Genomic DNA, 57671 nt, shown 5'->3' with positions numbered 1-57671 from the left:
GCAAATACATTGCCAATAGAGCAATTTCCGGAGAAAAACAAAAATACTATTCGTTTTTTTGTAGATAAACAATATAAAGATCGAACTGGGTTTCAATTCGAGCTAAACAATATAGAATATTGTGTTTAATATTTCTCAATAATAAAATATACCTTTTTCATTAATAAAGTCACAAAAACATCTTCTTAGAATTAAAATCAAATAACCTTTAAAATAGTAATTAAGAATTTAAACGTATCAAAATAAAATATGATAACAACCAAAAAGATAAAAGAAATTAATTTCTCAGATCAGATATATTTCATCCCTTCCTATCAAAGGGGATACCGATGGGAAAACAAACAAGTAATCGATTTGTTAGAGGATATTTATGAAGTATTTACTTCTAAGCAGGAATCTTATTGTTTACAACCTATTGTCGTTAGCTTAATAGAACCAAATAAATTTGAAATTATCGATGGACAACAACGATTGACTACAATTTATATTTTACTTACACGTCTAAAAAGATTTGTCGATGAAAAATTTCAATTAGACTTTGAAATTAGAACGAATTGCACTTCATTTTTCAAAGAACTTGACAGTGGAAAACTTGATTATTCAAATCCAGATTTTGCACATATTTCAAATGCATATTTCATAATTAATAAATGGTTTGAAGACAAAAAAAACCTCAGAATTGATTCAAATATAGAATTGAATATGTTTCAAACTTTATTAGAAAAAGTTGAAGTAATATGGTATGATGTTGAAGAGAGTAATCGCCAAGATTTGATTAAAGCATTTACCCGATTAAATAGTGGTAAAATTCCACTAACAAATGCTGAATTGATAAAAGCATTATTTTTAAGTAAAGCAAATCATGGTAATCAAAAAATAGACCCTTATTCTTATCAATTAGATATCTCCAATAAATGGAATCAAATTGAATATGCCTTACAAGATGATACTTTATGGAACTTTATAATTCCTAATCAAATAAACTTACCAACTAGAATTGACTATATTTTTAAATTAATTGTCCAAAATAGATCCCATCCAGTTAAAGACGAATATGATGTATTTCGTTACTACTACCCCCTGTACACACACTCAATTCAGACCAATAAATTTGATTTTATAACAACAAACTGGGAGGACGTAGATCTATATTTCACCATTATTCAAGATTGGTTTCAGGATCATAAGTATTATCATTTAATTGGTTTACTTATTTGGGACGGTGTGGATATATTAGTACTAATAAAAGAATATTTAAAAAGTACAAAAAGTGATTTTTTTAAATATTTATTTACAGAAATTGAAACTAAATTTTGCTATCACAACCTGGAAGAATTAAACTATAAAACGAATTATAGAAATGTTGAAAAAATGTTGGTTTTTTTCAATGTAATGGAATCTTATCATTCCAACAATACTAAATTTCCTTTTAAACAGCTAAAACTTAAAGAAATAAAATGGAGTCTAGAACATATTCACCCCCAAAATGCTATTGATATTAGACAGAATCAATATACTCAATGGTTAGAAGATCATCTTGTAATAATAAAAAACACAAATACTAACAATTCATACGACGAGCTAATTATCGAAATTAAAGACTTTATTGTTAGCATAAAGGACACCAAAAGTAATAAAGATTTTAAATCAATCTTTGACGAAATAGCAACTAAAATACTAAGTACCTTATCTTATGAGGAAAACAATGCAGAAAATTTTGCCACAAAATCTAAAATATCTTTTGAGAAATTAGCAGATGAGCATCATATATCAAATATGGCTTTATTAGACACTAGAAGCAACTCTTCCCTTGGCAATACCGCTTTCGGCGTTAAAAGAAAGGCAATAATCAATTTTGATTTAAAAGGTGTATTTGTTCCCGTCGCTACAAAAAATTCATTTCTAAAGTATTATTCTGATTATCCAAAACACCTAAACTACTGGACTTTAGAAGATAAAGACGATTATATTTCCAAAATACAAAATCAAATAAATTTTGTAAAAAACTTTAAAACAGAAACTAATGAATGCTAATTATACACTTTTAGACATATTGAATAACAATATAACGATATACAATAAGGATACTAATCAATTAGAACCTTTGGTTATCGAAAATGGAATAGAAATTCCAATGATTCAACGTGATTATGCACAAGGGAGGTTAGATGATAAAACAATTTTTATTAGAGAAAAATTTTTAAAAGATATTTATGATGTACTAAAGTCAAATCAAGAAGGAAATAACACTTCCCTAAAATTAGATTTTGTTTATGGATATATTGAAAATAGTGCTTTCATTCCACTAGACGGACAACAAAGACTAACCACCTTATATATCATACATTGGTTTCTTGCCTTTAAAGATAAAGATGATTTTAGCGCAATAGGACTTGATAAATTCAACTATAAAACAAGGCAATCCGCTAAAGAATTTTTTAAATCCATAAACAATTTTGAAAATCAAAATAAAATAAAAAAAGAATGTGCAAACAATTTTAACAAACTAATTTCAGTCATTAAAAACCAACCCTGGTACAATTTGAAATGGGATTTTGACCCGACTGTAAAAGGAATTTTAACCACATTAACTGATGTAATCAATATTTTTTCAGATATCTCTTTTTCAACCCTTACGCAAGCAGAACAAAAACCTCTATCATTTCATTTTTTAAAAATTGACGAATATGGTCTAGGAGATAATCTTTACATTAAGATGAATGCCAGAGGTAAACCTCTTTCTGATTTTGAAAACTTCAAAGCATCTTTTGAAAATATAATTTCAAATAAAACAGAAATTTCTAAAGAATTCATTCGTAAAATAGATGGTATCTGGCTGGATTCTTTCTGGGAATATTCATTAAAAAGTTTACCCCAAATTGAAGTAACAGAAGATATCGAGTCAATTACAAAGAAATGTGATAGCTTAATATTAGAAATTATAAAAAAGTTCACGGAATATCTATACTTTAAAAATAATATTGGTGAAAATTATGATTTCAAAGATAGTAATCTAGAAAAAATATACAGTTCAGAAGATAATCTGCATCTTTTGAATTCTTTTTTAGATTTGCTTTGCTCACAAAATTACAGCGAATGGGAAACTTATTTTGAAGGGCTCTTCTCAGATAAGAAGGCAAAAAACAAGGTATCTACTAACCAAACCACTTTGAACTTTGTTCAAAAAATATTTGATAAAGCATCCTTTTCACATTTTGAAAACTTACTTTTTTTTAGTTGGCTAAATTTCATTCTCAGAAAACAGTCTATCACTATAACTGATGACCTCAAAGACTTTATTAGGATCACTAGAAATGTTATCAATAATATCAATCAAAAAAACAAAACATCATTAGAAACAGAATTAAGAACAGATTATTATAATGAAATCATTGAAATCATTGATAAAATAGACATTTCAAATCCTTACAAAAAACTTGACTTAAATTCGTTTTCAAGTAGAAAACGATATATCCAATATGAAATAAACAAGTATGATCTATTTAAAGACGACAATGTAAGAAAAGAATTGTTATCGGAATTTGAAGATCATCCAACTCTGAGAGGGCTTATTTTTAACTTTGACTTGTCCCCATACAAAAATGAAGAAATTGAAAACATCGTAGCCAATTACTATGAAATGTTTCGCGCTTTAAATTACCGAGATATCATTCGATTATTATTATGCTTTGGTAACTATTCTGTAAAACTTGGGAATTCAAACCTCGGTGAGTTTAGGTTTTTTGGACAGAACGAAAAGTGGCATCGAGTTTTAGCTTCACCTGATGGGGAAATAACACCAAATTTTATTGAGTTGTTTAAATTGTTTTCAAAAAGCAAAATTGAGAATTGGAACGAATTTGTAGAAAATAATGTTAGTAATTATATTCAACAGTATGAAAACAATTGGTTATGGTATTGTCTGAAAAATGAATATAAAATGATACTAGATCATCCAATCTTTACAAAAAATAGTGAAAATAAAATTGAAATATTCTACAATCAAAGTTTAAATTCATACCATAATAACCCATTTGTCTTTTGGTTTAGATACCATTGTCCAATCGAAATTAAAAAAAATATTGACGAACAAAATTCTAGTGCTCAATATACTAATTACAGTCGCTTATACTTAAAAAATGGGGTACAGTTGGAGCAATACAATAATTCATGGCTAATTTATAACTTAAATATAGATTTTAAAGATTCCAGAATTTACTACAATGAAGAAAAGGGTTATTTTGTTTTAGAATGTCAAAATTTAATCGCTGATTTAATTCCTTATATCGAATTATTAAATACTACAAATCGAAGTCCCAGCACCCTAAGTAAGAAACTACTCACGGAATAGTATAGATAAATTGTTCAAAACAAAGTGGATTGTAAGTATTATTACAAGTGAGAATATTAAGGAGTTAAACATAAATTCTAGACAAAAAGATTGTCGTACCAGTTGGAAAGACAATTAATTACTACGGCAATTTCTACACTTGCAGATATTAACTATATAATAAAAGAGGGGGTAAATCATCCTCTCTTTTACTATATAATACCACAAAAAATCACAACAACACGTACGTGTCTTTTATAATTTCACTCTTCATCTACAATTACAAGGCGATACTTAGGTATTAAATAAAAAGAGTTGGTTAATTTTCAAACTGGCATACTATGACTTCCGTCCCTTTTAAAAATCTATAAAGACCAATTTTAAATGCCTATTCTTAAAATCAACATATATGGTGAAAGCTGGATGCTAAAGAAATTTGAGTGTTCCAATAAGGATTTAGCAACCTGCGAAAAGCTAGCGAAAAAAATGAAAACTTCTTTAACAAAAGCATTGCTCGATCCTTTTTTTTATTACAATCTTAAAAATTCATGTATTCCATCACTTGAACATTTACCTGGATCAAAAACATTGGGTCTATTAGATACACCGAAAAACCAAATTGAAATACTTCTTGACGGAAAAAAGCTTAAAAAGCTAAAAATTGAAGATATAGCCAATCAATTCCTGCTTTTTCCTTTATACGAAACTAACATGATTCATAAAACTGAAATAATTGAATCAGGAATTTATATCGAGCAACTGTCAATTGGCCATATCGGTAGTTACGAACTAAAAATTGACAATTTTTCTATTGAAAACATTTGCTTTCATTTGGTTAAATATCGTGACCAATTACTATTTCATTATCCTACCTATCAAAATAAAACTTTTCTGTTCCGAAAGAAATCGACTTTAATTACTTACCAAAATAGCTTTGAAGTTTTATAATGAATATCTTAAAATATTTATAATAAAATGTTGATTCATCTTGCTAAATACATTTAGAAATTACACCGTCACGAATTGACAGACAAATAAATTACCTTTGAAAAATAAATTAAATAACTATGTCAAAATTAATCTATTTCAAAAGATACTTGTACGTCATTGACCGCTTAAGAAGTCATCCTTGCAGCTTCAAAGATTTACAAAAACATGTGATTCGCAAACTAGAAAATGAAGATATTGATACTAACTTTGAATATTCTGTACGAACATTTGAGCGTGACAAAAAAGATATTACTGAACTTTTTGGAATAATTATTAATTACAACCGAAAAGACAAAACCTACACTATTGACGAAGAGGAGATAGAAGATCAGTCGGTTACCCGAATGATAGATGCCTTTTCTATTCATCACGCTTTACAAGAAGGAAATAAATTATCTCCTAGTGTATTTTTGGAAAAACGAAAGTCATCCAGAACCGAACATATTTACGGTATAATACATGCCATTCAAAATCAGCTGCTCCTAAAGTTTACTCATAAAAAACATTGGGAAAGCGATTATTCAGTCCGTGAAGTAAAACCAATAGCAATAAAAGAATCTCATCAGCGCTGGTATTTGGTCGCCCTGGATAAAAAAGACGATATTGTAAAAACTTTTGGACTAGACCGAATAACAAACCTTACTGTTACAGATACCAAATTCAAACCGATCTCATATAATGTGGAAAAGGAATTCCAACATGCCTTTGGTGTAGAAACATATTCACAGGCAGAAAAGATAGTCTTACAGTTTTCAAATCAACAGGGAAACTATATTAAGACATTTCCTCTTCACGAATCCCAACAAATTATCGAAGAAAGAGAAGATATCTTACTCTTAGAAATCTATATTCATACCACTAATGATATTATAATGGAACTAATGAAATATGGAGCAGATGTAAAAGTTATCTCCCCTGTTCGACTTCAAAATGAAATCAAAAACAGAATTGCTAAAATGACAAATCTATACGTATAAATGGACACTTTTACCGCAATAGATTTTGAAACCTCAACAGGTTATAGAAATAGCATTTGTCAAGTGGGTCTGGTAAGAGTTGAAAACGGAACTATTACCAAAGAAATTAATTTATTGGTACAGCCTCCCGATAATTATTATTGGAATCGTTTCACTGGCATACATGGAATTTCCTTTATCGATACCCTTCATATGCCTTCATTTGAGATGATATGGTCTGAAATTTTACCATATATCGCAGAACAAAATGTAGTGGCTCACAACGGATTTGGTTTCGATTTTCCAGTTTTGGATACAACACTTAACTACTACACTATTCCAATACCTGAATATAATAAATTTTGCACCTACAAAATTTACAAAACAAATTTAGCTAACTTGTGCAAGCAACAACGCATACCGTTGAATCATCACGATGCTTTGAGTGATGCAAGGGCATGTGCAGAACTATTTTTGAGGAGCTCCAATACCTAGATAAAAGAAAATTAAACTTATGAATAAAGAAGAATTATTTAAAGAATTAAATGACAGTTATGATTACGGTGATAAAAAACGTTTCATAGAAAATGTAAAAAGCTATCAGCAAAGCGCTACTGAAGAAGCTGCAAGTCGTGATTTTGCAGAATTTATTTTCCTAAAGTACTCAACTTTTAAAGCTGATGCAATGGCTGGATTAATGCAAATGATTATTCGTGAAAGTCCGAATCTTGCTTTACTACAATTTCCGGAAAATTTTTTTTACCGATTAGCAGTTATAAAGGGATCTATGGATTTATATGAATGTTATATAGAAGAGGCTGTCATACCATTTCTGAAAGATAAAGATGAGGATGCCGCCAGTGAATATTATATGGAACTAGTTTGTGTAGCCGAAAAGTTGAATGATCATTTCTTTCCTCAGTATGTCCCTTGCATTAAAGGAATGGATTTTAACGGTGTTTTTGCAACGTACGAAAAAGATCCCGAAATATCCTTAATACACCATCAGGACTATGAAACACTCAATGATGTAGTTGAAAAATACAATGCAATTATTGGTAGAAGAGACATTATCAAAGATTTATACGACAGAAATTAAAATACAATTGCTATACGAATTTTAATGAACCTATAAAAGCGACACTCCCATCCGAGTGTCGCTTTTATTTTATATATCAGTTCAATCCGACATCTTTTGGCACAGCCGTAAGATACTTTTATAAAAAATTAAAACATGACTATAGAAATCATAACGTCACATAACTTAACTTATAATTGGAAATTACACCATATAAAATCAATTGGAAATGAAAATGCACTTCGTTTATTGAAAGGAATTTATACCAATAAGGCTAGATTCATAGAACGATATCTTTCAGTCTATGAAAACATAGAATTACTGAAACCACTCTGTAATTATTTTCTTGAAAATTATGACAAGACTCTTCCTTATAGCTATAAAGAAGCTTTTGAAATAGATGATGCAAATTTCAGAAACATGGTTTTTAATACTATCGATATCAATGACTTAATACGAAACTTAGGTGCTACTAGAGTTAAGTCAGATGGTCGAGAAGTAACTAGAAAATGTTTTGACAAGTATGGAAATTCACTACCAAACACCAACTACCATGCAATTTATGAAACGTATCAGATCGACTGTACAAAACTAATCAGTACTAATGAATTTACAGATCTCGATTATTTCGCATATGTCGTAAAATGTTGGTGTACTTCTACTAACAAAGAACATTGGATTTGGATAGAATCTATATACAAAGACAATCCATTAGAAGCAATTGCTAGTACTTTTCGCTTCCATGAAAATGTGATTCCACATATAAAAGAACTAAAAAGACAAGGAGATATTATGCTTGTTGAACTGCACAAAGAAGTCAGTCCAAAAGGAAAAATAATACCATTGACAGCAGAACAGTATTTTAAATTTTTAACAATAGAAACATAACCTAAAACTAATTATCATGCAAAAAGAAACACTTATCCTAGAACCATCTACCAACACACATGTACTGGAAGCCAGCAAGATTGAAATGAAAAAATTTAAGAACGGAATTATAAAGTTAAAAATTACCGGAAACGGTATAGTAACTCATGGAGAACATGGTACCATCAGAACAGAATCAAAACATATAATCAAATATATTCAGCAAGAAATAAACCCAGTTTCAGGAATTATACAAAATGCATTTGATTGATTTTTTATGGAACCCGGATACTATATATCGAACAACCGTAAAATTCTGTTAAATGATAATTTAGAAAAATTAGATCTAACTATTGATTGTTACAGTATTATAACTGCTGTAAAGTGCCCGAAAAATCTAAAGAAATTACATTTAACTAATAACGATTCTAAGCTTAACCCAAAGGTTCAAATTGAGTTTAATACTAATTTAGAACAACTATCCATTATAGGATGTTCTTTAAAGTCATTGATTCTTGGTGAAAAATTAGAGCATTTAAAGAAATTACATTTATCAAGAAATAATTTGCGAACCATTATTTTGAATAAAAATTTAAAATTTATAGATATTTCCCATAATCAACTGAGCCAAATTACACTCAATGAAAATCTAGAAGAATTAGATATTTCTAATAATAAACTAAAAGAAATAATATTAAACAAAAACTTAAAAAAACTCAATGCTTCGGTAAATCGACTTAAAAAAATCGTTTTAAATGAAAATTTAGAAGAATTAAATCTCTCTGAAAACAAATTAAACCATCTAGAATTAAATATAAATCTAAAAAAACTAACAGTCCAAGAAAGTGGTTTAAAAAAAATAATTTTGAATGATAAACTAGAAGAATTAGATGTCACCCACAATAAACTATCTGAAATCTATGCAAACAAAAACCTAAAAACGTTAAAGGCTTGTGGTAACAGACTAAAAAAAATCACTTTAAATAGAAAATTGAAAGAATCAGATCTTTCATTTAATAATTTGAAAGAAATTAAATTAAATGAAGACCTAACAAATCTAAATCTAATTAATAATAAGCTTGAAAAAATAATCATAAACAAAAATCTACAAGAGTTATTTATTTCTAATAGTAAAAACAGAAGCATAAGTTTTGATAATTCAGTAAACAATACAGAAGTACAAATAGAATATTTCTGTCTTCCAAATGAAATAGATGAATTTAATATGACAAAAATTTATATTGATTTTACAGACTAGTCTAAAACTAAGTAATCAAAACGTGATAAAATTTATAATGAAATAATAAGTAGTACTAAAAAGGTATCATTTATGTTTTTTTAATTTCACGTCATATTTTGGCATACGGTTCTATTTTCTTTACTCAAAAAGAAATATGAATAAAAATATCCAAAAAATAAACAATCAATTAGCAGCCTCAATCATATTTGAAAAAAATGAGCAAATTGATGATGAAGAGAATTTAAAAAATATATGTTCCTCTTTTATAAAAATAGCAGCTAAAAGGAATATCTTATCCTCTACAGAAACAAAATCTGAATTAGTTAAAAGAGAACATCAGTTGATAAAATTTTCGATTGCTTCCGGTGACAAAAGAGCAATAAAAGCAATTGAAATAGCTTTTTCATCAATTTTGTTCAATAATCAAACAAATGAGAATCTCGGATCTATTTCATTGCTAATATCTTCACATATCATCCCAGTAACTTTAGATGAAATAGGTGAAATCAACGATTATATTCAAGAAAAAACAGGATATACAACTGATATAATCATGTCCGTAAATGAAGATGAAAATCTTGGGAAGGCTCTGGCTGTTACCCTTCTTTTCTCAAGAATTGGATCTATTAGAAATTAATTTAAACAAAAAAATGATTCTAAATAATTACGTCATACTTTGGCATACACATCTAATTCCTTTGTCTTATGGGAAAGCCGAAAACCAAATTAGAGTAGGCAAAACTTAAAACGAAGTATTATGTCACAAATGATCACCAAAGGAGAAGAATTAATTAGAATCAATCCTACCAACGGCAATAAAATTGAATACTCAACGACCTCAGGAAGGTCTTGGCATGTAAGGTATTCTGGATCTTCATACGGCAATTTTCAAGATTTAACAGATAATGGTAAAGAAATACTAGCAAGTACTTCAAAGGGACTTTACTATTCAACCACCAATGGAAGAAGTTGGCATAAGAGAAACTAAAGATTCTTACTATTAATAGTAGCGACACACTTTGACAGTGTGTCGTTTTATTTTTGTTTTATGAGAATTAAACAAATCTTTATTATGATACGAAATTATGATGAGCTATTGATATGCATTAAAAAAGTTGATAAATCAATAACCGAAGTAAAAAAACAACAACGAAAACTCATTTTGAATTTAAAATTCATTGAAGCAAAACAGTTATTATCTCAACAACAGCTTTTAGAATTACAGGTTTTGAACTACATCGAATATTACAAGGAAAAAATCAAACACAACCATCTAGAAAATAAATTGTATTCAATCGAATTGATTACTCTTAAACAGCTCTATCAAACAACTACTATTGCTAATACGATACTGCAATGTCTAAAAGATCTAAAAGTCGAATATGATGAGTTGCAAAAATACATCAATCGATTTTCTGGACTAAAGAGATTAGATCATATCAATGCTATAAAAGAAGAAAGAAAAAACCTTTTTTATAGGATGGAAAAAATCTACGAGGAATTGAGAAACACAATGCAGCTTAAAGTTGCAAGAATAGACGAGGAAGAAAAAATCCATTATAATTCATTAATAGAATTTTTCAAACAATATTATATTTCAAAAATTGAAAACTTAAATGGATAATTAAATTGGAAAAAATAATCTCATATATTGTTTAGCGCAGAATTATATTCTGCGCCAACAATACAATAAAGTAAAATAATCTCTTTCTATTGTCCAGCACCTCCCAAAAGCTGAAAAATTCCTATTATCCAAAGTAGCGGCTTCCATAACACTATGTATGCCACAATAGTAAAAATGGCAAAAACGGACCACCACCAAAAACCTCCATCCTGAGTAAAAACCGGAAACCACTTTGTCAACAACACTGCAACCCCAACTGGTAATGCAACGATTGCAAAAAGCACCCACATTATGAAACATAAAATACGGGTAATAATATATTGTATCATCGCTAATTAGTTTTTATTTGTTATTTTTTGAATTATCATCATCCACTGCGGTAATTAAGCCCGTAACCAATAGCGATAACCCGGCACTTATAATTCCCGCTGTTTTAGAATTTTTCCCTGAATAATTAGCAATAGCAACTCCAGTTGCCACACTTGTACTCAAAATGGTACCTAGACTACTAAAGTCTAATTCGCTGTTTTTCTTTTTAAATAAATTTTTCATAATACTTGTTTTAAAATTTCGGAGCTAAATTATTGTCCAAACGCGACAATTAGTGTCGCTTATTATTTATTTGAAAAAAGCAGTTAGCGACACTAATTGTCGTTTTTGTTTTTTAATTTTGATCTATCAAAAAAAGAAAATGCAAGAAAATCAAACACACCTGAATTCACCACAAGTGTATCGCACTAAAATCCTAGTTGAATTATTAAAAAAAAACCAATCAATGCCTCGTGACATTCTTATAAAAGAAATTTCTGTTAAGGAGAATAAGAATCTATCGGTACGAACAATACAACGATATGTAAAAACATTAAATGAAGATTATGGTATTGTTATTACACTTAATAAAGGTAATAAGCACTATTATTTAGACGAAGAAAAATCAGCTAATATTGAATCTTTTTTAAGTCATATTGAAATTCTATCAACAGCTGAACTAATTAAATCTAGCTTTAATGAAACAAATAACGCACTAGCTTTTGTTGAATTTGAAAACAAAGCTAGCATTTCTTCGATTCCAAATTTCAAAGTTATTTTGGAAGCTATCCATCAAGCACTACCCATTAGCTTTGGACATTATAGTTTTTATCACTTAAAAGAAGAAAATTATATACTGAAGCCTTATTTTTTAAAACAATACCAAAATCGCTGGTATGTTATTGGCGAAACTGAGAAAGGCTATCGCACTTTTGGAATTGATCGATTAAAAGACATTATAATGGGTACTAAAAAATTCAAGCAAAAAACAGAAGAAGCCATTGATAAATTTAGAAATGTAATTGGTCTTAATTATGTGGATCATAAAATGGAAAAGATACAACTGTCTTTCCACATTTCACAAAAACCATATATTGTCTCGCTACCTTTACATCATTCTCAAAAGGAAATCAACACCGATAACGAAGACACTTACGATATTGAATTACGTATTCATCCTAATTTTGAGTTTAAACAACTGGTGTTGAAATATGGGAGCTTGGTTAGGGTAATAGAACCGCAATGGCTGGCGCATGAAATCAAAGAAGAATTAAGGAGAGCCTCTGAAAATTATTGACTTAAGTCAAAAGGTTCGGTTAAAAAAACGGAACCTTTTTCAATATTATATTCTAAAATCTAATTTTTAAGATTATGGGAGTAAATAATCATTTAAAGATAACTTTCCAATTCTTTCATTTGTTTAATTTGAGATTCAATTAAAGATTTAGCAGATTTTAAGTTTTCTAATTTTTCTTTATTGATTTTCAAATCATTCTCTCTATTAGTCGTATTATTGATAACATCATCTATTTGCTGTTCAATAGGATTTATAAAATCATCCAAAAACATTTTTTTTACATTATTTATCAATTCTTCCCCATTTCCTTTAACATTTAAGCTAATGCGGCCTAAATCAAATAATGAGTAATTATCACTAACTAATTCTCTTAAATCTGATTTAAAATTAAAAAGATCAGTTACCATAATTGGAATTGCTAGTGCTCCAATGAGAACGGCTGTTCCTAATTCTTTAATTAGCGAATCTCTTTCTTTCACTGTTAAATTATCGTATTTAGTTATCAAGTCAACTATTTGGATACTAACTAAATCTTGTAATAGTTCCTTTTTAATTTTTCCAAAATACTCTTTAATATCAAAATCTTCTACATAATCATCTACTATTTCCTTAATTTCATACAAAAAGTTATTAATCTCTTTTTTTATACTACTATTAATTTCATCGTTGAAATTCTCAAAATCTCTTTTTGTTTTTCTATCTAAACTTTCAAATTCAGCATTAAATTTATGATAAATTGCATCCTCAGAAGAAAAAGCAGTTGCATCGTCAATTATTCTGTAACATCTCTTTTTAGAAGCAGCCAATGAGTCTTCTGTTTCATTTGCTACTTTTTTGATATTTTTCAATAAAATCTCAGTTATATCAACTTCTAAATTATCAATTTTTCGATTTATTCTTCTTTTTACTTTTTGCGCAGATTTCTGTAGTTCAGGTAATTCTTCATTTGGTGTTTCCAATATTTTTATGACATTAGCAACTTCCCCTATTTCCTTAACGAGTTCATCATTTCTATTCGACCCAATCTCCTTAATTTGATTTTTAGCCTTGTTTAATAAAATTTCATCTTTTGATTTTAAGATAATATCCTTAACAGCTTTTTCAAATTCTTTCATTAAACTCTTTTCAAACATTTCTGCTTGAGATGATATTTCAAAAACACCAAGAGCCTTGTCATAATAATGCTTCAAATTCTCATTTTGAGTTATTCTTGAGATTGGTAATTTAGACATTAAAGCCATATTTGTTGAAATCAATAATGGAGCATGTTCATTTACTAATTCTCCTATAAAACTGTTCTTAAATTCCTCGCTTGCTTTAAGCAATTCAGCTTTCACATATGATATAATTTGATTTGGAGTTTCGCCTTGTTCATAACTAAGATCGTACTTATTAACACCTATTAAAATTTTCCCCATTCCAATAGTTCTAATCTTATTGTAGATAATATCTTTATCACTCCTATCAAAAGGTCTTGCAGCAGAAAGTAACATTACTACCACATCAGCTTTGCTTAAAAAATCTTTCGTTCTTTCTTCACGAGAAACTACAGGATCATTAAAGCCCGGAGTATCCACAATTTCAACACCTTTTAGATAATCTAATGGATAATATATTTTGACCGATTTTGTAATTGCAATATATTTCCCATTCGCTCCAACATACTGTATTAAATTTGCTAAATCATCTTTTTTCTTGGTTCCTAATAATGAATTAATTTCATGTTCAATAGTAATAGATTTTGAAATTATCTCTTTTGCTGCTTTAATTTTGGATACTAAATTCTCATCGGATTTTACATCTTCTAAACTCCTTGAGGCCTGATACTTTAAATCATCCCATTCATTTGTAGTAAAGAACTCAATGTCTAAGCTTTTTTCTTCTCCATAAGTAATTATACACAGAGACGCTGTCATCGGTGTGGTTGCAGCTGGCAAAACCTCATCTTGAAAAATTAATGCATTTAGAAAGGTAGATTTACCACATTTCATTTGACCAATTACACCAATGGTTAATTTGTCATTCTCAACTTTTTGGATTACTTCATTGAACTTTTCCACATTAATCCAATTACTATCCAAAGCGTGCTGCACATACTTCTTTAATTGATTTGTTTTATCTTGTATATCTTGAAAAATATTTGATTGCATATATGCTTATATTAATAAGTTAGGGTTATAAATCTCTACTGTCTTGATGAAATTCGTCTTAGCTGATTGTAATTTTTTTAATTGGCTTTTAATGATACTGATTCTTTCATTCGACTCCGCTTGTTTTTTAATAAGAACCGAATGATTTTCACTTTCTTTGGTAATAGTACTTGATAGTTCTGATATTGAACTTAAATTAAGTTCAAACTCACTATGATCGTTTTTTTCTATTCTAAAGTAATCTTTACTCCAAAAAGACGTTTCAAACTTAACTAATTGTTCAATATTTCCTGCTGAATATTGAACGTCTTTTTCAATTCGCTTTAATTTGTACTTTATTGCATCTTCTTCATTGCTATAAATTTTCTGCTGATTCAACTCCTTTTTTAAAGTAGAAGTATTTTCTTTAATTAATTTATCGACTTCATTCAATACCTCTTTAATAATCCCCAAATGTTTTCTTCCTCTAACTTGACTGATTAATTCCATCAGTCCTACTACGTCATATTTGTTAGAAAATCGAATTATTCCATTTATCTTTATTTCATTTTTTTTAATAGTTTCTTCAATTTCTTTCTGCGTTATATCAAGATCTGCCGGGCTTTTATTATCACATTTATTAATAATTAAATATAATGGAATAGAATCTAAATGATTTTTAATAACAGTAAGTGACGACTGATTTAAAGCACCAGCATTTGGATCAATTACCCAAAACAATGCATCACAATCTTTTACAACATCAACTGTTCTTTTAATTACATCATTACTGTTCGAACCAAAACCGGGCGTGTCTACAATACTGATATTTTCTAATCTTGGATTATTATAAGACACTACAAAATATTTTATTAAGGATGAAATATTAATTTTGTCTAACTCAGATTTTGTTAATGACTCAAAAGTTTTCTTTGTAATCTTTTTTAGTTCTCCGGAAGGAGAATAAAAATGACAATTAAAGTCAATACCTTTAGAAATGTATGTAGGTATTGCAGTAGTTTCTTTAGAATTAACAGGCAATGGTACTGCTTCAGGATCATCTTGTAACAGAATTCTATTTATGATGGAGGTTTTACCAGATGAAAACTCTCCAACAATTCCAATTACTTTTTTATTTTTAATCCAATCTTTTAATTCTAAATTTCGCCAATAATCACATTCTTCATCTGAAGGATGTTGGATATTTCTATCAATCTCCAATAAGCAATTTCTAACTTCATTCTTTAGATGACTGACTATTACAAGTGTTTTTTTTGAAATATTTTCGAAATCATCTGTAGATACATTTTCTGCCGTTAATATATCGTTTATAAAAGTTAAAGAACTCTGGTCTGCTTTAAATTGTTCTACATGCTGAATATTACTTTTAATTAATTCATCATTTTCATCTTCTAAATTATGTTTAGCTTTTTTTAAATAATATACTTGATTTGACAATACATCATTCTCTGATTTAGCAATTTTTACTTTAGAATTTAAACTTTTAATATCCTCTTCTAATTCTTCGATTTCATCTTTGAGACTTTGAATATTTTTTGAATATTTTGTTTCATAATCTGTATTAGTCCCAACTACAACTTCTTTTTCAAATTCCTTATCTTCAATATTTTGACTTACCTCTCCTTTGATATATTCATTATCAACGTTTAATTTTAGACTTCCCTGAAAATTACAATTATTAATTTTCGATTCTAATTTTAAATTTTCTTTTTGAATTTCAACAAGTTGAACATTGAGTCTTTTAATTTCATCAAAATTTAACAATTCCTTATTTTGCGCATCGCAATTTAATTCTTTTTGATTCTTTTTACATTTAATGATTAAGCATATAACGAAAGCACCTAAAAAAACCAAAATAATTATTATTGTTTCTAAATTCATAATTTACAAATTCTCATATTTTTTTTTCAAATCAGCTATTTCTGTTTTTCTGGTATTATACAATATTTCATATTCTCTTAATTCCAATTTCATTTTTTCAATTTCTTGCGCTAGAGAATGATTTTTTATCTTATAATTCTCAATGATATCTGAACTATCTTCATTTTTATCTTTTTCAAATTCTAGTTTTTGTCTCGAGTTCTTTAATCGCTCGTTTAAACTATCAATTACTTTACAGTTTTCTGCAATTTTATTTTTGAGTTTTATAACTTCTCCTTCTAAATCTAATTTCTCAATAGCAGTTTGATTTCTTTTATTTATGTTATTACCTTTAATTTTATCTTTAGAAACAATACTTAAACATATACCTAGCATGATTCCGATAATTATATATACTATGAACATATTTTATAATAATTTAGATTTGAATTCTTTCAATTGATTTATTCTATCTGTAAATAACTCTTTTTCATTTTTACTTAATTTTTGTAATTCAAGTAAATTTGATTCCATCTGAGCTATTTTTTGCGCTGCTTCATTTTCTAAACTATTTTTAATTTCTGACAACAGTGTAGACGAAATATTACTCATTCTTGATTTAAATTGAGGAATTAAATTACTTTCTAAATAACTATCAATCATTTTTTTTCTTTGCGGTTTCCCTAACACTCCATCTGTAAGATTGCCTACAATTGATTCAACAAATCCTTGTTCCTTATTTGCACCAATCATTGAACCCGCCTTCACATTATAATCATTTACTAAAGAAATATTCGATTTGGTCATTTCTACGTAATGTCCAATTTTTTCAAATTTTAGTAAACCTTTTTGAGTACGTATGTTTGATGCAATATTTGCAACATCAGTAACAGTATCAGCAACATTAACTAATGTACTAGCTGTAATTGCAGCCTCTGTTCCTACTACTCCAGTCGATACTACTGATGCGGGTGCAATTGCTGCAGTTGCAGCTCCAGCCGTAATTGCTACTGCTGTTACCGCTGCAGCAATTTTCAATCCTATAGAAATATTTCTCACAGTTTCTTGTCCTGCGCCTGATAAATCAATATTGTACTCAAATGAATCCATTTTAACATTAGATAGATCAACACTATCTAAAAAGCGTAAAGGAATTTCTAAATCTGAGCTCTTACGTACATTAGCCAGCAAATAAAGACTCTTACGTACATTGTCTTGATAATTTGACAATGTAATATTTGCCGTACTATTTATAATACCTACCGCTTGAGAGTCTGCATTCGTATCTTGCTTGCTAATAATGGCATCTAATTTATCAGAAACATGATTTTCAAATTCTCTTTTTGCAGCGTCTCCAATATCTTCCAAATTACATCTTGTGTCACTTATTAATTTTTCTATCGCAAAGTTTAATTTTTCTAATGTTCTCTTTTGAGATTTAACTTCATTATCTAAAGTAGCATCCGAAGAGGAATTTTTAATTAGCTCCTCGATATGATTTATTAAATATTTTGAAATATTTTCTAACCTAAAATTTAAAACTCTATCAATGATTTGATTTTTATTTTTTTGAATATTATTCATCAAACTATAAAATTCTTCTAATTCATTTTTGACAGAAGAGATACTTATTATATTTTCTAAAGGCAAATTAATTGTTTTGGCAATATATGCTCTTACATCATTAATTTCCGAACTAGTTTTTGTATCAGTTTTTGTCACGACTAGATACAATGGCAAATAAGTCAATGAGTTTATCGTAAGAAAATCAAGCAAGGATTTAGTTATTTGTTGGTTTACATCAATAAACAGTAATAAAGCATCAGCATTTGGTAAATATTTGCTTAACGACTCAATATGCCTTGGGTTATTTGAGGACAATCCAGGCGTATCAACTAAAATAGTTGTTGATGAAATCTTATTTGATGTATCATATACTTTTATTAATGGAACATCATCAAGTTGATCATTTTTAAAACTACTAATATCATCAACAATATCAATTCTACCATCACTATAAAATAACTCTACAAGCTCTCTTTTACATTCAAAATGTATTTCGTAAACAGTCGCGGTCGTAGGTTTAGATGCTGTTTCTAATTTTTTACTATGAGTCAAAGAATTAATTAATGTAGTTTTTCCTGAACTAAATTCCCCAACAATAGGAATAACAAGTTCTTTATTCACTTCGTTTGATCTTTGTTCAATAAATTTTAATTCAATTATAATATCGTTCAAACCTAGTGACTCAGAAATAAACAATAATTTTTCAATATTTTTATTCATCTTTTTTGTTTTTTTTCGAAATAATTAGCCGAAATTATTCATTAATAACGACAATCATCGTCGTTCTTTTACAGTCCCCTTAAAATTTCAACCATTCTTTCAATCCCACCATCAGCTTTTTTCAAGTTGGCTTTTGTCAATTTTAAATCAATATTATTCTTAATAATGTTAGCTGGATTATTTAACCAATCTTCCATTTTTCTTTTGCCTTTTGATTGATTTATACATCTTAGTGTTACCCCTACATTTTCAGTACAATTAACAACTAAAGCTATTTGTTCGTCTGTTAAACTTGATTTTAATTGAGTATGAATAGCTTCAGAAGAACGCAAATGTTCATAATCATAAGCATCACCACCACGAAGCGTTTTTCCTGTGTAAACGTCAATGTAAAGTGCTATCCCATCGCCTCCTCTGATTAAGGCTTCCTTTTGCATTGCTGTTTTGGCTTTAGTAAAAATTAAATCTATCGCTAAACGGCTATAAGGTCGATTAGGGTCTAATATGGATTCTATCATTTAGTTTATTATCTTATGGACTGGTTTTTATTTGCTAAAATAGAATAATTATTTCTTTATATAAAAGGAGACATTTAACAGAATTAAAAGATTTATTCGTACTGCAAACTAGGAAATGTTATAAAAAACAAATCAATATCAAAACACTGCTAATATCCAAATATAAATCTAGATGAGTTTTGGTTTCCCGCCAAATTCCCGCCAAAACAGCTGTATTCCTGCCATCATCAAGGAATCCTTCAAAACAAGGCATAAAAAAACTCCATTATTTCTAATAGAGTTTATTGGTCGACGATAAGGAGTTAGAACCATAAATTCTATTCTTTACCTATAAAAAAATATTTAATTTCAATTCAAGATCATCTTAAGAAATACAATGGTAAAATACTTATTACATATTATATTTTTGCAGCAGGTTTTCCTTTCAAACTCTCATCGACTAATTTTGAAAGAAATTGTGCAAATGGTTCTATATTTCCTCCAACACTTGCACTCTCAAGTGCTGCCATATAACCATCACGTTGCTCAACGGGAATTACTGTCCAGGGAAACCCTCCCGAAGCCAGCATAACATTCATTAAAAATCTTGCCATCCTTCCATTACCATCCATGTAAGGATGTATATATACAAAAATAAAATGACCAAGTACCGCACGCACTCCTGCGTTTGTTTCATTTGCCAGCAATTCAAAGAGCGTAGGCATTGCATCTCGCACTGCATCTCTATTTAATGGTACATGCAAAGAGTTAGATATATAAACTTGATTGGTTCTATATCCAGCTAAATCAGAAGGCTTTAAAATTCCTGCCGTTACACTTGGAGCAAATAATTCCTGGTACCAGTCCGTATGATCATCATCAGCTGTTTTTCCTGCATTATGCCCCTGCAGAATTTTATTCAAACTTTTCTTCACCACCTGTGTAGCTAGCCAGTAGCCTCTTGCTGCCATTGCATTTCTATGATTTCTGTCAACATCATTTCCTTGTATATCCCAATCTCCTGTACGTACTTTTTCAATTAATTCAATAGATACTACATATCTTTCTATAGAGAGAGAATGATAGGCATCAGTAAGATATATCTCCTCTACAGCACGAAGATATTCCTCTTTATTTTCTGGTAATCCAGGCTCTTGAGGAAAATGTTTTATGACTACATCACGCCATCCATCCCACATTAGTTTGATACGATTTACATAGGGAGATCTATCTCTAAATGTTAATGCAACAGAAGATTTACTGTTGAATGGATCAACCTCACGTACCTTATAATCGGCGGCTTTCATAGTTTTTAGGATAGTATCTGCAATTCGATCCTGACCAATATTTCGAAATGCACCAGCTAATCTTCCCGCTATAACCGTATGTGATCCCTCAAGAAGTGGACCGAGAATTTCGGATGCATCAGTAATTAAAGCCATAGCGGCTCGTACATCGACTGCATTTCTTTCGAACATTGCAGCTGAGCAATAAATTAACGCAGACTGCAAAGACAACATTCTAATACCATCTATCTCAACAATACTATCTTTGTAAGGAAGAGGTGATTTCATTTCTAATAAAGAGGTTCCGTACAATAATGGTATACTTTTATTCGACCCATCCAAGGCACTCACAATAAGTTGTTTTGGCACAGTTGTATTTCCTGAATGTATCAATAAAGATTGATCAGGTGAGATGGAATAATTATTTCCATATTTATCAGCTAGATAACGAGAACAAAATTGCCAATAAGATGTATACCAAGACGTGCTATCTCCTGTGCCTTCATACGGATTTGTTGCTATATACCAACCTTTTGATACCTCTTTTAAAAAACCATTTTTAATAAGTCGTTCGCGATGTGTTCTACTAATTTCAGTTGTTTTTATTGCAACAATATTCTGATCTTTCTGCAAATTGCGAAGGATTTCTAGCGATTCAGCTAATTTTTCACCCGGTGTTGCCATATCTTTTTTTTAATTATATAATTCGTCTATCATTATTATGCATTAAAGCTATTAATGATTTTATGCAAATTAGCCTAGAGTGCTGCACGTAAATTAGCCTATAATGTCGTACACAAATTAGCCTAGCGCGTTGTACGTAAATTAGCCTAACGTGCAAATATATAAAATATTTCAAATAAAGATATTCTTCTCATACTAATTTTATGCTAAAAAAACAATACAAAAAACTGATAATCAGATCGTAAATAAGTTTTAAAATTTGACTTTATCAAATAAAAAGACTAGTTTTCCCAATCACTAATCGGATCTTTTTTAACAAATAATACAAAACTATACCGGTTAATAATTAAAAAAGATCCGGTTAGTGATTAGACAATTCTTATGGAAAGGCTGAGCCTTTCCATGAGTTTAACTCTATATTTTGATCTTGTTTCTGAAACTTAATACAGCCATTCGAGAGCAAAATAATTTGTGAAATTTTCATTTTGAAAAAGTATTTCTAAAATGATCAATCCATAAATTCAGCATTTTTTTGTAGGCAGTCTCGATTTTTTTTCTCAAATTTACTACGTATTTATACACAAAAATTTCATGAGTAGCCCTATTAGTACCCTTCTATTTTTGACATAACATAACACTCAGTGTTTACTGGTGCTTACGATACAGGTGGCGGAGCCTCTTTCTCCGCGAAGGCCCGAAAACAAAGGAAAAACAAGATTTTCAAAGTTTTCAAAAATGGCCAAAAAGAGCGGTAAACCCTGCAAATCCAACGATTTGCAGGGTTTTTTCTTTTATACCGCTTTTCAATATTTATAAAATTGAACAAAAACTTTGTGGCGCATTCGTGGCGCATTTTCAAAGTTCAAAGTTGCGCCACAAAATTCCATCTTAAGTCCCGATATCAAAGGGGTTAAGCACGTTTACATCTTGTTTAAATGAGGTTATAATTCTACATTTACTAATCTAATAAGTTGAATTATGCTAGAGAACAGCTTTGGGTTGATTTTCTTTTTGAAAGCACCCCGCCACAATGAGAGTAACATTAGAAGTGTCTATTTCAGGATAACCGTTGACGGAATCCCGAAAGAAGCATCCACCAGACGCCAGTGGGACACTGAGCGCTGGAACAAGAAAACCGAAAGAGCAACAGGCACAAAAGAAGATGCCAAGTCGCTGAACTTTTTTCTGGATTCACTCACTGCGAAAATCCATGAAATCAAATCCGAAATTATGTACACCGGAAAACCCATAACTTCCCAAAAGATTATGGATCATGTCATGGGAAGAATAACTCCCCGAGCAAGGGTGCTTGAAGAATTTCAAAAACACAATGATGAAATGAAAGTCCTGATTGGCAACGGATATACAGAAGCCACACTAGAGAGATTCAATATCACTAAAAATCACGTAACGGCTTTCATTAAATTCAAATACAATACTAGCGATTTTGAATTTGCAGATTTAAATTTTGAATTCATAAAAGATTTTGAATTCTATCTTCGTACCGTACGGAAATGTGCAAATAATACCACACTAAAATACATTTCCAACTTCAAGAAAATTGTAATACGAGCCATAGATAAAGAAATCATTATCAAAGATCCATTTAAGAATTTTAAGGGAAAGAAAACTAAAATTGTAAAGAAGCCTATATCTGCAAAAGAATTAGCTGAACTGGAAAAACACGAATTTTCAACGGAAAGACTCAATACCGTGCGTGATATTTTTGTTTTCCAGTGCTACACGGGACTTGCTTACATTGATGCTTTTCAGCTCCAGAAAGCTGACATAAAGGATGGTGTTGACGGAAATCAGTGGATTTTATCTGAGAGGCAGAAAACAAATTCTACTGCAAGAATTCCGCTTCTTCCAAAGGCTATCAAAATTCTTAAAAAATACAAAGATCATCCGGTTTGCATTAAACGCGGAACTGTACTGCCGGTTTCTTCTAATCAGAAAATGAATGAATACCTTAAAGAAATTGCTACATTATGCGGTTTTCCATTTACTCTGAACACACACATGGCCCGAAGGACATTTGGAAGCACAGTAACATTAAACAATAACGTTCCCATTAATGTAGTAAAGGAAATGCTTGGACATTCATCAGTTAAACAGACTGAATCTTACGCCATCACAGAACAGGCTACTATTGGAAGAGAAATGTCAATACTTAATGAAAAGCTTAACAAGCCCAAAGCCAAAATCTCCTCTTCGGACTTGGAGGCATTGAAAAGATTAGAAAAAGAAATTCAAACGATAAAAAAGAAGTATTCAATTTAAGGAATCGTTTAAATACAACTGAGAAAAAGAAGAGGTTATTTGATGTTTTTTTTAATAACCTCTTTTCTTCATATGAAGTTTCGAAAAGAATTTAAAAGTCAAAAGCAATTTCCATCCGGAGTTACTTTAGGAAATCACGCAAGACTGTAGAAAGAGCAGTAATAACTGGACATATTAAAATTAAGTGGCCTAACAGCAAAGTTTTTCTCTGCCAGATTAAATTATTTGTACTCGTTTAACTTTTATCTATCTTATCACTTTTTATATCCCTATAAAAGTTATATTTTAGATCCGCCGGTGCTATGGCAAAACTCCTAAAAAAGGAACCAGAGAAAAATTTAACTAACCCCAATATGACACCAAGAATTAAATACGACAAGATTGTTGATTTTTCAACTTCCATAACAATAAACCATCAGAATCTTCTTGATTCCTTTCAAGGATATTTCCTTTTAGGAAACACTATTTCACATGCAGTATTATCGCAGATAAATAACTATAAATTCTATACTTACAAAGGCCGCTCTCAAAAAAACGAGGTGCTTGATAGCTTTAATTCTCTGAACAGAGAATCTGTTCATCCTTTTATTTTGCTGTCTTCGGGAGAGCTTCGTTATGTAAAAATCCTTTCATTTTCATTCAATAATGAAATGGAATTCGAAATGGTACTGGAACCGCAGCCGAGATTATCTAGATTATCATGGCACGAGTTCTCCCAGCAGGAAGATTTTGATATTATGGGTAATCAGTTTGTGGTCTCAGGACTTGACCTTTTAAAACAGCAGTTTTCTATAACTTCCAATACATCTAAAGGCGAAATAATGGGTGGTCATAGCTTTGGAACATTTATAAAGGCAATCGATCAAAATCAAATTTTCTCCACTAATGAGAAGATTCTATTGATGGTATTTGAAATTATCGAGAATACTCTAAAAAAGGAAATACTCCATGATGATCAATATTACCCTGCAATCGCTAATCTTGAAAACTATGAGCAGATCAGTTTAGTAAATTACAGTCCTAACCATGAAATCGAATTTAGCTTAAACACTCTAATAACAGGTCATGGTCGATTTGTTTATCCTGATTTAAAAATTGATTTGAAATAAAACATATAACCTATATCCAAAATGACATTTCAAGAAGCGGATGATTTGAGATTATTTTTAGTGAACGAACTCATAAAGCACGGTTTTTCTACTATTGTAGAGGAAGCCAATAAAAGAATGCTGGAAAAATTTGATGAAGGCAACGATGCGGATAAAAATCAATATAATCCCAGTCCAATAAAGCTGCTTACTGATTTCCTGTATGAGACAATACAGGTTTTTACTGATTTTTCAAATGAAAACTATGGAGAACTAATAAAAAAGATTAATAAAAATCTGGATGGCAAAGAAATCGATGGAATTGAAGTTGAATTAGTAGGGCAATCAGAACTTTTTAACCTATCGGAACTTCCCAACTACTATGAGATTTATAATATGCTTGGTGCAGTTCGTGAAGATATACTAAGAAATAAGTAACAGCTGAAATGAGTACACCGGAAATCAATAAAACAAAAAGGAAGATTACTAAAATCCTAAACAAGTATGCGAAAGTATCACCTTCGCGCTCAAGGGGGCTTTTAAATATTAACGAGCTGGTCGGAAAACTATACGAGGCATCTGTTTTGGCAGAAGTCATTGAAAAGATTGTAAAAGAGGAAAATTTAAGGGTAACACTTGTTGCCAATGGAAACAAGCTAAGATTCAGGCAAAAAGGAGGTTCGATCGACCGTAACTTTCCGTACTTTCAAATCTGGCGTGATGGTAACCTCTTCGCTGAACTCTTTATGGATGTCTATTTCAAAACATTAAGCAGCATACAAAGAACAGTCTCCTCAGGAGACAATCGAGCTGACTATCATGAACTGGATCTTGCTATTATACTTCCTGACGTACAAGACCATCCTTCACCGGAAGAGATTATGATTGCAATTGAATGCAAAAATACGACACTAAAAAAAAGCACAATGAGAGAGCTGCTTGGTTTTAGAAGAGAGCTATCTTATCTGAGCAATTCAGAACAAACAGTTTTTAAAAAATGGCCCGCAAAATTCATAAATGCAAACCCTGCTTCAGTCCATATGCTCTATACTACTCATAGCGGAATTTTAGAGAACTACAGATCCAACTTCGACGTGTTTGGCATTATACTTATCCATCATCGTATGTAATCTCTGATAGTCTTAAAATAATTGAGCTTTATTGCATTTATTCAATAAAACTCAATTATTTTTCAAAGCACACCATTTCGCTTTCTACTATCTTTTATGTTTATAATATCTAGCGCCTATATCATAAAGCGAGACCAATGTAGTACTCACAGGAAACCCTTGAAATAATGCGGTATCCACTAGCACCGTACCTGCGTATTTACTTGCTATTATTCCAATATCCTTCTTTCTTGTTTCTAATTCTTTAGAAGCAGTAATAATTCCCGTGATTGAATCAATTCGTTCTTTTTGTTTTAAATAAAAAGCAACTTCAGAAAGAACTAAAGATTCCGGACTTTTCAATAAAGTTTTGGCTTCTTGCAGCGATTGACCCAGGAATATTTCTTTTTCACTGATTGTTTTTTCCTTCGCATCAATTAAAGCACCTTCCCTTTTATAGTAGGTATAGTTATGGGTTGAAACCTGATCTAAAAAATTTGGATGGCTAAAAAAAGGATCAACATTTTCCTCTTGGGCTACAGCTAACATCAGCCCCAGTCCTTGTCCAATTCCATAAGGCTATAGTCGCCATGCAAACTGTGGGTCCAGCGAATCTTTACCGGTTTTTCTTAAGTAATTTTCTGTCCATTCTCTTCCTGCTCTAACATCAAATTCGTGAGGCGGCCCCAGCATAATCGCTTCAGATAGGTTATCAATTTTATTCTCCTTTTCCAGCTGGATGGCTAACTCATTATACTTGTAAAGATCTTTTGGCACAACCATCCCTTTACTTAATGCCCACCTCAATATTTTCGGCCCGGTAATCCATTTTGTTGGATCCAGACTTTCGTTTTCACTCGGAGTTTCTAAAGGTTTAGTTTTATAATTGTTCTTTGAGTCTGGAATTAATGCAAATCTGCTATCAGTACCAAATCCGGTAATGAAATCGTTCTCTTTAAAATGATCATACTTTTGTGATACCCAAACTTCCGAATATCTAATATCAATCGATGCTAAAACAGCAATCAATCTGGCAGGGTCAAATATTGTGGCCGCATCAATGATTATCGGTTTCATTTTACTCATTATAAATTATACTTTATTTTTTTGTAGTGAAGTGTAGGGAAGCTAACGTTGAATTATGTCCAAGTTCGAAACAAAAAGGCAGGGTGGTTTTATAAAAATTTCGACAAGAATCAAGCTTATTGAGTATACAATCCAAAAGCTTAAAATTCATGAAGGCGCATCGGCAGCGTTATGGTTTCGCCTATTCACAGCTTTTACAGATTATTTAATTACAGATAATATTTTACTGTCTTGAAGGGCAATTCCCTTGATGAATTCAATTGGTCCATTATTATTTTCTTCATGTGCAAAACACCTGATGTTCACTCCACCAAGGTCTATATCTGTCTCACTCAAAATGGCAGGTAATAAAATAGAATCCACGTGGTAAACTTTGTTATTGTAATTGCCAAGAACTATTGAATCTGTTAGTCCATATCCCCAAAATGCTTCATATGGTGCATGAGACTGATGTCTAAGACTAATATGTTTTGTTAGATTCTGTTTTCCGAATCCTGCTTTACTATAAGAAATCGTATTCTGTTTTTTTCCAATAATACTGTAATTACTGGTTAGGACAGTCGAAAACACAGCTGCGGACGGATGGCTGGCATCTATTCTATCACCAGAAAATCCCAAAATATACACTTTAACTGTCTCATATTCTTTGACCACCTTTGGATATAGAAATGCAATCACCCTAATTCTTATTTGATTTTCCCATTTAGCGTAAATCTCTTCTTCAAAAACATAATGAACTTCGAATTCATAGAGCTTTTTTGTATACCCCTTATCATACACAATTATTTGATTTGGTTTTATATTATCAACTTCCGGTAATACTATGTTATCGACGATTTCAAGCGCCGAGATGTCGGTTCTGTTAGCATTCTGCGAAAACGCACTGTAATAAAAAATAATAAAAAGTAAGAAAGTAAAATTTTTCATGTTTCTGGTTATTTAAAATTTAATTTAAAACTGACAAAGAAAATCTTTTTAATAATATAATTTGCTCAGGCTGACCAATAGTAACATGGTAAGTTTCTATAGAATATTTTTTTTTAAAATATTATTAGTTGTAAAGATCTAAATAAAAAAAATAATTTGTTTAGGTAAAATTACCTGTTTTGTGTAACGCCTTTGTTTTATAGCTCCTAAAAAACTTAGATGGTTTAAATATAAGTAAATATACCACACGATTAGTCTAAGTAGAAATAGGGAATCAAATTTTAATTCCGAATATTAAATTGATATGGTCAATTTTACAGAACTTTTCCAATAATCTATATATTGTAGGCAAAATTAAGCAGTGGTAATTACAAACTGTTATCAGCGATTTGTAATAATATTAAAAGAAATTATGCATTTGAATACTAAAAAAAGATAATTAACTAATTCAATTACAGGATTATTAGCCTCTTAATTTTATTTTTATTACTTTTACATACGCTTATAACGGAAGCGTGCCGCTCATCACCGCAAAGCTGTATCAGCACCGTGTTAATAGTAATTTCATTGTCGAAACTAATTCTCGTTTCGAAAAATGGAAGATGGGCGACATTTTTTAACGGGACTAATTTTCACGATGAAACAGAACACTACCAGCCACACAGATGCTTACTTAAAGCGTCAGGCTAAGAAAATCAAAAAAGAACAGAACATTACCCACATCCAGGCACTCGATATAGCAGCCGTCCAGGCGGGATATACCAATTTCAAAAATTTTCAGAACAGCCTTCAAAAAAGCAGCGCTTCAAAAAGTTACAGCTCGACTGCTGAATTAGTCCAACAAAAGAAGTTACAGTTTGTGCACGAAAAAGCACTCAATCCGTATAGAAATCTCCTTGTAGCCGGAGTAAATGATCTTCTTAAAAAGAAACTTATTTCACTAGACAGTCCCGACATACAAAAAAGAGGTGATGATCAAGGCTATATTTTTACTGAAATTTTAGGCTTCCACTCCGTTGTAAAATGGCGGGATATCAGTTTTGGGGAACTTGAAATTTCTGTCTGGTGGAAATATGACCACAGCAGGCATCCGCAGGCAGAGCTCTCAGGCACGAAACGTGAGAATTTTAATACTACCAGCCCTCTTGCAAGAAAAGAACTTTACAAAAATTTTGTCGGAGTGACAGTTACAGGATGGCTAGAAAGAGAAAAAGGAAAGCATCTGATGGGAAAAAATGGGGAAAGATTCGTGGATGTATATACCAGAAAAGGAGAAAAAACAGCATTAGAAAAAATGCCTGAGCAGATTCCATCTGGATTTGAAGCAGAAGGAAAATTTTATTTTTAAACTTAATACAAAAAAAAGTCTGCAAAAATGGAGGGCACTGAAAAAGTAGACATTTATAAAAAGAGGCTGTTTTCTATATCGAAAACAGCCTCTTTTTCTTTGGTGTACTCAGATGATAGTATTCCGAAAGAAGCATCTACCAAACGTCAATGGGACATTGAACGCTAGAGTCAGAAAACCGAAAGAGCAACGGGTACAAAAGAAGACGCAAAATCCCTGAACTTTTTTCTGGATTCACTTTCAATGAAAATCCATGAAATCAAATCAAAGATTCTATACAGCGGAAAACCCATAAACTCCAAAAAAATCATGGATCCTATTATGGGAAGAATAACACCCAGAGCCAGGACTCTGGAAGAATTTCAGAAACACGATGATGAAATTAAAACTCTTATTGGAAATGATATACGGAAGCGACGTTAGAGAGATTCTCAATTACTAAAAACTACATAGCGGTTTTCCGTTCTCCCTTAATACACATATGGCACGCCGGACATTTTGGAAGTATAGTAACATTAAATAATAACGTTCCTATTAATGTAGTAAAAGAAATGCTGGGTCATTCATCAGTTAAACAAACTGAATCTTACGCTATTACAGAGCAAGCCACTATAGACCTTGAAATGACAAGGCCGAATAAAAAACATCAAATAGCGAAAAAGAAGTTATCTCAGGATTGAGATAACCTCTTTTGATATAATTCAACTTCACTTCTATAACCAGGATGATAAGAAGGCATATACTTAATATAGCCCAAATCCTGAAGCTGTTTGAAATATTTATGATAAGTGGGCAGTGTATTGATATGTGACAATAACATGAGCTTACGACGGCTGACTTTAATTCTCTGCCGCTCCCTACTTATATCCCAAACTTAGAATTGCTGTTAAAATAGCCAAATGAAAACGTTGAGTTTTGGATCATTCATATAAATGAATAAGTCATCTATAATTGAGCTTTCCATTTTACTATTGATTTGATTCATCTTTGAAAAGTTTTAGCAGATCTTCTTTATTGTAGTATTATACTAGATTAACTTTATTAATTCCTTTTTCCGGTACATTAAATTTATTTAATACTAAGGATGTGGTATAATAATTAAATAAAAATTCATAGCAAATTAATTCATGTTTTCGATTGCTTGATCTAAACAATCGATTCATAGACATATGAATATAACTGCTTATCAAAGAATCGAAATCAACTAAAAGCTTACCATTTTGCTTTAAATATAAAATTTCAGCAACTGTTTTTTCTGTATTTTTTGCTTTGACTTGTAATATTGAATTCATACTACTATCATTATTCTCAATAGATAAATTTTCAAAGAAATGAAATACTTTACTTTTCTCATTTCGGTATTTTTCACTTATCTGCCTTCTAAGTAATTTTGAGTTATTAAATTCCTGATAAAAATTTTCTTTTAATTCTTTCATTAATTTAAGTTTATCACTCAGCGAGTATAAAAACGAATCTAATTGACGATCAATCATTGCAAGAGCAAAAAGCCATCGTGTCTCTTCCATATTTTCTCCCTCAGCAATCTTCATAAAATCAGTTATCAGTGTACTGTCCTGGAAAAAGATTTCTTCTGATTCATTGATAGTTTCAAATCCATAACGTTCCAACTCTCTTTTATAACTATGTAACTCCACGTTCCATATTGTATTATTTTCCATTTCATTTTTTAAACTCTCATGAAAGAGGGTTATAATTTTAGAGTAATCCTCTTTATTAATACAATATAATCTAATTCTTAAATGATATTCAGGATCATTATATCTAATGTAAAACCACTTATCGATGATTCCATTATCAATTAAATAATCTGCAATAGGTCTAATAATATTACTTAATATTCTATCAGAAGTTGTATACCCTGTATAAATCTTATAATAGATCCAATGATCTCCAATAATAAAATTTCTTTGCATATTCTATTTTATAATTTTTGTTTGAATTTCTTATCTTTATAAAATCCAACTATAACCTCATTTGTATAATGCTCTTCGTTTTTTCTAACCAGACTTTCTTTATCGTGTAAAAATTCAGAAACTTTAATAAGCCCTTTATTTTTTACCATATTGAGCAATAGTTTTATACTACTTACATTACGTAGATTTATAAGCAATTCATTATCCGAATCGTTCAATAGAACATATTGTGGAATTTGCAACGAAGTTCTCAACTTTAGCATTTCATCGCAGATTAACTGTTTATCGAAGGGGGAAATTTCGATTATCTTTTCTAACTTTTCGTGTTTTATGAACCAAGTAGCTGCATGTAGAATTACATTATTATACTCAATGCGAGGGATGAAATCAAAAACATCATAAAGTGGAGCTAGATCCAATCTAATTCCATAGCGCGTGCCCTGATTCTTAAAATCTGATAAAAAATGATACATCGGCAATGAATTATATGAGAAATTATGAGCTGTTGATAATTTTGGAAAAATTTCCCTATTGTTACGCTTACATCTCAATACTATTTTACCCTGTTTCAAGGATATCATAAGGTCTTCTATAAAGATCTGATTATCTTTTTCTTTAATTGATTTTGTCAAATATGAAATTTCAAATTCCCTAAAATCAGGCCTCATCAGTACGTTGCCAATTCTTGATTCTGGAAGATGTATTATCTCTGCAATTATTTGGTCAGCATTCAATTCCGTCTCTTTCTTTACTATTTCATTTACAAAAGAATGAAGTTCTGAATCTACATAGCAAAAGCGACTCAGTAGATCTGCCGCTTGAAGTGAAGCTCCATGTTTAAGTTTGACTTTACACTTTTGATCTTCCATAACCATTTCGACAGGAAAAGTTAAAGTGTCCGGAAAATCATCCCAATTTTCCTCAAGATGTTCGAAATCTTTTTCTTCAAGAATAATAGTCTTTATGTTCTTTGCCAGGGCATCTTTAATAACATTAAAAAAATAAAGCTGAACCGTTGTCCAAAAAGTACCTGAATTTATATTACTATCTGAAAAACTCAAATTATCAAGAAGCGGATTAATATCCATATTTGATTTATCCTGGACATACCCTATCCCTATCTCAGTATCTAGTACATGTGTCAAACTTACTTCCTGATTTTCATATCTCTTCTGAAATGCATTTTTAAATTGTTCAAATGTTGTAGATCTTGGCGAAGGCGTTAGTTTATTTAGTAAAACAGCACCCTTAACCAAACTATCAATAATTTTTTGATCAAGCATATTTTTATGGGACTTTACAGCAAGATCTGTTTGAAACAGTGAATCTATTTGATCACCATTTATAAAATCAATTATTAGATTTTTTACGATTTCATATCTTTCTATCTCATTACCAAAGTTGTTGTCAATAGTTTCTAACTCAGTTTTAATCATTAATAGTTTTTCAACAATACCATCAACATCACTAAAATTTCTAAGAATATTTAAGATTTGATCAAAGATATCGGGTCCCGATACTGAAGGTTCCATTTCACTAATTAACAATTGACTATTAATTAACTCTTCTGCAAATAGATATGCCTCCTCTTGATCAGCTTCATAACTAGTAAGTATTGAAATTAAATCACTAATTAATATACCACTCTTTGCCTGGTTTAAGATTTCGTCAAGATAATCCGTTTGATCAACTTCTGAAATTTGATGAATCCTGCGATTATTGACGTATTTATATTCTATGAATCTGACCTTACTTCCTATTCTGTATATACTGCTATTGGAATAATATTTTAATTGCTTTTTGATAACTGGAATTAATGACAATTGCTGTGAAAGCTGAACTAAGTAGTTCATATCCAATCGGGTTTTCCTACTATAGTCATCAATGTTTTTAAGTTCAACATTTGTAAAACTTTCAAAATTCCCAACTGTTACCCCGGCAAACAAACCATAAGGAGTGCACCTGGAACACATTCTAGAAATATATTTCAATAAAGATATTCTTAACTTTTGATTTTTTTTCTCGGAGATATCATTATTTGAAAGCCACTTTTCTAATTCACTATATAATAATGGAGAAGCCAAAAAAATGGATTCTTTAACAAGTGGTGATTTACAGAACAATTTGAGTTCTTCATCGCTTATCTCATCATTGTCTGTAAGTCTCTGAAATAAAGAAAATGATAGCAATGGAACTCTCAAAATATATTTTGAAAAATTTTTATATGGAAAATTTTTATTCATGATGATACAGCATTATAGAGTTCTCCCACTTATTTAAATCAGATAGACAGCTAATTATCGACAAACCTATACCTGCCACTCCTGTTAGTAATGAAATTTCTTTAAGTTCATTTTGCCCGATTTTTAAAAGTTTATCATCTTCGAATGAAAGTTCAATCCCTTTCTCAAGCCAATAGTCTCTTGCTTCTCTGAAAATCATCTTTCCAGTGTTTACATATATATTATTAAAAATTAATGCATTGCCAAAAGCCCCATGACAAACTGCCCCGTCATCAACACTTGTTTGCTCAGGACTTCTGCGAGTAGCGCAGTGGGTTAGTATCTCAATCGATTCCGTTTCTAGATCAGTGTTTTTTAAAATTTTTGAAGTATAAAAAAGTTGCAGACCTATTCCTAAATCACCATAACACCAGCCTAATCTGCTTTTTTTATAATATTCCTGAGAAGAAAATGATATCCAGCTAGGGAAGTATGAGGGAAACAATTCTATATCATTTTTATAATTCAAAAGCTCGTTAACAGCTCCCATAAGTAACGGGCTGCATCTTACATTAAACTCTTTAGTATCGCAAAGCTGATTTAATATTCCTATTATGCTTGCCACTCCATGAGATAACCCAAGATTATATACTTCATTGCCTGTCTCATAGTCCTTTGATAGCCACATGATACCTTTCTCTCCGCGTACTGAGGAATTTTCTAAAAACTCTATAAAACTTTCAATATAACTCTTATATCTTAATTTGTTTTCTTGCTTAGAGTTCTTGAAACGCTCTAAAAAATAAACTGTATAGCCAATTGCACCGTGCAGAAAATCATAATTTTTTTTATCAAAATCCAGCAGCATGCTATTATATAGATAATTGTCAAAACTATCTAAATCAATAGTGTCCAAATCAATAAAATTCTGTTGCTCCAAATGGTCGAACAACCATGTCAATCCTGCAAAACCATCACAGAATGTCGGATACATATATCCGTTATTTATTTGCGATATGCATTCTCCCAAAATATCAATGCCTGAATTACTTATTTCATTATCTTGGGTATAACGTGAATAATAAAATTGAAAAAGAGCTGCTCCTGAAAGCCCTGAACATAGCCCTAGCTGTTTCCTTGAGGCATACTGCTCATTTACGATATTATTTATTGTTTTAAGAACGGATTGTAAATTATCTATCACTTGATTTTAATATTTTTTAATAAACTTTAAAGCCTCCAGGAGAACTTCATCTATATTTTGTTCAATTCCTTTGCGAGTTGGTGACACTTTAATATCTGGAATCATGCCAATTCTTTGCGTTTCTTTCATATCTGGATAAAAAATTCCTATTCCAGACATCATTGTAGATGCATTTCCAGGTAAAATTATCTCCGATACATCTCCATCGGCTCCGGCAGTCTGGCTCCCTATTACAGCTACATTAGGTAAAACTCGTAATGCCATAACAGTAAATTCAGCACTACTTTGTGTGTTTTCATCTATCAATACAGCAACTTTACCTTTATAATAATCCGGATTGTTATCTCCAACTGTAATGGCACCTTTTACCTTAAACTGCCCTATTTCTTTTAGTGAAGTAGCTGAAAATTTTGCAAATTCTTTTGGTTCCGGCATCATTAATCCTCCAATTATATCAATAATGTAATCGCTTGGATAACATCTTAAATCTATTACAATACCTTTTTTATTTTTATATCTTTTTAAAATTTCTTTGAGCTCATTTTTTTTAAGGCTTCCCGGATAGATATAGCCAATATCACCTGCAAGTTCTACGTTTGAAGGCTTATTTTGATTAAAATAATTAATTTTTGTAGAATTTGCCTGGATATTAAAATTCTTATTGTTTCTTCTGACCCGGATCTCTACATCATTTTTATTGGTCAAAAATAGCTTTAGTATTACGTCTCTATTTTGTGAAGAGACATTTGAAGCAATGGTATATTTGGTAAGTCTTGCGATGCGTATATCAATTTTTTCTCCATCAAAAGCCAAAATCTCATCACCGGTTTTTAACTGTGGTATATTCTTAAAGTCGGTTACAATAACTTGATTATTTATTATTTTAGCTGTAATTGGAATTTGATTCTCACCAAAGTAATGCTCAATTTTCTCTCCCATATTGTATATTGATGCATGTGAATCTCCAGTTTCTTTAAAAAGCTCAATAAGTAATAATTTATATGAAAGTTCGTCATCAACAAGTAAAAATTTAGGAATATATTTTTTTAAGATATCCCCCCATTGTAGATCTGTTAAATTTTTATATGGAAATAAGTACTCAATTACACTCCAGTAACGAAACAGAGCAATTAATTTTAAGCCATCATCATCATATTTCATATTAGAATATGCTGATTCATTTTTAAAAACAGGATTCAGAGTCTTTTTAAAGTCAAGATAATAATGAGCCCTTATGTTTTGATCAGCTTTTGTTAATTTTTCTTTCCAAATCTGAAGTTCAGAGTCAAATTCTGGATTATTTATAAGATGGAGTTTTCTAATTAATTCATAATCAAAATTGTAATCCCCTTTCGCAACACTTGCACTATGATACTTTAAATGCCCCCATAATTTGCCTAGTTTTTCTATATTCTGAATTTGCAAGATTGTAGGATTATTCAGGTAAAAATTACTACCTTGATCAAATTCTTTATCTTGCTCAGCTAAAGCAGGGGACATTGTATCTTGATATAACTTTTCAATATTTACTCCATCTACGGAGACTTTGAAGTTATCAAACCAAACCTTTCCTTTACCTGTTAACAGCCCTCCAATATATATAGCATCAGCGTCATCATGATAAGGTACGGTAATTTTGTATTTTGTCCATTCAAAAGTGCCTTTAAGATCCATACTGAGCATATTGTTAAATTCAACAGCATCATTATCCTTATCAATTCTCAAAAGCAGACCAACCTGCCCTGAAACGTTGGATGCTTTAATATACCCCTCCAGAGTAATTTCCTTGCCGGTAAATACATTGGGTATCGAGTAAACTATACTACCAAATTTTTCGGATTCAAAAGATTTGATCGATACTGAATTATTACCCGAAATTTTGTTGGAACTATCAATCGTTGTTTGTAAATCTCCCCATTCAAACCAATCCGAAGGTCTGCCTTGAGAATCAATACTCTCGAAATCCATGTTTAATTTAGGCTGATTTTCTTGAGCCATTACGCAGCCCGATATGAAAAATAATAAAAGTCTGATATATTTCATGATAAAAAATATGGATTGGCAAAGCCAATCCATAATTAGAGTGTTATTTCATTAAGCAACTGTACACTGCATTGTATTTCCTGTAGGATTACAAGTAATTACAGTGATTCCCTGACAAAATCTATCTCTAGTGATAGGAGGACATAAAGTAGGAGACGTATGGCAAAATGGCATTAATAATGTCATAAGTTTTTCATTGTCTTCTTTAGTACCACCACCAACGATAGTCTCCTGTTGAAGTTTAGAAATTACCTGCTTGTTTAAAGCAAAAGATTTTAAGGATTTTTTTTTGTTTTCCATAATTTAGAATTGGATTAAATTAAATTAAGTGACAAAAATATAAACTAAAACTTATAAGTAAAATTTTTTTTATATAAAAAAACTTATATTTTATAGTTTGAATTATTCGATTTATACTGGTGAGAAAAATGTTAGTATCGAAAACTCATACAGAAGTTTGCAGTAGTTTTAAATTACAAATTCACCTATCAATAAAATTTAGAACAATAAAAAATTATAAAATATAAATTAAAACTTATTAAAAAAATTATTAAAATAAAACTTTACACATAACTTTGAACGCTATAAAAAATTATAATTTTTATTTGGTCTAAATTAGTTTAAAAAGAATAATTATAAGCTAAAAAAATATATTTATTTTCTTATAAAGTAAAAAATAAAAAAATTGTCAAACTTTCCATTTTACAAACAAGCTGATTTTAAAGATTGTGGACCGACATGTTTAAAAATAATAGCTAAACATTACGGAAAAACAATCCAAATTCAGGAGTTAAGGTATATTAGCGAAACAACTCGTGAAGGTAGTAACTTGCTTTTTTTAAGCGACGCCGCAGAGAAAATTGGTTTTAGAACTCTAGGCGTAAAATTAAATCTGGAAGGATTACAAGAGGCTCCATTGCCTTGTATTTTGCATTGGAACAAAAACCATTACGTAGTACTTTATAAAATTAAAAAAGATACATTCTACATTTCAGACCCCGCTTTTGGTTTAATTAAATATAACAAACAGGATTTTCTAAAATTTTGGATAGGAAACAATGCAGACGATTCTACTCAGGAAGGCGTGACATTATTGATGGAAGCTTCTCCAAATTTTTTTCAGTCAGAATTTGATAAAGAAGAAAATAAAGGATTAGGTTTTAGTTTGTTGTCGCAATATGTATTGCGATACAAATCATTTTTAATTCAACTTAGTATAGGATTATTGGCCAGTAGTTTATTGCAACTGATTTTCCCGTTTTTAACCCAAAGTATTGTGGATGTTGGTATACAGAACCAGAATATTCATTTTATATATTTAATTCTTTTTGCTCAATTATTCCTTTTTGCCGGAAGAACAGGTTTAGAACTTATCAGGAGCTGGATATTACTGCATCTTTCTACCCGAATCAATATCTCGCTAATTTCGGATTTCTTTATTAAATTAATGAATCTCCCCATTTCATTTTTTGATGTTAGAATGACCGGAGATATAATGCAGCGAATTAACGATCACCGCAGAATCGAAAAAATCCTGACCACATCATCCTTAAATGTTTTGTTTTCAACACTTAATATGTTTGTTCTTGGAGGAGTGTTGGCTTACTTTAATCTTCAGATATTTTTTGTTTATTTTACCGGAAGTATTCTTTATTTTGGATGGATAACCTTATTCTTAAAACGAAGAGAAGTTCTGGATTATAAACGATTTGCCGAGGTTTCCAATGAACAAAACAAAGTCATGGAACTCATCAACGGAATGCAGGAAATTAAACTTCATAATGCCGAAAAACAAAAACGTTGGGGTTGGGAATATGTTCAGGCAAGACTTTTCAGGGTTTCGATAAAAGGATTGGTTTTAGAGCAAACCCAAACCATAGGTTCATCAGTAATTAATGAATTAAAAAACATCTTCATTATATTTCTTTCGGCCAAACTGGTAATTGACGGCTCTATAACCTTAGGGATGATGCTGGCAATAAGTTCAATCGTAGGAAGTTTAAACGGACCAATTACGCAACTTATCGAATTTGTGAGGGAACTTCAGGACGCAAAGATTTCATTGGCCAGATTGTCTGAAATTCATGAGAAAGAAGATGAAACCCAACAAGAAGTTCATCAGACAGGTGATGTTCCGTTCGATTCTGATATCGAGATAAAGAATCTATCGTACCGCTATCTGGGATCGGATGTTCCGGTTTTAGATGATCTAACACTAAGGATTCCTGCCAATAAAGTCACTGCAATAGTAGGCGTTAGCGGAAGCGGGAAAACTACCTTAATGAAACTGCTTCTCAAGTTCTATGAACCCGAAATAGGAGAAGTTCATATTGGAAATACACAACTTAGAAATATTTCGCAACGCGCCTGGAGATCTAATATTGGGGCTGTTATGCAGGAAGGTTTTATCTTCTCAGATACCATTGCCAATAATATAGCTATTGGTGTTGATAAAGTTGATAAAGAGCGCTTGGTATATGCTGCAGATGTGGCCAATATAAAAGAATATATTAGTGGCCTACCATTGGGTTATAATACTAAAATTGGTGCCGAAGGAGTAGGAATGAGCACAGGACAAAAGCAACGTTTATTGATCGCAAGAGCCGTTTATAAAAATCCTGAAATCTTGTTTTTTGATGAAGCTACATCGGCCTTAGATGCAAATAATGAAAAAGAAATCATGCGCAAACTGGATATTTTCTTTAAAGATAAGACCGTTGTGGTTATTGCACACCGATTGAGTACAGTAATGAATGCTGATCAAATCGTGGTTCTGGATAAAGGAAAAATTATAGAGATTGGTAATCATTCTGCTTTGGTAGAACAAAAAGGAAATTATTTTGAACTGGTTAAAAATCAATTACAATTAGGAAATTAATCATGGCAGAAGATACTACATTCGAATTAAGAAGTGAGGAAGTTCAGGACATCCTTACCAGAGTACCCCACTGGATGATACGTTGGGGAACCGTTTTGATATTTGTAATTATTTTTATGTTGTTTTTTGTATCCTGGTTTATCAAATACCCGGATGTTGTAAATACCGAAATTGTCATTACAACCAATATTCCGCCAGAGAAGATAGTTTCGAAATCTTCCGGGCGTATCGAGGCTATTTTGGTAAAAAACAAATCGATAGTTTCAAGAAACAGCACACTCGCAATTATCGAAAACACAGCCAATTACAATGATGTTTTTTTATTGAAAAAAATCGTTGATGAATATAATGTCAACAACCCACAAAAAGCTTTTCCTTTTGCTTTGCTAAAAAATGCACAATTAGGAGAAATCGAAAGTGCTTTTGCTGTTTTTCAGAAAGATTATCAGGCCGAAGAATTAAATAAAGATTTACAGCCTTTTCAGGTCGAAAACAGAGCGCAGGTTTCAGAGAAAGTTCAGATCAAAGAAAGATTAGAGATTTTGCAACAGCAAAAGGTCATTAACGAAAGTGAATTGCAGCTTCAGAAAAACGAAATAGCACGTTTTGAAACTTTATTCAATAAAGGCATTATTTCAGCTCAGGAAATGGAGGCTAAAAAGTTAGGTTATCTTCAGGCACAGAAGAATTATAAAGGGCTTTTAACGTCTATTTCTCAATTGAAGTCCTCTTTGATTGATAATTCAAAATTAAGTCAGAATTCGCAGATAAGCGGCACTAAGGAAGAAGTTACTCTTGGCAGAAACATGGCGCAATCTTTTTATCAGCTTAAAAAGGTAATAAAAGATTGGGAATTGGCTTACGCCTTAAAATCTTCAGTAAGCGGAGTAGTTACATTTTTGCAGGTTTGGACAGAAAACCAAACCATAAATGTTGGTGATAATGTGTTTTCGATTATTCCGGACACAAAAAATGGTTTTGTCGGGAAGGTTAAAGCACCGGCTTTAAATTCCGGAAAGATAAAAGTAGGGCAAACGGTAAATATTCGATTAGCGAATTTTCCGGACAGAGAATTTGGTGTGCTAAAAGGAAAAATCCAGAATATTTCATTGGTTCCGGATAAAGATGGAAATTTGTTATTAGATGTTGCTTTGCCAAACGGATTGCTAACGTCGTATAAAAAACAAATTTTGTTTCAGCAGGAAATGAAAGGAACTTCCGAAATTGTAACCGAAGATCTAAGACTAATCGAAAGGATTTTATATCAGTTCAAGAGTATTTTCAAGCAGGTTTAAATATTTACTTGATTTGGATATTTAAATAATAAGCACAGAGAATTTAAAAATGCAACTGTATTAACAAACAAATAATTAGCAAAATTAATGTAGACTTTATCTTATATTTAAAAAAATATTACATCTTTACAAAAACTTTAACTATGAGAAAAATATTATCATTATTATTAATTTTATTTCTGTTTAGTTCCTGTGACAAGGACGGTAACCTTATAAACGAAAAAGAGAAACTACCTCCAATAACAAATAGCGGAACAAACACTGTCGGATGTTTAATTGATGGAAAAGTATTCCTACCACATCAAAGCGGTATTAATCCTTCTGTAAATTGTTTTTATCAGATTGAAGGGGGAGAACAATATTTCGTTATGAATTTCGCAGATCTTCGCAATGGAAAAAATGAAATGGTTGTACTGATGCTTAGAAAAGTTGAAGTAAAGGAAGGAGAAGTTTATAAATTAAATAAAACATTTACCATAGCACCTGAACTAACTGGGGCATTAGGAGTTTACAGTTCGGCAGAGAGTCAGTTGTTTTACACTAATGAAACAGTGACCGGTGAATTGAAAATAACACATTTAGATGAATCAAAATCAATTATTGCAGGGACTTTTTGGTTTGACGCTGTAAGTGATAAAGGTGAGAAAGTACAGATAAGAGAAGGACGGTTTGATTGGAATTATTAACATTAAAAAAAATTAAATGATAAAAAAAATTACTTTTTATGCATTCATTCTGCTTTTTAATATTCTTTCAGCTCAGCAGACACAGAATACTGAATTCAAAAATGCCGCGAATCAGGTGTTTCAAAACTTAGACAAATCACGGATTCCTAACGGGGTCTTACTTGATTATGGTATGGATTTCACCAATCTATTGGCTTTTGACGGCGTATTACGAGATTCAACATTAACCACCTCACAAACGATAACAGATATTTACAAGACGCTATTAATGTCCAGGGTCACCCAAAGTTCATCCGGATTCATATCTCTTCAGGAATATTCAACGAGATGGTACTCGCAACGTGAGCCAGGTGTAATGATATTAAGCGGGCTCTTTTTTAACTACAGTAAATTTGATGAAAACGCTTATCCGTCAAAACTGAATTATGTGAATAATCAGTTTTCTGATAAATTTACTGGCGGTGTATGGCAAAATCCTTATATCCAAAAGCAAGTATTTGCTGTATCGCCGGCTGTAAACAATCAAAATGAGTTACACCTAAAAGTGAAGCTGCCTTCAAATCTTTTTTTATCCAATAATAGCGCTGGAATTCAAAATATTCAAATTGATTTTTCTGACAATCAAGGGTATCAAAATGTTAATTATGACCAACTAATCAATGTAAATTATTCAGTGGAAGGCTACTATACTTGGAGATACAAATTAACACTTACCAATGGACAGATCCTAAATGGGCACTCTAAAGTAAAGATAGGCAATCCAATTGTTGGAGAATGCATTAATTGTGAAGGACCAATTCATGGCCCTTATTTAAAAACGGCTTCAACTCAAACTTATTATACTGCTGCTGATGATAAAATCGCCATAACAGCAACTACTCCCTACAAAAATCAATTAGGTAAAGCGGTACTGCATATTAACTATGCCAGTGCCGATCATCAAATACGAAAACCTCTAATTGTTGCAGAAGGTTTTGATTTAGGCGTCATAGTAAGCCCTGAACAAGAGGAAGGATTAAATACCAGACAACAGTTTATTAACAAATACACTTTTTCCGGTTCAAACTTACCATTAGCTCTCAGCTCATATGACATAATTTATGTCAATTGGAAAAATGGAGTTGATTTTATTCAGAGAAATGCATATGTCCTTGAAGAGGTGATTAAATATGTCAATACTAGAAAGGCGGCAGCTGGGAGCACGACTCCAAATGTAATTATCGGCCAGAGTATGGGCGGATTAATTGCAAGGTATGCACTCCGCGATATAGAGCTGAACAGAAACTTTAATCATGATACTCAAATGTACATTTCACACGATGCACCGCATCTGGGCGCTAATACGCCCTTAAGTGTGCAGTATGCCATGAGACATATTCGAAACATATATGTGAGTTCGCCAATTGCTATGATTACAGGTGAGTCTGATATTCCTGTTATTTCAAATCTTGCAAATGGAATTATCGATCTTATAAACAGTAATAATGGTAACAATACCGATCTTAATGAAATTGATTATGTAACTCCTTTGACTGTTTTTTCAGCGTCAGATGCTCCTGCTGCAAGACAAATGATGGTTAATTGGATGAACAGAAAATATGAGATAAAAAATGGAATACATGATCTCTGGCAGCAGGAACTAACTGAAATGGGATATCCTCAAGGTTACCCAGGCAAACCAATTAGAAATATTGCCATCGCAAACGGAAGTGAATGCGGGGTACTTCAACCTGATAATGGTAATATTATGAGTTATATTAAGACTGCGGGAAGCAATACTGCATTATCAAATTACATAGGTATATTAGATGGAGTTTATGGAACTTTTTTATCTCGACCTGATATTGTAAGTGTTGGTTTATTACCAGGTAATTCAAAATGGGAAATTAATTTTCAGTCTAAATACATGACTGTATTAAATGACAATAAAAACATATATCACGGTAGTATAAAATATAAGAAAAAAGTTTTATGGTTTATTCCGGTATCTATTACAGTTTCTGAAAAAAACGTTGGGCAGCCTAGCAATATTCTTCCCTATGATATATACGGAGGAGGAAGACAACAAACTTCTACCGATGACTTAGTTCTTGATGGAATAGTTTCAAATTCTTTTAGCTTTATACCTACGGTAAGCGCACTTGATATTGGAAAAGGTTTGATTGTACTCAATGATAGTGATTATAGAAAGTCATATGTCGGAGAAACTCCTCCTGCTGCTCCGAAAAATACTGCATTTCAAAACTTTGTGACTGATTTTAATAAAAACAATCCTGCTACCAGCAATTCAGGACATATCAGTTTTAATGCTAGAAACGGAAACTGGCTTTCATCTGAACTTGCTGCATTAAGTAATCCTGCCCTCACTCCTATTAGAACAAACTGTTCCTTTATATGCTCAGATGCACAAATACAGGGAGATAACAGCTTATGTAATATCGGCACTTATTCCGTTCCAAATATTGCTGAAAGTTATAATTGGAGCATTACTCAGGGATCCAATCTTGTCGCTCTTTCTGGAAATGGAACTTCAACAGTTTCCCTGCTTTTACTTTCTCCAAAATCAACAGGCCAGATTACATTAAGTCTAACAATAGGAAGTACAGAGTGCGGCTACAGGACAATAAACAAGCAGATAACAGTTGGTAATATTGCATTTAATGCCTCAATAGATGGACCTTTCAAAATTTGTGAGAATGATATAGTTACTTACACTATTCCGGGAACCTGCGCTTCTGTACCGGCTATAGAATGGTCTGTTACTCCAAATCTCACCATACTTTCAATTTCAGGCTATTCCGTAACAGTGAAAGAAAATACTGGACAGGCAGGATCTGCAGAATTAACTGCCACTTTCCTATCAAATGGCTCTACAATGACAAGAAACCTTCAAATTGGTGATAACCAATATTTTGCAGCAAATAAAACTGTCTTCCATTACCCGACCGATATGTACAACAATTATTATAATGGTACTGAATACGTTTTTAATATGATGGTTCTTCCAAATAATGTAGATAGCGAATATACCTTTTCTGACTTTAAAGTGAATGGAGTGCCAGTAAATATTAGTGCAGAAAGAAAAACGAGTTCTCTTTATACGTTTTGGGTTCCAACGTACATGGCAAACGATATAGAATGTCCTGTATTAGAGTATACTTTGACCTGCACGTCGCGATGTGGCGTAATCCGTTCAATTCCTGGAGCTGTTGCAATTACCTGCTTAGGTTTCTTAGATCCGGGCCCCCTTGAACCATTCGAACCATTCGAGCCGTTTCAAGGTAGAACAGCAGCAAGTAATCAAATCAGTTACAAAATCTATCCTAACCCAAGCAGTAATATTATCAATATAAATCTGGCTGATGAAAATTACAGACCAGTATCAAGCAGTATAATCAGTGCTGAATTATATAATATCACTGGTGATCTGAAATCTGCTGTAGCAATTAAAAACCATACTGCGCAACTCAATGTTTCTAATTTACCGCTGGGAGTCTATGTAATCCGAATAAACATTGATGGCAAGATTGAAAGTCATCAGGTTTTAATAAAATAAACCATCAATTACAATATATAAAAAAGGTTTTGAGTTAATCTCAAAACCTTTTTTTTTTGATAATTCTAAAATATTCGAAGTACTTAAACTTTGTTGATGACTTCTAACTAACCATACACGTATTATCTTCTTTATAAAACGCAAAAGGCGTTATTTCAAAATATAAGATACCCTCTTAGGGTATAATTCAATTTCACTTTTGTATCCTGGATGATATGACGGTGTGTACTTAATGTATCCGAAATCCTGCAGCTGCTTAAAATATTTATGATAGGTCGGCAGGGTATTTATGTGCGACAAAGCCATTATCCTGCTTCTGCTCACATTTATTGTACGTCTCTGCCCCTGCTTATAACCTAAATTTAAAACCGCAGTTAAAATTGCAAGATGCCATACATTAAGATCCGGATCATTAATATATAGAGTTAAATAGTTCATGATCCGCACTTCTCTATTATTCTTCTTGTTAGTCATCATCGAAAAGTTTTTGAAGGTCCTCTCTATTATAATAATAAACTCCCAATACTTTTTTAAATCTCACTTTTCCTCTCACCCTGAGATTTTGTACCGAGCCGGGAGATATATCGAGCATTTTTCTGACTGCCTTGCTTTTGAGCCATTCAGGCTGTGAGGATTCTCTTTGGACTTGATTAATTCTCTTGAAAGATAATTCGAATATTATCCAATAATAACAGTCCAAACTGTCTTAAATCGTGTTTTGTTACAATTTCTTCCATAACATTTTTTTTAATTTTCGTCCAAATGAAAATACACGCTACTACGTTTGTTTTTATTCTTGGTTGGGACATATACAAGATATCCGTACTGATCGAGCTCACGCATGCATTTGTGATAGGTCTTTGGCGATACTATTTTAGCAATCTTTTGAATTTCGATGCTGTAATCAAAATAAATTCGACACATTTTTGTTTAATTAAAAAGTCTTGGGACAGGCCATAATAGTCAACCCAAAGTTTGGTACGCTCAAAACATTCAAACATGTTGCAGCTTTACTAAAGCTGTTATTTATATGTTATTAATAGTATCACAAAGTTTGGAAATCTTCAGCGGTTCGCTGCAAAAAATTCCCCCATAAATGTACAGCTAAAACTGTACTTTATTGCGTTGCTTTTTGCGCTCGCTCGAAGATTTCCGGGTGTAGTTCCATTATTAATTTAAAATATAAAATCATGGAAACTACCACTCAAAACTGGCAAATGGTCACAGAAATAGAACTAGTTTACAAAACAAGAGTAAAAGCATCTGAAAGACCTCAGATCAAATCCTCAAAAGAAGCCTATAATTTACTTAGATCCACTTGGGATGAAGGCAAAATTGAATATTTCGAGCAATTTAAAATTCTGTTTCTCAATAATTCTTTCAAAGTCCTTGGACTCTACAAAATGTCTTCAGGCGGTATTACGGGAACCATTGTAGATATTCGCATGGTATTCTCAGCAGCCCTCAAAGCCAATGCCATCAACTTTATACTTGTCCACAACCATCCCTCAGGAAGTACACAACCCTCCGAAGCTGATAAGTATATCACTAAAAAGATCAAACAGGCAGGAGAACTCCTCGATATAAAATTATTGGATCATCTGATCATTACCTCAGAATCCTATTATTCTTTTACAGATGATGGCGCCTTGTAAGCGCCATTTACCATTTTTTATAGTACTCAAGATCATGTTTGGTAAAAATTTCAAAAGAATTATTCACCATGCTATTTTCGACGAATTAAAATTTAAGGCACAATGAAACACTCCGTCATAAATTGGCAGACAAATAAATTATCTTTGAAAAACAAATAAAGTCATTATGTCTAAATTAATATATTTCAAAAGGTATCTTTACATTATAGATCTTCTAAGAAGTCGTCCTTGCAGCTTCTCTGAGTTACAAATGCAAGTAATGCGTAAACTTGAAAATGAGGATATTGACACTGCATTCGAATATGCGATTCGTACCTTTGAACGTGATAAAAAAGATATTGCAACGCTATTTGGCATTGTAATAAATTATAACCGAAAAGATAAAAATTACACTATTGACGAAGAAGAAATAGAAGATCAGTCAGTTACCAGAATGATAGATGCCTTCTCTATTCATCATGCTTTACAAGAGGGAAATAAATTGTCTCCTAGTGTGTTTTTAGAAAAACGAAAGTCATCCGGAACCGAACATATTTACGGTATAATACACGCCATTCAAAATCTACTGCTCCTAAAATTTACCCATAAAAAACACTGGGAAAGTAATTATTCAGTACGTGAAGCAAAACCTATTGCAATAAAAGAATCACATCAGCGCTGGTATTTGGTAGCTCTGGACAAAAAAGACGATATTGTAAAAACTTTTGGACTAGACCGAATAACAAAGCTTACTGTTACAGATACCAAATTCAAACCGATCCCATATAATGTAGAAAAGGAATTCCAACATGCCTTTGGTGTAGAAACGTATTCACCGGCAGAAAAGATAATCTTACAGTTTTCAAATCAGCAGGGAAACTATATTAAAACATTCCCCCTTCACGAATCCCAACAAATTATCGAAGAAAAAGAAGATGTCTTACTCTTAGAGATCTATATTCATACCACTAATGATATTATAATGGAACTAATGAAATATGGAGCAGATGTCAAAATTATCTCTCCTGCTCGACTTCAAAATGAAATCAAAAAAAGAATCGCTGAAATGACAAATCTCTACATATAATAAATTTTATAAGTTCTATTTAAATCAAACTTAGCTAACTTTTCCACAGAAAATAACATTATACCAACTAATATGACAGAAAATACAATTGAAGAAAAAATAAACCTATCCACAATAAAAAATCTACTTGAAAATGTACATGTGATTCAAAATAAATACGATGATATTGCTGATATTACCGGAGAAAAATTTAATGTTTTTTCTGTATTGAATTTAACCAGTAATGAAGTACGAACCCATTCGGCATTTATTGGGGAACTATTAAACATAAAAGGTTCACATGGCTTAAAAGATATTCCTTTACAGCTTTTTATTAAAATACTAGAAGAAAAATTCATTCTGAATCAAGAAGATGAATCCGAAAATAAAATTGGACTCGATAGATTTAAATTTAATACTGAAAATGCTATTACGATAGTTGAAAAAAATATTAAAAAATTAAATGAGGACAAAACAGAAGGTGGGCGTATAGATATAATTGTCGAAGACAAAAATAAATGGAATGCACTTATTATTGAAAACAAAATATATGCAGGAGAACAAGAAAATCAACTGATCAGGTACTATAATTACTGCAAAGAATATTTTCTAAAAGAAACCCCCATTTTATATTTAACATTAGACGGAAGCTCCCCAACTTCTGGAAAAGGACTTATTAAAAAACAACACTATTTTAATATTTCCTATAAAGAAGATATTATTAATTGGTTAGAACTTTGCCTAAAAGAAGCATCAGATAAACCAATGTTACGAGAAGTAATGAAACAATATATTTATTTAATTAAAAAATTAACCGGCCAAACAATAAATAAAAAAATGAGTGAAGAGATACAAAATATAATTTTAAGAAATTTTTCAGCAGCTGAACAAATCGTTAAAGAGTTTGACAAAATAAAATATAAAATTTCTGGAAACATAAGAAACCGCATAACGGAGGTTTTAATTTCAAAATTGGGTTCAAAATATAATGTATTTACACGTAACAAAGTTGGAGATACAAATTCTGGGATATGGTTGGAATTAAAGGATTATGAAAATACAGGAATATATTTTGGAATAGAGCCTTTCAGTGGAAAAGGAAACGTTCGCAATGAATTATTTTTTGGGATTTTAGACTTAAATGATAAACATAAAAACATTTTCCAAAATCATAATTTTAAATGTACCAGATGGTGGAGAGATGTAGATTTTTTCGACAATCTAGAAGATTATAAAAATAATCAAATAAATTTTAGCGATTCTCAATTCATAAGTTTTCTAGGCCAAAATCCAATAAAACAAGACGAATTAATCAATAAAATAGCAGCACAAATGATTGAATTCATACAATCAAAAGAGGGTTCTTTAATCAATGTATGTAAAGAAATAAACGGAGTAAATAATTAAAATTCTAGTTTTTCATTCCTAAAAATAACACTATAAAGCAATAAAAATCAAAGCATTAACAACAAATTCCATAATACTTCAAACAATACAAACTCTCTAGTTTATAGTAGTTAAGTAACTTACCAAAATTTAAAAAAGAACTAAAAATTTATGGAGATAATTAATAACCTCTTACAGCAAGTCTCTATTATTTCAAGAAAACATGATGAAATAACAAAAATCACTGGAGAAAATTTCAATATTTTTTCAGTGATGAATATGGAACACGACGAAGTGTATACCCATTCTGCAATTATAGGTGAATTACTCAACCCTAACGGTTCACACGGACAAGGAGCTATCTTCCTTGATTTATTTGTAGACCATATTAAAGAAAGTTTTAATTCTGAAAAAGATAAAATAGAATTAGAATATTTTGGCAAATTAATAAATGACAAAATTTGTGAAAGAACTATAAGTATCGGAAACAATTGGGATAATGTTACTGGTGGAAGAATTGACCTTATTGTTGAAGATAATAACCAAATACTGATCATTGAGAATAAAATATACGCAATCGATCAGCCCTATCAATTAATAAGATATAAAAATTATGCTGAAACAAAATCTTTTAAAAATTCATTTTTATTTTATTTAACCTTAGACGGAAAAGATTTACAAGAACAAGAAACCCCATATATTCAAAATGATATTGAAATAATTGGATCAAATTTCAAATATGATAAAAAAAACGAATATGATAATTTTAGATTAGAAAATAAAGGTGCAAATAATATTCATCACTGTTTATACTATCCAATTTCGTTTAAAAAAGACATAAAAAATTGGATTGAAAAATGTCTTGAAAAAACACATTCTTTACCAATAATAAGAGAAACATTAGTACAATATTTAAATCTAATCAAAAAATTAACCAACCAAACAACAAATAACATTAAAACAATGGAAATTCTGGAAATTTTAAAAAATAATGTTTTACAAAGTTTTGAAATATCAAACAGTATAGAACCTTTAAAATCTAAATTGTACTATGCATTTTTTGAAGACATAATTCAATTCTCAGAGAAAAGAGGATTTTCTGTCGATTCAAGTAACCTAAAAAGTAATACCTATTTTGGATTATATCTAACTCCCAAGGAGTGGAATTTAAAGCCCTATAAAATTGCTGTTATATTTGATACAGAAAACGGTACTAATTATTCAGGATTATATGTTGCGCTAAATTTTAATGATAACATTTCTGAAATTGAAGAAAGATTAATTAAAACAAAATTTAATCCAGAGTTCCAAAGCAACCATGCTAATATTTGGAAAGAACCTTCAAATAAAGATTGGACTAATAATCCTGAAATCTGGGAAGATGTTGCCAAAGGTCAAAATGGTGACACATATAGAGAAGTAATATTAATTATAGAAGAAATTATTAATATCGAAAAATCACCAGAGGCAATATAGCCTCTTTTTTTATGATCTATTCTTATTCACGTCATATTTTGACATACTCCGATAATTTCTTTGTCTTATGGGAAAGCCGAAAACCAAATTAGAGTAGGCAAAACTTAAAGCGAAATATTATGTCACAAATGATTACCAAGGGAGAAGAATTAATTAGAATCAATCCAACTAACAGCAATAAAATTGAATACTCAACAACCTCCGGCAGATCATGGCATGTAAGATATTCTGGGTCTTCATACGGAAATTTTCAAGATTTAACAGATAATGTTAAAGAAATACTAGCAAGTACTTCAAAGGGACTTTACTATTCAAACACCAATGGAAGAAGTTGGCATAAGAGAAACTAAAGATTCTTACAATTAATAGTAGCGACACACTTTAACAGTGTATCGTTTTATTTTTGTTTTATGAGAATTAAACAAATCTTTATTATGATACGAAATTATGATGAGCTATTGATATGCATTAAAAAAGTTGATAAGTCAATAACCGAAATAAAAAAACAACAACGAAAACTCATTTTTAATTTAAAATTCATTGAAGCAAAACAGTTATTATCTCAACAACAGCTTTTAGAATTACAGGTTTTAAACTACATCGAATATTACAAGGAAAAAATCAAACACAACCATCTAGAAAATAAATTGTATTCAATCGAATTGAATACTCTCAAACAGTTATATCAAACAACTACTATTGCTAATACTATACTGCAATGTCTAAAAGATCTAAAAGTAGAATATGATGAATTGCAAAAATACATCAATCGATTTTCAGGACTAAAGAGATTAGATCATATCAATGCTGTAAAAGAAGAAAGAAAAAACCTTTTTTATAGGATGGAAAAAATCTACGAAGAATTGAGAAACACAATGCAGCTTCAAGTTGCAAGAATAGACGAGGAAGAGAAAATCCCTTATAATTCATTAATAGAATTTTTCAAACAATATTATATTTCAAAAATTGAAAACTTAAATGGATAATTAAATTGGAAAAAATAAGCTCATATATTATTTAGCGCAGAATTATATTCTGCGCCAACAATACAATAAAGTAAAATAATCTCTTTCTATTGTCCAGCACCTCCCAAAAGCTGAAAAATTCCTATTATCCAAAGTAGCGGCTTCCATAACACTATGTATGCCACAATAGTAAAAATGGCAAAAACGGACCACCACCAAAAACCCCCATCTTGAGTAAAAACCGGAAACCACTTTGTCAACAACAGTGCAACCCCAACTGGTAATGCAACGATTGCAAAAAGCACCCACATTATGAAACATAAAATACGGGTAATAATATATTGTATCATCTCTAATTAGTTATTATTTGTTATTTTTTGAATTATCATCATCCATTGCGGTAATTAAACCAGTAACCAATAGCGATAACCCAGCACTTATAATTCCCGCTGTTTTAGGATTTTTCCCTGAATAATTAGCAATAGCAGCTCCAGTTGCCACACTTGCACTCAAAATAGAACCTAGAATCTTAAAGTCTAAATCGCTGTTTTTCTTTTTAAATAAATTCTTCATATTTATTGTTTTTAAATTATAAAACAAATTTATACTCAACGAACGACAATGAGTGTCGTCTGATATTTCCTCAAAATAAAAATACAAACAACACTCATTGTCATTACCCTTTTTTACTTTTGAAAAATGAAAGCAAACGAAAAAAGTACGCATCTCAATACACCACAAGTGTATCGTACTAAAGTTTTAGTTGAAACCTTAAGAAAATTTGAATCTTTAGATGGTAAGGTGCTTATAAGTATCATTTGCCCGAAGGACTCAAAAAAAATTACAATTAGAACTTTACAACGTGATATAAAAAATTTAAAAGAAAAGTTCGGTATTGTAATAACAAACAATAACAGTCTATATTCCTTAGAAAATGACAAGCCGGAATATGTTGATTCTTTTTTAAGTCATCTAGAAATTCTATCTACAGCTAAATTAATCACTGCTGATTATAACGAAAACTACAATTCTTTGTCCTATATTGAATTCGAAAATGAATCAAATGCAAATTTAGTTCCTAATTTTAAAGTTCTACTAGAAGCTATTCACCAGACATTACCAGTCAGCTTCAATCATTATAGTTTTTATCACTTAAAAGAAGAAAAATACAACTTAAAAGCTTACTTTTTAAAACAATTTCAAAACCGCTGGTACGTCATCGGTGAAACGGAAAAAGGCTATCGAACTTTTGGAATTGATAGATTAAATGATATAAGAATTGGTAAGAGAAAATTCAAATCAAAAACAGAAGAAGCCAAAGATAAATTTAAAAACGTTATTGGTCTTAACTATGTCGACCATAAATTAGAAAAAATACATTTGTCGTTTCATCCTTCCCAAAAACCATATTTACTATCACTTCCATTACACTGGTCTCAAAAAGAAGTCAATATTAAAAATGAGAGTTCTTTTGACATAGAATTACGCATCCATCCCAATTTTGAGTTCCGACAACAAATTTTGAAATATGGCAGTTTAGTAAAGGTAGTCGAACCGAAATGGTTGGCAGAGGAGATTAAAGAGGAATTGAGGAAGGGTCTCGAGGGGTATCTTTAAAGCCAATAGGCTTCAACTAAAAGTAAGTTGAAGCCTATTTAATATTCTAATTATTTATCAGTTCAATAAAATCTATAAATTCGCTATCTAATTTAATTATTGCTTCTTGAAATTTTGAATTATTCTCATTAGTTCTTACAAATTCTAATTTCATTTCTTGGAATTCACTTATCTTATTATCTATGTTTTCTTTAACATATTCATTAAACTTTTCTTTTATCTGTAAAACTACTTCTTTAGCAATTTCATAAAAACTTTCATTCATTTGGCTTTTAGAAACGGCTATCCCTTTAAGTTCTTTTTCTTCTTTTACAGCCCCGTATATTTCAATACCCGCAGAAAAAACAGCTAATGCAGGCCCTGCAAATTTAGCTACGTTTCCAATATTTTTAGTTATTCTAACAGCCTGCCAAGGTTTGAATTTAAATCCAATTGTAGAACCAATATTTTTAACTAGTGTATGACCTGCAGACCCGCTAATTTCACTTGATTTCGCAAAAATACCAGCAGCTTTATCAGCCCCTGAAAAACTAATCAATTTATCAGAATTCTGTTTTAAAGTATTTAACAGGCCTATTTTACTTTCTAAAGAAGAACTATTAAAAACTGGATTTATCTTTTTACGCTCAGAATCTTTCTTCAGATTTTCTACGTAAAAAGAAACATCATCATCTAGGCTTATTTCTTCAAATTCTTCACGCAACAATCTATTTTTTTCCTTGATCAAATTTTCAATTTGACTCATTGTTGAAGTAGATTCTGTTTCCAATAATAGATTAAACTTACTTTGCTTCACATTAAAATCTTCCTGACTTATTTGATCAATTGAAGAAGACACTAAATAACCTTCTTCGATAATTTTAGTTTTTAAATTTTCAAGTAAATATTCTGACTCCCTAATAATTTCGGTCTTATGCTTCAAAAGCCTATTTTGATATTTATTCAATATCAAACTAAAATTGGGATCTACTTCGTCGAAAGCAATTTGACTTAACTCTCCCCTAATTATTCGGATTGGTGTATCGAATGCCTTTTGAACTATTCCTTTATCCTCAATAAATGAATTTAGAGTTTCAATAAAATTAGAAAAATTACTCAATTGTATAAGTTCTTCCTCTTTTTCATCAATTCCTTCCATATAATCGGCAGCATCAATAAATACTATTTCAAAGTCAAAATCATATCCACGTTCTTTAAATACAGCAAGTACCGATTCATGATAATTCTTTTTAAGTATTTCAAAGTCTCCTTTTTCCATTGACATTTTATTTATAGCGATAAGCATTTTTTCGTTAAAGTTTTGATTATATGCCAAATCGATAAAGTTTTCAAAAATAACATCGTCAAATAATTGACTTGTTAAAACGTAAACAATCAAATCTGTTTGATTGAGAGTTTCTTTGGTAAACTCATCATGTTTCTCAACTTTTCCTGCTAAAATACCGGGAGTATCAGTGATTTTAATATTGTTCCATTTATAATCACAGCTAACATCTGTTGCTACATTTGAATCTATTTTTATATCTCGTCTACCTGTCAATGCTGATATTATTGTCGATTTTCCAGCATTATACTGTCCGACAAATGCAACTTTTAATTCTGAACTTTCTTTAGTTATATTTAATTTAGATGTTAACAATTCTAGAGCACCTATCTTTTCAAATTCGTTCAACAATAAAAATGTTTTTTGAATAATCCCATTAAGTTTCAATGATAAATTATTAAATTTTAAGTCTGCACTATTATCCATTTTAATTTATTTAATTTTAGTTCTATATACTTTGAAATCGCACTGAAGCAATTCAGATATTTTTATTACATCTTTACGCTCTAGCTGATGACTAGTTTTTAATGTAATTTGATTCTTCTTAAAATCTCTTTGAATATCAATTATTGTTTTGTCTTTCGAAACAAATTTATTTACATCAAAATCAAAATCAAGATGTTTTATATGCTGCAAAACTCTTATCATCATAGCTTTATTTAGTACATCTACTTTGCTCTTACTAAAATCTAATTCTGTTTTTAATAATTTTTGAAATGCTTCAGCTTCAATAATTAATTTCCCCATATTATCATCGACTGATTTGTCATAATCAAACAACATCTGGTCGAGACTTTGAAAAATTTGTTTTTTCAAATGTATTTCAAAATCTTCTATGCCTTTCATTAAACTTTTCTCTATCTTCTCTTGAGCATCTTTAATTTTATTTGCTTTGGATTTAAATAAATAATTAGACAATCCAACCAAAATACCTCCTATTGCCAAAGTCCAACCTATTGGATTTGAAAGCGTAGCAACCGAAAGAAAAATTGCTCCCACAACACCTATTAAGCCTCCTCCAATTTTTAAGAAACTCCTTGTATTAAAAGTAGAATCTTTTTTAATGTTTAAATTTAGATTATTAAAATACAATTGAAAACTTTCCAAAAACTCATTTAATCTTGACTGTATTTCTGTTTGAATAATATCAAAGTCTTCACTTATCATTTTTTCTAATTGTTGCTTATAGCCCCTGCTTAACAATTCTTTCTCCCAAAGTTTAGTCAATTTAGTTTCGCTTAATTCATAGTTATTTATTGCAAAATCTCTAGCAAATTTTTTAATTTTTGAAATATGGGTTTCAACTTTCCCTTTTAAATTTTGTTTATATACATCTTTATTTTTTTTTAAGAAATCACGAAAAGATTTTTTTTCTTTCTTTAATCTTGAAATTATTTCAGACAAACCTAAATACTGATTATTGATATCTTCGTGAAAAGAATTCAATTTAAAATTAGTACCATCAATTATATTTTGAGATTTTCGTAAATGTCCATTTTCAAATACAGTAGTTTTTAAACTAATCAAGAATTCTTCAACATTTGAACCATCATATAATATCTTTTTTATCGAATCATCTGTTTCAATTTCAGATAATTTTGACGCTAACAGCATAACAGGAATAACTCTATAATGATTACTATTATAATATTTAATCATATAATCATTAATCCTTTCTATATGCCCTTGAATACTTTTATTATCTCTTCGTTCCCTCCATCTAGTAGGATTTTTTAAAAACAAATTCTTTCGACTTTCAATCTCAAGATTTTCTTTTACATTTAAAAGAATTACCACAGGTTTGTTTTTCTTTTTAATTTCCGAAAGAAATTGAAATTCCGTTTCTTGAATAGCATCATTAGTCACCAAATAACAAATTAAATCAGACTCATCAACTATACTTTCAGCAATTTCAACATCAGACATTCCTCCAGGAGCACCAATTCCCGGGGTATCTACAATTCTTAAATTTTCCCAATTATATACTCTATTATATCTAGTAGTCCTGACTTTCCCAACACCAATAGTGTCGTCACCATCTTTAGTAATTATAGAATGTAAAGTACTTTTACCTGCTTTAGTCCTTCCTAAAAACGAAATTGTAAAATAATCTACCGATCGTTTCTTTTTATTCAGGACTTGAATATTCTCCTGCAAATGATTAGTAAAAGTCTCTTTTATAGTTCTTTGGAGTTCACTAACAAATCCATCAAACTCTTCATCTTTCCTATTATGATTTTTAAGTTTATTATTTTCTAAATTGTTTATTAATTTAACTATTCGATTAGAAGATTCTGAAATTACCTCTTCAACAAATTTTAAATCAAACTTTGCTGTCTTTGAAATTTGCTTTATTTTTTGAACAAATTGGGGACCATTCAATAAAATGTCTCTCTTTTTTTCATCTGATTTATCAGAATCGTTGCTTGACTTTTTATAAAACATATCGTCTTCCTTTTTTTCTTCTTTATAAAGAGACTTTTTTGATTTTTCAAGAAAAGATAATTCTAAAATAGCTAAACTTGAATCATCAAAAGGCAGTATTTTTTTTATCTCTTTTAATTTTTCTTGCTCTTTTATATGACAAAATCCATCAGAATATATAATATCTAGAAACAAGTTGTAAGCCTCGTAAATAATAGTATTAGGAAAATAAGATAATTCTTTCACTAGATCAATCAAAAGAATTTTATTATCATCATCAGAAAAAATATTATTTATCTCATTTTCAATATCACTATAGTTTTTATTATAAGCGTAAATAATATCAAGTTCCTTATTATCTATTTCCTTATCAGCAGTAATTATATAAGCAGCTATTAATGTAATTATAGATTTATAATCTTTTTCTTTTTTCATTTTACTTATTTTCTTAAAGTTTTAACAACCCTATTAATTCCATCATCCGCCTTTTTCAAGTTAGCTAATGTCAACTTTAAATCGATATTATTGTTATGAATGTTCGCAGGATTATTTAACCAATCTTCCATTTTTCTTTTTCCTTTAGATTGATTTATGCATCTTAATGTTACGCCAACATTTTCTGGGCAATTCACAACTAGTCCAATTTGCTCATCGGTTAATAGAGAT

53 protein-coding genes and 1 pseudogene (2 of these 54 running past the window's edge) are annotated in these 57671 nt (G+C 30.8%); 33 read left to right on the top strand and 21 right to left on the bottom strand.

Annotation, left to right across the window (positions count from 1 at the left end; all coding sequences use genetic code 11):
* The 13 genes from LNP81_RS11540 to LNP81_RS11480 all read left to right on the top strand — a co-directional run.
* A protein-coding gene (locus tag LNP81_RS11540) for a hypothetical protein (RefSeq protein WP_230035958.1) crosses the window boundary here: on the top strand, positions 1-129 show its final stretch. Its footprint begins 660 nt before the window's first position; the window shows 129 of its 789 coding nt (coding positions 661-789); the start codon falls outside the window, past its left edge; its stop codon occupies positions 127-129.
* A gap of 120 nt (positions 130-249) precedes the next feature.
* Positions 250-2034 (top strand): DUF262 domain-containing protein, encoded by a 1785-nt coding sequence (locus tag LNP81_RS11535; protein WP_230035956.1) that lies wholly within the window; start codon positions 250-252, stop codon positions 2032-2034.
* Positions 2024-4351: a DUF262 domain-containing protein gene (locus LNP81_RS11530; protein ID WP_230035954.1), complete on the top strand. Its 2328-nt coding sequence runs from the start codon at positions 2024-2026 to the stop codon at positions 4349-4351. The genes LNP81_RS11535 and LNP81_RS11530 overlap by 11 nt, the downstream gene beginning before the upstream one ends.
* 465 nt (positions 4352-4816) lie before the next feature.
* Positions 4817-5278, top strand: coding sequence for a hypothetical protein (locus tag LNP81_RS11525; RefSeq protein WP_230035952.1), 462 nt, complete (start codon positions 4817-4819; stop codon positions 5276-5278).
* A 209-nt stretch (positions 5279-5487) separates the two neighbouring features.
* The gene (locus LNP81_RS11520; protein WP_230035950.1) at positions 5488-6297 is read left to right on the top strand and encodes a helix-turn-helix transcriptional regulator; all 810 of its coding nucleotides are present in this window, start codon (positions 5488-5490) and stop codon (positions 6295-6297) included.
* On the top strand, positions 6298-6771 hold the full coding sequence (locus LNP81_RS11515; RefSeq protein ID WP_230035948.1) for an exonuclease domain-containing protein: 474 nt from the start codon (positions 6298-6300) through the stop codon (positions 6769-6771). It abuts the gene before it with no gap.
* A gap of 19 nt (positions 6772-6790) precedes the next feature.
* Positions 6791-7375, top strand: coding sequence for a hypothetical protein (locus tag LNP81_RS11510; RefSeq protein WP_230035946.1), 585 nt, complete (start codon positions 6791-6793; stop codon positions 7373-7375).
* A 135-nt stretch (positions 7376-7510) separates the two neighbouring features.
* Complete coding sequence (locus LNP81_RS11505) at positions 7511-8242, top strand: hypothetical protein (RefSeq protein WP_230035944.1); 732 nt, start codon at positions 7511-7513, stop codon at positions 8240-8242.
* A gap of 16 nt (positions 8243-8258) precedes the next feature.
* On the top strand, positions 8259-8492 hold the full coding sequence (locus LNP81_RS11500; protein ID WP_230035942.1) for a hypothetical protein: 234 nt from the start codon (positions 8259-8261) through the stop codon (positions 8490-8492).
* Between the two features lie 6 nt (positions 8493-8498).
* Positions 8499-9479, top strand: coding sequence for a leucine-rich repeat domain-containing protein (locus LNP81_RS11495; protein WP_230035940.1), 981 nt, complete (start codon positions 8499-8501; stop codon positions 9477-9479).
* Between the two features lie 136 nt (positions 9480-9615).
* Positions 9616-10098, top strand: a complete 483-nt coding sequence (locus LNP81_RS11490; RefSeq protein WP_230035938.1) for an FtsZ/tubulin family protein — start codon at positions 9616-9618, stop codon at positions 10096-10098.
* A 120-nt stretch (positions 10099-10218) separates the two neighbouring features.
* Positions 10219-10449 (top strand): beta propeller repeat protein, encoded by a 231-nt coding sequence (locus LNP81_RS11485; protein WP_230035936.1) that lies wholly within the window; start codon positions 10219-10221, stop codon positions 10447-10449.
* Positions 10450-10533: 84 nt separating this feature from the next.
* Positions 10534-11085, top strand: a complete 552-nt coding sequence (locus tag LNP81_RS11480; RefSeq protein WP_230035934.1) for a hypothetical protein — start codon at positions 10534-10536, stop codon at positions 11083-11085.
* Between the two features lie 86 nt (positions 11086-11171).
* On the opposite strand, the gene LNP81_RS11475 is transcribed toward LNP81_RS11480, so the two are convergent.
* Both LNP81_RS11475 and LNP81_RS11470 read right to left on the bottom strand, forming a co-directional pair.
* A complete protein-coding gene (locus LNP81_RS11475; RefSeq protein ID WP_230035932.1) occupies positions 11172-11414 on the bottom strand; it encodes a hypothetical protein in 243 nt (80 codons plus the stop codon).
* 13 nt (positions 11415-11427) lie between these two features.
* A complete protein-coding gene (locus tag LNP81_RS11470) occupies positions 11428-11637 on the bottom strand; it encodes a hypothetical protein (RefSeq protein ID WP_230035930.1) in 210 nt (69 codons plus the stop codon).
* Between the two features lie 139 nt (positions 11638-11776).
* On the opposite strand from LNP81_RS11470, the gene LNP81_RS11465 reads away from it, so the two are divergent.
* Complete coding sequence (locus tag LNP81_RS11465; protein ID WP_230035928.1) at positions 11777-12691, top strand: helix-turn-helix transcriptional regulator; 915 nt, start codon at positions 11777-11779, stop codon at positions 12689-12691.
* Positions 12692-12783: 92 nt separating this feature from the next.
* Here LNP81_RS11465 and LNP81_RS11460 read toward each other — a convergent pair whose 3' ends face one another.
* From LNP81_RS11460 to LNP81_RS11435, 6 genes are all read right to left on the bottom strand, one after another.
* Positions 12784-14841 carry a dynamin family protein gene (locus tag LNP81_RS11460; protein ID WP_230035926.1) on the bottom strand — a complete coding sequence of 686 codons (2058 nt, stop codon included), beginning with the start codon at positions 14839-14841 and terminating at the stop codon, positions 12784-12786.
* A gap of 6 nt (positions 14842-14847) precedes the next feature.
* Complete coding sequence (locus tag LNP81_RS11455) at positions 14848-16722, bottom strand: dynamin family protein (RefSeq protein ID WP_230035924.1); 1875 nt, start codon at positions 16720-16722, stop codon at positions 14848-14850.
* 3 nt (positions 16723-16725) lie between these two features.
* Positions 16726-17127 carry a hypothetical protein gene (locus LNP81_RS11450; protein WP_230035922.1) on the bottom strand — a complete coding sequence of 134 codons (402 nt, stop codon included), beginning with the start codon at positions 17125-17127 and terminating at the stop codon, positions 16726-16728.
* A 3-nt stretch (positions 17128-17130) separates the two neighbouring features.
* Complete coding sequence (locus tag LNP81_RS11445; RefSeq protein WP_230035920.1) at positions 17131-18987, bottom strand: dynamin family protein; 1857 nt, start codon at positions 18985-18987, stop codon at positions 17131-17133.
* 68 nt (positions 18988-19055) lie between these two features.
* A complete protein-coding gene (locus LNP81_RS11440) occupies positions 19056-19505 on the bottom strand; it encodes a hypothetical protein (protein ID WP_230035918.1) in 450 nt (149 codons plus the stop codon).
* Positions 19506-19903: 398 nt separating this feature from the next.
* Positions 19904-21454 (bottom strand): Fic family protein, encoded by a 1551-nt coding sequence (locus LNP81_RS11435; RefSeq protein WP_230035916.1) that lies wholly within the window; start codon positions 21452-21454, stop codon positions 19904-19906.
* A 978-nt stretch (positions 21455-22432) separates the two neighbouring features.
* Here LNP81_RS11435 and LNP81_RS11430 point away from each other — a divergent pair.
* The 4 genes from LNP81_RS11430 (at position 22433) to LNP81_RS11415 (ending at position 25955) form a co-directional block, all read left to right on the top strand.
* On the top strand, positions 22433-23737 hold the full coding sequence (locus tag LNP81_RS11430) for a site-specific integrase (RefSeq protein ID WP_230035914.1): 1305 nt from the start codon (positions 22433-22435) through the stop codon (positions 23735-23737).
* A gap of 353 nt (positions 23738-24090) precedes the next feature.
* Complete coding sequence (locus LNP81_RS11425) at positions 24091-24846, top strand: hypothetical protein (RefSeq protein WP_230035911.1); 756 nt, start codon at positions 24091-24093, stop codon at positions 24844-24846.
* A gap of 21 nt (positions 24847-24867) precedes the next feature.
* Complete coding sequence (locus tag LNP81_RS11420) at positions 24868-25263, top strand: hypothetical protein (protein WP_230035909.1); 396 nt, start codon at positions 24868-24870, stop codon at positions 25261-25263.
* Positions 25264-25271: 8 nt separating this feature from the next.
* On the top strand, positions 25272-25955 hold the full coding sequence (locus LNP81_RS11415) for a hypothetical protein (protein WP_230035907.1): 684 nt from the start codon (positions 25272-25274) through the stop codon (positions 25953-25955).
* An 87-nt stretch (positions 25956-26042) separates the two neighbouring features.
* On the opposite strand, the gene LNP81_RS11410 is transcribed toward LNP81_RS11415, so the two are convergent.
* The 3 genes from LNP81_RS11410 to LNP81_RS11400 all read right to left on the bottom strand — a co-directional run bounded on the left by LNP81_RS11410 (position 26043) and on the right by LNP81_RS11400 (position 27947).
* On the bottom strand, positions 26043-26483 hold the full coding sequence (locus LNP81_RS11410; protein WP_230035905.1) for a hypothetical protein: 441 nt from the start codon (positions 26481-26483) through the stop codon (positions 26043-26045).
* Between the two features lie 30 nt (positions 26484-26513).
* Positions 26514-27011 carry a hypothetical protein gene (locus tag LNP81_RS11405; protein ID WP_230035903.1) on the bottom strand — a complete coding sequence of 166 codons (498 nt, stop codon included), beginning with the start codon at positions 27009-27011 and terminating at the stop codon, positions 26514-26516.
* A gap of 210 nt (positions 27012-27221) precedes the next feature.
* The gene (locus LNP81_RS11400; protein WP_230035901.1) at positions 27222-27947 is read right to left on the bottom strand and encodes a hypothetical protein; all 726 of its coding nucleotides are present in this window, start codon (positions 27945-27947) and stop codon (positions 27222-27224) included.
* A gap of 637 nt (positions 27948-28584) precedes the next feature.
* On the opposite strand from LNP81_RS11400, the gene LNP81_RS11395 reads away from it, so the two are divergent.
* The 4 genes and pseudogenes from LNP81_RS11395 to LNP81_RS27520 form a co-directional block, all read left to right on the top strand.
* On the top strand, positions 28585-29295 hold the full coding sequence (locus LNP81_RS11395; RefSeq protein WP_230035899.1) for a hypothetical protein: 711 nt from the start codon (positions 28585-28587) through the stop codon (positions 29293-29295).
* A 27-nt stretch (positions 29296-29322) separates the two neighbouring features.
* Positions 29323-29463 (top strand): hypothetical protein, encoded by a 141-nt coding sequence (locus LNP81_RS11390; RefSeq protein ID WP_230035897.1) that lies wholly within the window; start codon positions 29323-29325, stop codon positions 29461-29463.
* A gap of 75 nt (positions 29464-29538) precedes the next feature.
* Positions 29539-29718 carry a hypothetical protein gene (locus LNP81_RS11385; RefSeq protein WP_230035895.1) on the top strand — a complete coding sequence of 60 codons (180 nt, stop codon included), beginning with the start codon at positions 29539-29541 and terminating at the stop codon, positions 29716-29718.
* A gap of 46 nt (positions 29719-29764) precedes the next feature.
* A pseudogene (locus LNP81_RS27520) lies at positions 29765-29969 on the top strand (tyrosine-type recombinase/integrase); the annotation flags it as partial.
* Between the two features lie 348 nt (positions 29970-30317).
* On the opposite strand, the gene LNP81_RS11380 reads toward LNP81_RS27520, so the two are convergent.
* The 5 genes from LNP81_RS11380 to LNP81_RS11360 form a co-directional block, all read right to left on the bottom strand.
* Entirely contained in the window at positions 30318-31229 is a 912-nt protein-coding gene (locus tag LNP81_RS11380; RefSeq protein ID WP_230035893.1) for a thiopeptide-type bacteriocin biosynthesis protein, read from the bottom strand.
* An 8-nt stretch (positions 31230-31237) separates the two neighbouring features.
* The gene (locus tag LNP81_RS11375) at positions 31238-33472 is read right to left on the bottom strand and encodes a lantibiotic dehydratase family protein (protein ID WP_230035891.1); all 2235 of its coding nucleotides are present in this window, start codon (positions 33470-33472) and stop codon (positions 31238-31240) included.
* Positions 33465-34655, bottom strand: a complete 1191-nt coding sequence (locus LNP81_RS11370; protein ID WP_230035889.1) for a lanthionine synthetase LanC family protein — start codon at positions 34653-34655, stop codon at positions 33465-33467. The genes LNP81_RS11375 and LNP81_RS11370 overlap by 8 nt, the downstream gene beginning before the upstream one ends.
* A gap of 6 nt (positions 34656-34661) precedes the next feature.
* Positions 34662-36653 (bottom strand): S41 family peptidase, encoded by a 1992-nt coding sequence (locus LNP81_RS11365; RefSeq protein WP_230035887.1) that lies wholly within the window; start codon positions 36651-36653, stop codon positions 34662-34664.
* Between the two features lie 96 nt (positions 36654-36749).
* Entirely contained in the window at positions 36750-36998 is a 249-nt protein-coding gene (locus tag LNP81_RS11360) for a hypothetical protein (protein ID WP_230035885.1), read from the bottom strand.
* A 385-nt stretch (positions 36999-37383) separates the two neighbouring features.
* Between LNP81_RS11360 and LNP81_RS11355 the strand changes: the two genes are divergently transcribed.
* The 4 genes from LNP81_RS11355 (at position 37384) to LNP81_RS11340 (ending at position 45113) form a co-directional block, all read left to right on the top strand.
* Positions 37384-39576, top strand: coding sequence for a peptidase domain-containing ABC transporter (locus tag LNP81_RS11355; RefSeq protein ID WP_230035883.1), 2193 nt, complete (start codon positions 37384-37386; stop codon positions 39574-39576).
* 2 nt (positions 39577-39578) lie between these two features.
* A complete protein-coding gene (locus LNP81_RS11350; RefSeq protein WP_230035881.1) occupies positions 39579-40871 on the top strand; it encodes an HlyD family secretion protein in 1293 nt (430 codons plus the stop codon).
* Between the two features lie 143 nt (positions 40872-41014).
* Positions 41015-41557: a Riean_0653 family protein gene (locus LNP81_RS11345; RefSeq protein WP_230035879.1), complete on the top strand. Its 543-nt coding sequence runs from the start codon at positions 41015-41017 to the stop codon at positions 41555-41557.
* Between the two features lie 268 nt (positions 41558-41825).
* On the top strand, positions 41826-45113 hold the full coding sequence (locus LNP81_RS11340; protein WP_230035877.1) for a T9SS type A sorting domain-containing protein: 3288 nt from the start codon (positions 41826-41828) through the stop codon (positions 45111-45113).
* Positions 45114-45579: 466 nt separating this feature from the next.
* On the opposite strand, the gene LNP81_RS27460 is transcribed toward LNP81_RS11340, so the two are convergent.
* On the bottom strand, positions 45580-45705 hold the full coding sequence (locus LNP81_RS27460) for a hypothetical protein (RefSeq protein ID WP_346432738.1): 126 nt from the start codon (positions 45703-45705) through the stop codon (positions 45580-45582).
* Between the two features lie 598 nt (positions 45706-46303).
* On the opposite strand from LNP81_RS27460, the gene LNP81_RS11335 reads away from it, so the two are divergent.
* The 6 genes from LNP81_RS11335 to LNP81_RS11310 all read left to right on the top strand — a co-directional run bounded on the left by LNP81_RS11335 (position 46304) and on the right by LNP81_RS11310 (position 51661).
* Positions 46304-46768, top strand: coding sequence for a JAB domain-containing protein (locus tag LNP81_RS11335; protein WP_230035875.1), 465 nt, complete (start codon positions 46304-46306; stop codon positions 46766-46768).
* A 259-nt stretch (positions 46769-47027) separates the two neighbouring features.
* Positions 47028-47834, top strand: coding sequence for a helix-turn-helix transcriptional regulator (locus LNP81_RS11330; protein WP_230035873.1), 807 nt, complete (start codon positions 47028-47030; stop codon positions 47832-47834).
* A gap of 72 nt (positions 47835-47906) precedes the next feature.
* Positions 47907-49220: a PDDEXK-like family protein gene (locus LNP81_RS11325; RefSeq protein ID WP_230035871.1), complete on the top strand. Its 1314-nt coding sequence runs from the start codon at positions 47907-47909 to the stop codon at positions 49218-49220.
* 150 nt (positions 49221-49370) lie between these two features.
* Positions 49371-50675, top strand: a complete 1305-nt coding sequence (locus LNP81_RS11320; protein WP_230035869.1) for a PDDEXK-like family protein — start codon at positions 49371-49373, stop codon at positions 50673-50675.
* A 119-nt stretch (positions 50676-50794) separates the two neighbouring features.
* On the top strand, positions 50795-51025 hold the full coding sequence (locus LNP81_RS11315) for a hypothetical protein (protein ID WP_230035867.1): 231 nt from the start codon (positions 50795-50797) through the stop codon (positions 51023-51025).
* A gap of 84 nt (positions 51026-51109) precedes the next feature.
* Positions 51110-51661: a hypothetical protein gene (locus tag LNP81_RS11310; protein ID WP_230035865.1), complete on the top strand. Its 552-nt coding sequence runs from the start codon at positions 51110-51112 to the stop codon at positions 51659-51661.
* A 342-nt stretch (positions 51662-52003) separates the two neighbouring features.
* Here the strand turns inward: LNP81_RS11310 and LNP81_RS11305 are convergent, their stop codons facing one another.
* Complete coding sequence (locus tag LNP81_RS11305) at positions 52004-52213, bottom strand: hypothetical protein (RefSeq protein WP_230035864.1); 210 nt, start codon at positions 52211-52213, stop codon at positions 52004-52006.
* Positions 52214-52339: 126 nt separating this feature from the next.
* Here LNP81_RS11305 and LNP81_RS11300 point away from each other — a divergent pair, with 126 nt between their 5' ends.
* Positions 52340-53257 (top strand): WYL domain-containing protein, encoded by a 918-nt coding sequence (locus tag LNP81_RS11300; RefSeq protein ID WP_230035862.1) that lies wholly within the window; start codon positions 52340-52342, stop codon positions 53255-53257.
* 46 nt (positions 53258-53303) lie between these two features.
* Here LNP81_RS11300 and LNP81_RS11295 read toward each other — a convergent pair whose 3' ends face one another.
* The 3 genes in view from LNP81_RS11295 to LNP81_RS11285 are tightly spaced (at most 6 nt apart) and all read right to left on the bottom strand, a layout consistent with a single transcriptional unit that may run on beyond the window.
* A complete protein-coding gene (locus tag LNP81_RS11295; protein ID WP_230035860.1) occupies positions 53304-55007 on the bottom strand; it encodes a GTPase in 1704 nt (567 codons plus the stop codon).
* A 6-nt stretch (positions 55008-55013) separates the two neighbouring features.
* Entirely contained in the window at positions 55014-57440 is a 2427-nt protein-coding gene (locus LNP81_RS11290) for a GTPase (protein WP_230035858.1), read from the bottom strand.
* A 5-nt stretch (positions 57441-57445) separates the two neighbouring features.
* A protein-coding gene (locus tag LNP81_RS11285; RefSeq protein WP_230035856.1) for a hypothetical protein crosses the window boundary here: on the bottom strand, positions 57446-57671 show its 3' portion. It continues 221 nt past the right edge of the window; only the last 226 of its 447 coding nucleotides appear in the window; its start codon lies beyond the right edge, outside the window; it ends in the stop codon at positions 57446-57448.

This window comes from Flavobacterium piscisymbiosum, assembly GCF_020905295.1.
GTDB lineage: Bacteria > Bacteroidota > Bacteroidia > Flavobacteriales > Flavobacteriaceae > Flavobacterium > Flavobacterium piscisymbiosum.
This window is presented reverse-complemented; position numbering and strand designations above follow the sequence as displayed.

Excerpts from the sequence above, each read along its gene's own strand:
- LNP81_RS11530 (WP_230035954.1), top strand. The coding sequence starts at position 2,024 with ATGAATGCTAATTATACACTTTTAGACATATTGAATAACAATATAACG.
- LNP81_RS11505 (WP_230035944.1), top strand. The coding sequence starts at position 7,511 with ATGACTATAGAAATCATAACGTCACATAACTTAACTTATAATTGGAAA.
- LNP81_RS11385 (WP_230035895.1), top strand. The coding sequence starts at position 29,539 with ATGAAAATCCATGAAATCAAATCAAAGATTCTATACAGCGGAAAACCC.
- LNP81_RS11295 (WP_230035860.1), bottom strand. The coding sequence starts at position 55,007 with ATGGATAATAGTGCAGACTTAAAATTTAATAATTTATCATTGAAACTT.
- LNP81_RS11460 (WP_230035926.1), bottom strand. The coding sequence starts at position 14,841 with ATGCAATCAAATATTTTTCAAGATATACAAGATAAAACAAATCAATTA.
- LNP81_RS11350 (WP_230035881.1), top strand. The coding sequence starts at position 39,579 with ATGGCAGAAGATACTACATTCGAATTAAGAAGTGAGGAAGTTCAGGAC.
- LNP81_RS11495 (WP_230035940.1), top strand. The coding sequence starts at position 8,499 with ATGGAACCCGGATACTATATATCGAACAACCGTAAAATTCTGTTAAAT.
- LNP81_RS11315 (WP_230035867.1), top strand. The coding sequence starts at position 50,795 with ATGTCACAAATGATTACCAAGGGAGAAGAATTAATTAGAATCAATCCA.
- LNP81_RS11310 (WP_230035865.1), top strand. The coding sequence starts at position 51,110 with ATGATACGAAATTATGATGAGCTATTGATATGCATTAAAAAAGTTGAT.
- LNP81_RS11400 (WP_230035901.1), bottom strand. The coding sequence starts at position 27,947 with ATGAAAAATTTTACTTTCTTACTTTTTATTATTTTTTATTACAGTGCG.
- LNP81_RS11420 (WP_230035909.1), top strand. The coding sequence starts at position 24,868 with ATGACATTTCAAGAAGCGGATGATTTGAGATTATTTTTAGTGAACGAA.
- LNP81_RS11510 (WP_230035946.1), top strand. The coding sequence starts at position 6,791 with ATGAATAAAGAAGAATTATTTAAAGAATTAAATGACAGTTATGATTAC.
- LNP81_RS11485 (WP_230035936.1), top strand. The coding sequence starts at position 10,219 with ATGTCACAAATGATCACCAAAGGAGAAGAATTAATTAGAATCAATCCT.
- LNP81_RS11320 (WP_230035869.1), top strand. The coding sequence starts at position 49,371 with ATGGAGATAATTAATAACCTCTTACAGCAAGTCTCTATTATTTCAAGA.
- LNP81_RS11305 (WP_230035864.1), bottom strand. The coding sequence starts at position 52,213 with ATGAAGAATTTATTTAAAAAGAAAAACAGCGATTTAGACTTTAAGATT.
- LNP81_RS11335 (WP_230035875.1), top strand. The coding sequence starts at position 46,304 with ATGGAAACTACCACTCAAAACTGGCAAATGGTCACAGAAATAGAACTA.
- LNP81_RS27460 (WP_346432738.1), bottom strand. The coding sequence starts at position 45,705 with ATGCTCGATATATCTCCCGGCTCGGTACAAAATCTCAGGGTGAGAGGA.
- LNP81_RS11430 (WP_230035914.1), top strand. The coding sequence starts at position 22,433 with ATGCTAGAGAACAGCTTTGGGTTGATTTTCTTTTTGAAAGCACCCCGC.
- LNP81_RS11425 (WP_230035911.1), top strand. The coding sequence starts at position 24,091 with ATGACACCAAGAATTAAATACGACAAGATTGTTGATTTTTCAACTTCC.
- LNP81_RS11290 (WP_230035858.1), bottom strand. The coding sequence starts at position 57,440 with ATGAAAAAAGAAAAAGATTATAAATCTATAATTACATTAATAGCTGCT.
- LNP81_RS11435 (WP_230035916.1), bottom strand. The coding sequence starts at position 21,454 with ATGGCAACACCGGGTGAAAAATTAGCTGAATCGCTAGAAATCCTTCGC.
- LNP81_RS11445 (WP_230035920.1), bottom strand. The coding sequence starts at position 18,987 with ATGAATAAAAATATTGAAAAATTATTGTTTATTTCTGAGTCACTAGGT.
- LNP81_RS11395 (WP_230035899.1), top strand. The coding sequence starts at position 28,585 with ATGAAACAGAACACTACCAGCCACACAGATGCTTACTTAAAGCGTCAG.
- LNP81_RS11525 (WP_230035952.1), top strand. The coding sequence starts at position 4,817 with ATGAAAACTTCTTTAACAAAAGCATTGCTCGATCCTTTTTTTTATTAC.
- LNP81_RS11410 (WP_230035905.1), bottom strand. The coding sequence starts at position 26,483 with ATGTTAGCTGTAGCCCAAGAGGAAAATGTTGATCCTTTTTTTAGCCAT.
- LNP81_RS11515 (WP_230035948.1), top strand. The coding sequence starts at position 6,298 with ATGGACACTTTTACCGCAATAGATTTTGAAACCTCAACAGGTTATAGA.
- LNP81_RS11465 (WP_230035928.1), top strand. The coding sequence starts at position 11,777 with ATGCAAGAAAATCAAACACACCTGAATTCACCACAAGTGTATCGCACT.
- LNP81_RS11365 (WP_230035887.1), bottom strand. The coding sequence starts at position 36,653 with ATGGCTCAAGAAAATCAGCCTAAATTAAACATGGATTTCGAGAGTATT.
- LNP81_RS11330 (WP_230035873.1), top strand. The coding sequence starts at position 47,028 with ATGCGTAAACTTGAAAATGAGGATATTGACACTGCATTCGAATATGCG.
- LNP81_RS11405 (WP_230035903.1), bottom strand. The coding sequence starts at position 27,011 with ATGAAACCGATAATCATTGATGCGGCCACAATATTTGACCCTGCCAGA.
- LNP81_RS11470 (WP_230035930.1), bottom strand. The coding sequence starts at position 11,637 with ATGAAAAATTTATTTAAAAAGAAAAACAGCGAATTAGACTTTAGTAGT.
- LNP81_RS11490 (WP_230035938.1), top strand. The coding sequence starts at position 9,616 with ATGAATAAAAATATCCAAAAAATAAACAATCAATTAGCAGCCTCAATC.
- LNP81_RS11345 (WP_230035879.1), top strand. The coding sequence starts at position 41,015 with ATGAGAAAAATATTATCATTATTATTAATTTTATTTCTGTTTAGTTCC.
- LNP81_RS11440 (WP_230035918.1), bottom strand. The coding sequence starts at position 19,505 with ATGATAGAATCCATATTAGACCCTAATCGACCTTATAGCCGTTTAGCG.
- LNP81_RS11455 (WP_230035924.1), bottom strand. The coding sequence starts at position 16,722 with ATGAATTTAGAAACAATAATAATTATTTTGGTTTTTTTAGGTGCTTTC.
- LNP81_RS11360 (WP_230035885.1), bottom strand. The coding sequence starts at position 36,998 with ATGGAAAACAAAAAAAAATCCTTAAAATCTTTTGCTTTAAACAAGCAG.
- LNP81_RS11415 (WP_230035907.1), top strand. The coding sequence starts at position 25,272 with ATGAGTACACCGGAAATCAATAAAACAAAAAGGAAGATTACTAAAATC.
- LNP81_RS11450 (WP_230035922.1), bottom strand. The coding sequence starts at position 17,127 with ATGTTCATAGTATATATAATTATCGGAATCATGCTAGGTATATGTTTA.
- LNP81_RS11340 (WP_230035877.1), top strand. The coding sequence starts at position 41,826 with ATGTCCAGGGTCACCCAAAGTTCATCCGGATTCATATCTCTTCAGGAA.
- LNP81_RS11325 (WP_230035871.1), top strand. The coding sequence starts at position 47,907 with ATGACAGAAAATACAATTGAAGAAAAAATAAACCTATCCACAATAAAA.
- LNP81_RS11500 (WP_230035942.1), top strand. The coding sequence starts at position 8,259 with ATGCAAAAAGAAACACTTATCCTAGAACCATCTACCAACACACATGTA.
- LNP81_RS11475 (WP_230035932.1), bottom strand. The coding sequence starts at position 11,414 with ATGATACAATATATTATTACCCGTATTTTATGTTTCATAATGTGGGTG.
- LNP81_RS11375 (WP_230035891.1), bottom strand. The coding sequence starts at position 33,472 with ATGAATAAAAATTTTCCATATAAAAATTTTTCAAAATATATTTTGAGA.
- LNP81_RS11300 (WP_230035862.1), top strand. The coding sequence starts at position 52,340 with ATGAAAGCAAACGAAAAAAGTACGCATCTCAATACACCACAAGTGTAT.
- LNP81_RS11380 (WP_230035893.1), bottom strand. The coding sequence starts at position 31,229 with ATGCAAAGAAATTTTATTATTGGAGATCATTGGATCTATTATAAGATT.
- LNP81_RS11535 (WP_230035956.1), top strand. The coding sequence starts at position 250 with ATGATAACAACCAAAAAGATAAAAGAAATTAATTTCTCAGATCAGATA.
- LNP81_RS11390 (WP_230035897.1), top strand. The coding sequence starts at position 29,323 with ATGGAGGGCACTGAAAAAGTAGACATTTATAAAAAGAGGCTGTTTTCT.
- LNP81_RS11480 (WP_230035934.1), top strand. The coding sequence starts at position 10,534 with ATGATACGAAATTATGATGAGCTATTGATATGCATTAAAAAAGTTGAT.